Here is a 54,029-nt window from a genome sequence, read left to right as displayed (position 1 = left end):
CGCGGACAAGTTCCGCAACCTCGTCGATTGCGAGATCGACGACTATCTCGACAAGACGGAATTCGTCGAGCGCTTCACGCGCGGCGATTTCGGCAAGGTACGCGCGGTGTTCCACGAAGGCGCCTGTTCGGACACGATGGAAACCGACGGCCGCTACATGATGGACAACAACTTCCGCTACAGCCGCGCGGTGCTCGATGCGTGCCTCGCGCAGGGCGCGCAGTTCCTGTATGCGTCGTCGGCCGCGATCTACGGCGGCTCGACGCGTTTCGTCGAGGAGCGCGAGGTCGAGGCGCCGCTGAACGTCTACGGTTATTCGAAGTTCCTGTTCGACCAGGTGATCCGCCGTGTGCTGCCGAGCGCGAAGAGCCAGATCGCCGGGTTCCGCTACTTCAACGTGTACGGTCCGCGCGAGACGCACAAGGGCCGCATGGCATCGGTCGCGTTCCACAACTTCAACCAGTTCCGCGCGGAAGGCAAGGTCAAGCTGTTCGGCGAGTACAACGGCTATGCGCCGGGCGAGCAGACGCGCGACTTCGTGTCGGTCGAGGACGTCGCGAAGGTGAACCTGTTCTTCTTCGATCATCCCGAGAAGTCGGGCATCTTCAACCTCGGCACCGGCCGTGCACAACCGTTCAACGACATCGCATCGACGGTCGTGAACACGCTGCGCGCGCTCGACAACCTGCCGCCGCTGACGCTCGCGCAGCAGGTCGAGCAAGGGCTGATCGAATACGTGCCGTTCCCCGACGCGCTGCGCGGCAAGTACCAGTGCTTCACGCAGGCCGACCAGACGAAACTGCGTGCTGCCGGCTACGATGCGCCGTTCCTTACGGTGCAGGAAGGTGTCGACCGCTACGTGCGTTGGCTGTCCGGCCAGGTTTAAACGCACGCGTTGCATCGCTAGACTGGGTCTCACGGTCGGCAGCCGCCGACCGTTTTCATCGGAGATCCAGCACATGATCAGGAAATGGTTTGCCGCCGCCGCGATGTTCGGCGCGATCGCGTCGGCCTGGGCGGCCGTCGATGTCAACACCGCGAACGAGGATGCACTCGTCGGCATCAAGGGCATCGGTCCCGCGCGGGCAAAGGCGATTCTCGACGAGCGCGGCGCACGCGGTCCGTTCAGGAATGCAGAAGATCTCGCATCGCGCGTGAAAGGCATGGGCGGCCACACGGTCGAGCGCCTTCAGCAGGAGGGGTTGACGATCGGCGCGGCAGGCTCGGGTGCGACGGCACCGGCCGCGGGCAAGCCCGCTGCGGCGAAACCTGCCGCGGCGCCTGCGCGCACCGCGCAGAAGTAACGCACACGAGACAAAAGGCTCCTTCAGTCGCCGTCGTTGCGACGGCTTCCCGCGGCATGCCGCGGGTTTTTTGCGTGCATGCTGTATGTGCACAATCGTGAATCGTGACGCACGCCTATTCCATCGTCGCGATGGGGTTGCCGGCGCGAGTCCCCGTGCTGGTTTACAATCAATTGATTGATCGGCCTCGCACTCACGATATCTCCATGGCTTACAAAACTATCGAAGACACGATCGGCAACACGCCGCTCGTGCAACTGGTCCGCCTGCCGGACGACGAGATTCGCGCACGCAACAACGTGGTGCTCGCGAAGCTGGAAGGCAACAATCCGGCCGGTTCCGTGAAGGATCGCCCGGCACTGTCGATGATCAGCAAGGCCGAGGTGCGCGGTCGCATCAAGCCGGGCGATACGCTGATCGAGGCGACGAGCGGCAACACGGGCATCGCGCTCGCGATGGCCGCGGCGATCCGTGGCTACAAGATGGTGCTGATCATGCCGGAGGACCTGTCGGTCGAGCGTCGTCAGAGCATGGCCGCTTATGGCGCCGAAATCATCCTGACGCCGGTAAAGGGCGGGATGGAACTGGCGCGCGACCTCGCGGAGCAGATGCAGCGCGAAGGCAAGGGCGTGATCCTCGATCAGTTCGGCAACCCCGACAATCCCGTCTCGCACTACGAAGGAACCGGCCCGGAGATCTGGCGCGATACCGAAGGGCGCGTCACGCACTTCGTGTCGGCGATGGGCACGACGGGCACGATCATGGGTACGTCGCGCTATCTGAAGGAACAGAATCCGGCGATCGAGATCATCGGCGCGCAGCCGGAAGACGGGTCGCGCATTCCGGGCATTCGCAAGTGGCCGGAAGCGTATATGCCGACAATCTTCGATCGCAGCCGCATCGATCGTGTCGAGAACGTGAGCCAGGCCGCGGCGGAAACGATGGCGCGCAGGCTCGCGGCCGCCGAGGGCATCTTTGCCGGCATCTCGTCGGGCGGCGCATGCGACGTCGCCATGCGCATCGCACGCCAGGTCGAGAACGCGACGATCGTGTTCATCGTCTGCGACCGCGGTGACCGCTACCTGTCGACTGGCGTGTTTCCCGCCTGAGCCCGATCGACATCCGCAGAAGCACGCGATACAAAGGCGCCGCGCAAGCGGCGCTTTTTCCTTGTGCGTACCGTGCTTACTGCGCCGGCGCCTCCGTATCCGCCGCAGGCAGTGGCAGCGCGCCGCTCGCTTCCATCTGCGCTTTCACGGCTTCGCCGAGCTGGTACACAGTGAGTGCATAGAAGAAGCTGCGGTTGTAGCGCGTCAGCACGTAGAAATTCTTCAGGCCGAGCAGGTATTCGGTCGCGCGCCCCGGCGACGGCAGGTCGACCACGGTGACCGGCGTGCCGGCTTCGGTGGTGATGTTGACCATCGGCTCGTTGAGCGTCATGCCGGCGCGCAGCAGTTGCGACAGCGCCCAGTGCGGTTCGGGCTGACCGTCCGCTGCTGCCTGTGCGATGCCGAGGCTGCCCGTGTCGGGCGTGATGCGCCAGACCACCGGGCGATCGGTTTCCCAGCCGTGCTGCTTCAGGTAGTTCGCGACGCTGCCGATCGCATCGGCAGGACTGCTGCGCAGATCGACATGGCCGCCGTCGTAGTCGACCGCATACTCGCGGATGCTGCTCGGCAGGAACTGCGGGATGCCGATCGCGCCCGTGTACGAGCCGAGCACGGTGGTCGGGTCGAGCTGGTTGTCGCGGGTCCAGACCAGGAAGTCCTCGAGATTCTTGCGGAACGTTGCCTGGCGGCTGTCGCGATTCGGCGTGTCCGGATAGTCGAACGTGAGCGTCGTCAGCGTATCGAGCACGCGGAAGTTGCCCATGTAGCGGCCATAGATCGTTTCGACACCGATGATGCCGACGATCACCTCGGGCGGCACGCCGAATTCCTCGGATGCGCGCTGCAGCGTCGCCTGGTTCGCCTTCCAGAATTTCACGCCCGCGTTGATGCGGATCGGTTCGATGAAGCGCGAACGATAGACGCGCCAGTTCTTCACCGACGGCGTCGGCGCCGGCTTCACGAGCTTGACGGCGGTGGCCGAGTAGCTGGTGCGCGAGAACAGCGCATGCAGGCTCGCGGAATCGAAGCCGTTGCGGCTCACCATCTCGTCGATGAACGCATCGACCTTCGCGTTGTTCGCGTAACGCTGGGGAACGATTTCCTCTTCGAAGGTCTGACCTTGCGGCGCCGGCTGCTGCGGTTGCGCCTGCGCGACGAGCGTGCCGGACGACTTCGCAGGCTGCGTCTGCGCGACGACGGGCGCGGCGGCCAGCGTAGCGGCGACGGCAGCGGCAACGAGCGGAACGCGAACGCGGAACAGTGCGGAGAGAAGGGCGGCAGGCTTGCTGGAATTCATGTCGAAGCGGGCGGACAGGGCGATGGGGTTCGGCGCAGTATACCCGACGCATCCTGCGTGCCGGGGCGAGGCAGCGCACCGATGTGGTAAGTTAGCGGCGAATTCGCGGCAGACGATGGACATCATTGATGGAGACCTGCGGCGCACCCTGCGTCGTGGATGACAGCTTATGGCAACCGCCTTCTATACGCACCCCGACTGCATGCTGCACGAGATGGGGGAATGGCATCCGGAATGCCCGGCCCGACTGTCGGCGATCCAGGATCAGCTGATCGCGAGCCGCATCGACGACCTGATCGTGCACGAAACCGCTCCGTTCGCGAGCGAGGTGGCGCTGGGCCGCGTGCATACGCAGGCCCATATCGACTACATCCGCAGCATGATGCCCGTCGACGGCTACGTCGAGATCGATCCCGACACGCTGATGAACCGCGACACGTGGCGCGCTGCGCTGCGTGCGGCCGGCGCCGCGATCGCGGCGACCGATGCGGTGATCGAGGGCCGTTACGCGAATGCGTTCTGCAGTATTCGGCCGCCCGGCCATCACGCGGAACCCGCGCGTGCGATGGGCTTTTGCTTCTTCAACAACGTGGCGATCGCCGCGCGGCATGCGCTCGACGTCCACGGTATCGAGCGCGTCGCGATCATCGATTTCGACGTGCACCACGGCAACGGCACCGAAGCCGCGTTCGCGAACGACGAGCGCGTGCTGATGTGCAGCTTCTTCCAGCATCCGCTGTATCCGTTCTCGGGCGTCGATCACCAGGCGCCGAACATGGTCAACCTGCCGATGCCTGCGCGCAGCAACGGGATGGCGATCCGCGAGGCGGTCGACATGTTCTGGCTGCCGCGTCTCGACGCGTTCAAGCCGCAAATGCTGTTCGTGTCGGCCGGTTTCGACGCGCATCGCGAGGACGACATCGGCAACCTCGGTCTCGTCGAGGCCGATTTCGAATGGCTGACCGCGCAGGTCGTCGACGTCGCGCGCCGGCATGCGCAGGGCCGCATCGTCAGCTGTCTCGAGGGCGGCTACAACCTGTCTGCGCTCGGCCGCAGCGTCGTCGCGCACTTGCGCGTGCTGGCCGGCATCTGACCGGCAGCGGCGCGGCGCGGCTTCAGCGCGCCGGCACGCGCGCGCGAATCCACGCGATCAACGCATCGATCACACGGTCGCGCTCGAGATCGTTCATCGTTTCGTGAAAGCCGCCTTCGTATAGCGTCAGCGTACGATCGGGTGAGCCGACGCGGGCGCCGAATGCGCGGCTTCCGTCGGGCTCGGTCAGCTTGTCCTCGGTGCCGTGATAGACGAGCACCGGCACGCGCAGCGCGCCGCGCCCGCGCTCGATTCGCGCCATCGCGTCGAGGATTTCGGCACCGGTGCGTGCCGGCACCGCGCCGTGGTGCACAAGCGGATCGGCGCGGTTGGCCGCGACGACGGCCGGATCGCGCGACAGCAGCGCGGCATCGATCCTGATTGCAGGAAAGGTCGGCCATACGCGGCTGATGAAGCGGCTCATCGCGAGCATCCAGCGCGGCACGTCGCGTCCCGGCGCGAGCGCCGGACTCGACAGCACGAGGCCTGCCAGCGCATGGCCGCGGGCCGGCACGCGTTCGATCGCATACAGCGCCGCGACCGCGCCGCCCATGCTGTGCCCCATCAGGAAGAGCGGGGTAGCGCCGCGGGCGGCTTCGGCGACGAGCGCATCCACATCGTTCAGATAGCCGTCGAAACGCTCGACCCACGCGCGTTTGCCGGGCGACTGGCCGTGCCCGCGCAGGTCGATCGCCAGCACGTCGATGCCGGCCGCGTTCAGTCGGGCCGCGAGCGCCGCGTAGCGGCCCGCATGCTCGGCGAGGCCGTGCACGAGCGTGATCGTGGCGCGCGGCGGCACCGTGCCGTCGCCGGCCGGCCAGCGGTACGACGCCAGCTCGAGCCCGTCCGCGGTACGCAGCCGGCCCATCCGCGGGGCGGGCAGCGACGCCGGCTCCGGTGCGGCGGTGGCAGGCGCGGCGGCCGGCGTGGTGGTGGCGGTCATCTGGCGTGTCCCCTGTTCGTTGGCGTAGGTGTTCCGGATCATAGTCGCGACACGCCCGCGGCGCGCCAGCGGCGCCCCTCTAATTTCCTCTGGTTATGAAAAGATCGAAATCGATTATTAAGTGGAATGAGGCGTTTGCGGTAAAATCGCCGGCTATTCCAGATGCATCGGCGGCCGACTGGCGGGCCTCGCCTGCCGGCCGCCGTTTTGTTTACATGATCGAATTACGCAATCTGTCGCAGCGTTTCCCCGGGCCGACCGGCTGGGTCGACGCATTGCACAACGTCAATCTGACGATCCCGCAGGGCGAGGTGTTCGGCATCATCGGCCGAAGCGGCGCCGGCAAGAGCACGCTCGTGCGCACCATCAACCTGCTCACGCGGCCGACCGAAGGCAACGTCGTTGTCGGCGGGCGCGATCTCACGCTGCTGTCGTCCGGCGCGCTGCGCGAAGCGCGCCGCGAAATCGGCATGATCTTCCAGCACTTCAACCTGCTGTCGTCGCGAACGGTGTTCGACAACGTCGCGCTGCCGCTCGAGCTGGCCGGCGCGAGCCATGCCGAAATCGAGGCGGCCGTGCTGCCGCTGCTCGACCTCGTCGGGCTGTCCGCGCAGAAGGATCGCTATCCGGCGCAGATCAGCGGCGGCCAGAAGCAGCGCGTCGGCATCGCCCGCGCGCTCGCGAGCAAGCCGAAGGTGCTGCTGTCGGACGAAGCGACATCGGCGCTCGACCCCGAGACCACGCGCGCGATCCTCGACCTGCTGAAGCGCATCAACCGCGAACTGGGCCTGACGATCGTGCTGATCACGCACCAGATGGAAGTGATCAAGCAGGTGTGCGATCGCGTGGCGGTGCTCGACGCGGGCCGCGTGGTCGAAGAAGGCCGCGTGATCGACGTGTTCCTGCAGCCGCATCACGAAGTGACGCGCGCGCTGATCGGCGACGTGATCGCGCAGGAACTGCCGCCGGCGCTGAAGGCGCGCGTGGCCGAGCGGCTGAAGACGGGCAGCGGGCATTTGCTGCGGCTCGCATTCACCGGCTCGGGTGTCGACCAGCCGATCCTGTCGGAGACGATCCGCCGGTACGAACTCGATTTCAACATCCTGCACGGCCAGATCGACGAGATCCAGGGGCAGGCGTTCGGGTCGCTCGCGGTGCTCGCGGGCGGCGAGCCGGGCAAGGTCGGGCAGGCGCTCGCGTTCCTGCGCGAGCAAGGTGTGGTGGTAGAGGAGCTTTCGTATGTTGAGTGAGATGTTCGATATGTTCGTGCAGTCGTTCTGGGAGACGCTGATCATGGTCGGCATCTCGGGAGCGGTCGGCGCGCTCGTCGGGCTGCCGCTCGGCGTGCTGCTGTACCTGACCGACCGCCAGGGCGTGCTGCAGAACCTCGGCGTGAATCGCGTGCTCGGCGGCATCGTGAACGCGGTGCGCTCGACGCCGTTCATCATCCTGCTGGTCGCGGTCATTCCGTTCACGCGGCTCGTCACGGGGTCGTCGATCGGCACCGCCGCCGCGGTCGTGCCGCTGACGCTCGCGGCCGCACCGTTCGTCGCGCGGCTGGTCGAGACCGCGCTGCGCGAGGTCGACCGCGGGCTGATCGAGGCCGCGCAGTCGATGGGCGCGACGACGTCGCAGATCGTGTTCAAGGTGCTGCTGCCCGAATCGCTGCCGGGCATCGTCGCGGGCCTGACGATCACGTTCGTGTCGCTCGTCGGCTATTCGGCGATGGCCGGTGCGATCGGCGGCGGCGGGCTCGGCGATCTCGGGATCCGCTACGGCTACCAGCGCTATCTGCCGGAAGTGATGTGGACGGTCGTCGCGATCCTGATCGTGTTCGTGCAGATCGTGCAGTCGTTCGGCGACTGGCTCGTGCGCCGGCTGAGCCACAAGTAAAAACGACATTCATCCGTTGGGGGAGACGATGCAACGACGCTTCATGCTGAAGTTCGCGGCCGCACTCGGCGCGGCCGCGCTGTTCGCGAGCGCGCACGCGCAGGCCGAAACCATCAAGGTGGGCGTGACGGGCGGCCCGCACGCGCAGATCATGGACGTGGTGAAGAAGGTCGCGGCCAAGAGCGGCCTCGACATCCGCGTCGTCGAATTCTCCGATTACGTGCAGCCGAACGCGGCGCTCGCGTCGGGCGATCTCGACGCGAACAGCTACCAGCACGATCCGTATCTGCAGGCGCAGGTGAAGGATCGCGGCTACAAGCTGATCAAGGTCGCGGACACCGTCACGTTCCCGATGGGCATCTATTCGAAGCGGGTGAAGTCGCTGGCCGAGCTGAAGCCCGGCGCGCGGATCGCGGTGCCGAACGATCCGACCAACGGCGGCCGTGCACTGCTGTTGCTGCAGAAACAGGGGCTGCTGAAGCTGCGTGCGGACGCCGGGCTGAAGGCGACGCCGCTCGACATCGTCGACAATCCGCGCAAGCTGAAGATCGTCGAACTCGACGCGGCGCAGATTCCGCGCTCGCTCGGCGACGTCGACGCGGCGGCGATCAATACCAACTATGCGATGGAAGCGGGGTTGAAACCGAAACAGGACGCGATCGCGATCGAGGGCCCGAACGGCCCGTACGCGAACATTCTCGCGATTCGCGAGGCCGACCGGAGCAAGCCGTGGGTCGCGAAGCTGGTCGCGGCCTACCATTCCGCGGAAGTGAAGCAGTTCATCGAACAGAAGTTCGGCGGCGCGGTCATCGCCGCCTGGTAACACGATGTACACGGCGCGCCCGGCGACGATTAGAGTCGATGATCGAAAACCCGGGCTTTGCGTCCGGGTTTTTTCTCTTTTAAAATAGAACGACCGTTCGCTATTGCCGGCGCGCCGAAGAGGAGCGCTATCCTCGATAGCCGCGATGGATTGGTCCGCTTGGCCGCGCAGTCATGAGGCCTCGCTATAGAATGGCCTCTGGTCGTATTCGTAACTTTGGAGCGTGTGCATGAAAATCCTGGTGCCAGTGAAAAGAGTGGTCGATTACAACGTGAAGGTCCGCGTGAAGTCGGACAACACGGGCGTCGACATCGCGAACGTGAAGATGTCGATGAACCCGTTCGACGAAATCGCGGTGGAAGAAGCGGTGCGCCTGAAGGAAGCGGGCGTGGCGACCGAAGTGATCGCGGTGTCGGTCGGTGTGGCGCAAGCGCAGGAAACGCTGCGCACGGCGCTGGCGATCGGCGCGGATCGCGCGATCCTCGTCGAGTCGAACGACAGCGTCGAGCCGCTGGCCGTCGCGAAGATCCTCAAGGCGCTGGTCGACAAGGAGCAGCCGCAGCTGGTGATCCTCGGCAAGCAGGCGATCGACGACGATTCGAACCAGACGGGCCAGATGCTGGCCGCGCTGGCAGGCCTGCCGCAAGCGACGTTCGCGTCGAAGGTGACGATCGCCGATGGCCGTGCCACGGTCGCGCGTGAAGTCGACGGCGGCGCGGAAACGCTGTCGCTGACGCTGCCGGCGGTGGTCACGACCGACCTGCGCCTGAACGAGCCGCGCTACGTGACGCTGCCGAACATCATGAAGGCGAAGAAGAAGCCGCTGGAAACGGTGAAGCCGGAGGATCTGGGCGTGGACGTCGCGCCGCGTCTGAAGACGCTGAAGGTGGCCGAGCCGCCGAAGCGCGCGGCCGGCGTGAAGGTGCCGGACGTGAAGACGCTGGTCGAGAAGCTGAAGACCGAAGCCAAGGTGCTGTAAGAGGGAGCGGAAAGAAATGACGATTCTGGTTATTGCGGAACACGACAACGCGTCGATCAAGGCCGCGACGCTGAACACGGTGGCAGCGGCGGCCGAGGTTGGCAAATTCGTCGGCGGTGACATTCACGTGCTGGTCGCGGGCCATAACGCGCAAGCGGCGGCGGACGCGGCAGCGAAGATCGCAGGCGTGTCGAAGGTGCTGCTGGCCGACGCGCCGCAGCTCGAAGCGGGCCTCGCGGAAAACGTCGAAGCGACCGCGCTGAACATCGCGAAGGACTACTCGCACATCCTCGCGCCGGCCACCGCCTACGGCAAGAACATCGCGCCGCGCATTGCCGCGAAGCTGGACGTCGCGCAGATCTCGGACATCACGGCGGTCGATTCGGCCGACACGTTCGAGCGTCCGATCTACGCAGGCAACGCGATCGCGACGGTGCAGTCGGGCGATCCGGTCAAGGTCATCACGGTGCGCGCAACGGGCTTCGATCCGGTTGCGGCGGAAGGCGGCAGCGCGTCGGTCGAGAAGATCGAAGCAGCGGCTGATGCCGGCAAGTCGCAATTCGTGAGCCGTGAAGTGACGAAGCTGGACCGTCCGGAGCTGACGTCGGCGCACATCATCGTGTCGGGCGGTCGTGGCCTGGGCAGCGGCGAAAACTACACGAAGGTGCTCGAGCCGCTGGCGGACAAGCTGTCGGCAGCCCTCGGCGCCTCGCGCGCGGCCGTCGACGCGGGCTACGTGCCGAACGACTACCAGGTCGGCCAGACCGGCAAGATCGTCGCGCCGCAGCTGTACATCGCGGTCGGCATCTCGGGGGCGATCCAGCATCTGGCCGGCATGAAGGATTCGAAGGTGATCGTCGCGATCAACAAGGATCCGGAAGCGCCGATCTTCAGCGTGGCCGATTACGGCCTCGTCGGCGATCTGTTCGCGCTCGTGCCGGAACTCGTGAACGAGCTCGGCTGACGCGGCATGCCGCTTCGGCGGTAAGTTACGCAGCAAGACCAGGGGCGCGATGAGCGCCCCTTTTTTTGCGCCACGGCCGGAGTGGGCGAGGGCATTCTTCGATGCGAACGAAGATCGCGATCGCGCAATGCTGCGACGAACGTGTCCTGATGCGGTCAGGCAGGCCGAAGCGTCGATCGTCGGCGCGAAGGGCAACGAGCGTGCGCTCGCGGTAACGGAGGTCTCGTCCCGATCGGGCGATGCGTTCGCTACAACGAAAACGGCGCCCCGCAGGGCGCCGTTTTCGTTGTAGCTGCCCGACCCTTGCCGCAGCGGGCCGTTCCGGCTTATGCGTATGCCGGGCGCGGCTGGCCGGCCACGTCCTTCAGGTAGCGATGCACCGACAGGTCGTCGGCCTGGATCGCCGGCTTCTTGCCCGAGATCAGGTCGGCGAGCAACTGGCCCGACCCGCACGACATCGTCCAGCCGAGCGTGCCGTGGCCGGTGTTGAGGAACAGGTTCGAGACCGGCGTGCGGCCGACGATCGGCGTGCCGTCCGGCGTCATCGGGCGCAGGCCCGTCCAGAACGTTGCCTTCGACGTGTCGCCGCCGCCCGGGAACAGGTCGTTCACGCACATTTCGAGCGTTTCGCGGCGCGCTGTGCGCAGGTTCTTGTCGAAGCCGACGATCTCGGCCATGCCGCCGACGCGGATGCGCTGGTCGAAACGCGTGATCGCGATCTTGTAGGTTTCGTCGAGCACCGTCGAGACGGGGGCAGCCGCCTCGTTGACGATCGGCGCGGTGATCGAATAGCCCTTCAGCGGGTAGACGGGGATCTTCATCAGGTTCGAGACGAAGCGGGTCGAGTACGACCCGAGCGCGACGACGTACGCATCCGCGCGCACCATCTCGCTGCCGCACTGCACGCCGGCGATCTTGCCGCCCGCGATCGCGAGCGCGTCGATCGGCGTGTTGTAGCGGAACTTCACGCCGAGCGATTCCGCGAGCGCCGCGAGGCGCGTCGTAAACAGCTGGCAGTCGCCCGTTTCGTCGCCCGGCAGGCGCAGGCCGCCCGTCAGCTTGTGCGACACGGCGGCGAGCGCCGGTTCGGCATGCTTCAGTTCGGCCGGCGACAGCAGTTCGAACGGCACGTTCGCTTCCTGCAGCACCGCGATGTCCTTCGCCGCGCCGTCGAGTTGCTGTTGCGTGCGGAACAGCTGCAGCGTGCCGCCCGTGCGGCCTTCGTACTGGATGCCCGTGTCGGCGCGCAGCGCCTGCAGGCAATCGCGGCTGTATTCGGCGAGGCGGACCATGCGGCCCTTGTTGACCGCATAGCGCTCGGCCGTGCAGTTGCGCAGCATCTGCCACATCCACTGGAGCTGGAAACGCGTGCCGTCGAGGCGGATCGCAAGCGGCGCGTGCTTTTCGAACATCCACTTGACGGCCTTCAGCGGCACGCCGGGCGCGGCCCACGGCGCGGCATAGCCGGGCGAGATCTGGCCCGCGTTCGCGAAGCTCGTATCGAGTGCCGGGCCGGCCTCGCGGTCGATCACCGTGACTTCATGACCGGCGCGCGCGAGGTAATACGCGCTTGCCACGCCCACCACACCGCTGCCCAGAATGACGACTCGCATAGCTGCTCCAGATGGAAGGATTCAGGTCGAGGCCGGGCGCACCTGCGTCTCCGTGTAACCTCTATCTGATCTAGTTTTTTGCGCTATGGTATTGTCGAATGTGTAGGTTTTGTTATCGTATTTTTCAGGTTTTCAGCATAAACAAATGAGAACGCAACGCCAGCCAGTACGCTCGCTCGACAAGCTCGACCGGCGCATCCTCAAACTGCTCCAGGACGACGGCCGGATGGCGATGAAGGACCTCGCGGAACAGGTCGGACTGACCGTGACGCCATGCATCGAGCGCGTGCGGCGCATGGAGCGCGACGGCGTCATCACCGGCTATCACGCACGCGTCGATCCGGGCCAGCTCGGCGCCGCGTTGCTGGTGTTCGTCGAGATCACGCTCGGCCACAAGGGCGGCAACATGTTCGAGCAGTTCCGTCGCGAAGTGATGAAGATCGACGAGGTGCTCGAATGCCATCTCGTGTCCGGCGACTTCGACTACCTGATCAAGGCGCGGATCGGTGAAATGGCCGACTATCGCAAGCTGCTCGGCGACATCCTGCTGCAGCTGCCCGGCGCGGTGCAGTCGAAGAGCTATGTCGTGATGGAGGAAATCAAGGAGACGCTGACGATTTCGGTCGGCGAATGACCGCGGCTGCGACCCGCTGTCGGTCCTTCTATCCCGCCCTTGGCATGCTGCACCCAATACTGTATAAATATACAGTATTGGGTGCAGGCGAATGGGTGAGCGCATGGACGGTCGGTCCGACAACGAATTTCCGATAGCGCCGCCGGCGCCCCGCAAGGGGCGCGGTGCGGTCGACAACCTCCAGGGGCGGTACGAAACGGCGCTGCGCGAAGCGGTCGACGACGGCTGGACGCACGAATCGGACGACGCCGATCTGCCCGCTTCGCTGCGCACACTGGTGTTTGAGGAGCGCGCAAAGAGCATCCTGACGCACAACCAGTCGCCGGACATTCCGTTCAGCGTGTCGCTCAATCCGTATCGCGGCTGCGAGCATGGCTGCATCTACTGCTTTGCACGGCCGACCCATAGTTATCTGGGCCTGTCGCCGGGGCTCGATTTCGAGAGCCGCATCTATGCGAAGGTCAACGCGGCCGAACTGCTCGAGCGCGAGATTTCGCGCAAGCGTTACGTGCCGGAGCCGATCGCGCTCGGTGTCAATACCGACGCATACCAGCCGGTCGAGCGCGATCTGCGCATCACGCGCAGCGTGATCCAGGTGATGCACGATCGCGGGCTGCCGTTCGCCGCGATCACGAAATCGTCGCTGATCGAGCGCGATCTGGACCTGCTGGCCCCGATGGCCGAACGCGGGCAGGTGATGGCCGCGGTCACGATCACGACGCTCGACGCTGATCTCGCGCGCACGCTCGAGCCGCGTGCGGCGACGCCGGCGCGCCGGCTGCGCACGATCCGCGCATTGCGCGACGCGGGCGTGCCGGTGGGCGTCAGCATCGCACCGATGATCCCGTTCGTCACCGAGCCGGACATGGAGCGCGTGCTGGAAGCCTGTGCGGAAGCCGGTGCGACGCATGCGAGCTACATCATCCTGCGGCTGCCGTGGGAGGTCGCGCCGCTGTTCAAGCACTGGCTCTCCGCGCATTTCCCCGATCGTGCGGAGCGCGTGATGAACCGCGTGCGCGACATGCGCGGCGGGAAGGACTACGACTCGGATTTCTCGAAACGGATGAAGGGGGAGGGGATCTGGGCCGACCTGTTGCGTCAGCGTTTCCGTCAGGCCGTGAAGCGGCTCGGGTTGAACGAGCGCGCGAACGGCATTCTGGATCTGTCGCAGTTTCGCGGTGCGCCGGCGGCCGGGGCTGCAACTCGGCGTACGGTGGCGGGCGCAAGCGGCGCGAAGTCGCGTGACGACATGCAGTTGAGCCTGTTCTGACCGACGCGTGTCGGCAGTTTACTGCGAAATCTGCTTCGCCGCCTCGACTTGCGATTCGAAATACGTCTGGAACGACAGCGCGAGCGCGGTCATCAGCAGGAACGCGCCGATCAGCAGCGAGAAGATCACGATGAAGATCACCGTCCAGCCCGACCGGCTGTGCTTGCCCGTATCGGCATTGAATTGCGCGTCCCATTTTTCGTCGGGGCGCAGGCCGTAGACGAGCGCGGCGAGGAACGCGGCCAGCAGCGAGATCGCACCCGGCACGGCGAGCCACCAGCCGAGGCCGGCGCTGCGCTGGGTCGCGGCGAGCAGCATGAAACCCGGAATCCCGACAATCGTCGCGAGCAGGTGCGCCCAGCCGTACATGTCGCGCAAGCCGTACAGGTAGAAGCGGTGCGCGCCGAGTGAACCGAACAGGAACGCGAGGGCGGCGGTGAGCGTCTTGGAGCGGAAGCGGCGTGACGGTGCGGTACTGCTGGACATGGGTGGCGGCGGATTGTCGTTGGCATGGGCGGCCGGCAGGCCGGCGCGGGGCGCTCGGCCCGGCACGCATTCTACGATGCCCGGTCGGGCCCGGTCACCCCTCGCCTGCGTCAAGGTGCCGCATAGGTGACGCGGTAGATGGCGCCCGCGTAGTCGTCGCTGACGAGCAGCGAGCCGTCCGGCAGCGGCAGCACGTCGGCCGGGCGTCCCCACGCGGTGCCGTCCGCGCGCAGCCAGCCGGTAATGAACGGTGTCTGGCGCGCGTGGCTGCCGTCGGCCGACACGACCGCGCGCATCACGCGGTAGCCGACCTTCGTGCTGCGGTTCCACGAACCGTGCTCGGCAATGAAGACGTTGTTGCGATACGACGCCGGGAACATCAGCCCCGTATAGAAGCGCATGCCGAGTGCGGCGACGTGCGCGCCGAGTTTCAGCACGGGCGGCACATAGCGGCGGCACACGTCGGCGCTCCCGAATTCGGGGTCGGGTGTGTCGCCGCCGTGGCAGTACGGAAAACCGAAGTCGAGTCCCGCGCGCGGCGCGCGGTTCAGCTTGTCGTCGGGCACGTCGTCGCCCATCAGGTCGCGCCCGTTGTCGGTGAACCATAGCTCGCCCGAATCGGGGTGCCATGCGAAGCCGACGGTATTGCGCACGCCGCGGGCAAATACTTCGCGGCCGCTGCCGTCGGCGTTCATCCGTGCGATGATCGCGTAGCGGCCGCGATCGGCGAGGCACACGTTGCACGGCGCGCCGGTCGGCACGTAGAGCTTGCCGTCGGGCCCGAACGCGATGAATTTCCAGCCGTGCTGGTGATCGGTCGGCAGCGCGTCCGTCACGACTACCGGCGCGGGCGGCCTGGCGAGCCGGTCGTCGATGTGGTCGAGGCGCAGGATGCGCGATACCGCGGAGATATAGAGCGCGCCGTCGCGATACGCGACCCCGACGGGCATGTCGAGCCCCGATGCGATCACGTAGCGGGCGGTGATCCGGCCCTCTTGCAGCGCAAATGCATGCACGCGGCCTTCTCGCGAGCCGACATACAGAATCCCGCGCGGCGACCACGCCATTTCGCGCGCGGTCGGAACGGCGTCGGTCAGCATGTCGACATGGAAGCCGGGCGGCACGACGAGTTCGCCCACCGGTGGTGCGGCGCAAGCCGCGGTGGCTGCGAGGCAGGTACCGAGGCCGGCCAGCAAGCCCGCGAGGCGGCGCTGTACGCGGCGCGCCGGAGTGACGCGAAATGGCGGCATGGCGGCGGGGGAGCGTCGTGGACACGACGATTGTATGCCCGGCGGACAGGGCGTTTGCGGAATTTTTGCGCGTAAGTGTTTGTTGTGGCTTTGGTTTCCGGCTATAATCGCACGTTTCAGTAGTTTCGAACCCGGTTTTCCCGAAGGATTTCATATGGTTATCATCCGTCTGGCTCGCGGCGGCTCGAAGAAGCGCCCGTTCTACAACATCGTTGCTACCGATTCGCGTAACCGTCGTGACGGCCGCTTCATCGAGCGCGTCGGCTTCTACAACCCGGTCGCTACGAAGGGCGAATCGCTGCGTATCGCTCAGGACCGCCTGACGTACTGGCAAGGTGTTGGCGCGCAACTGTCGCCGACCGTCCAGCGTCTCGTGAAGGAAGCGCAAAAGGCGCAACCGGCTGCCTAACATGGCGCGGTGTGCCGGTCGTGCCGGCTGCAAGGAGCATTGATGTCCGGTCACGATTCCGGTAACGCAAAGCGCGGGCGAGCGTCGTTTGGCGCATTCGTCCGCAAGCCGGTCGAGCGCGACGTTGTCGCGAGCGCCGGTAGGGCTGCCGAGCAGGGCAGTCTCGAAGCGGCGCAAGCCTGGCCCGACGATGCCGTCGAGGTCGGGGCAGTGGTCGACGCCTACGGCCTGAAGGGCTGGATCAAGGTGGCGACGCATGCCGACGCCGGTCGCGGCGGCGACGCGCTGCTTAACGCGCGCTGCTGGTGGCTGGAACGGGGTGGGGAGCGGTTGTCCGCCCGCATCCTGCAGTCGAAGACGCACGGCGACACTGTCGTCGCGCATGCCGCGGGTGTCAGCGACCGCGATGCCGCACTGGCTTTGCGCGGCTTTCGCGTGTTCGTGCGCCGGGAAGATTTTCCGGCATTGGCCGCGGACGAATTCTATTGGGTCGACCTGATCGGCCTCGAGGTCGTCAACGAGCAATCGGTGGCGCTCGGGACAGTGAGCGGGATGATCGACAACGGCGTGCATTCGATCATGCGCGTCGAGTATCCGGCAGTCGGCAAGGATGGTCAGCCGACCACCGACGAGCGGCTGATTCCGTTCGTCGGCGTATACGTCAAGACGGTGGATCAGGCGGCACGTCGCATCGTCGTCGACTGGGACGCCGATTACTAATGAACCAGGTTACGGAGAGCGCGGTGCAGTTCGACGTCGTCACGCTCTTTCCCGAAATGTTCCGCGCGCTGACCGACTGGGGAATCACCAGCCGGGCCGTGAAGCAGGAGCGCTTCGGGCTGCGCACCTGGAACCCGCGTGATTTCACGACGGACAACTACCGCACGGTCGACGATCGTCCGTACGGCGGCGGTCCGGGCATGGTGATGCTGGCCAGGCCGCTCGAGGCCGCGATCGGCGCTGCGAAGGCAGCGCAGGCGGAGCAGGGCGTCGCGAGCACGCGTGTGGTGATGATGTCGCCGCAAGGTGCGCCGTTCACGCACGAACGTGCGGTGCGGATGGCGCAGGAGCCGGGTGTCATCGTGCTGTGCGGCCGCTACGAGGCGATCGATCAGCGTCTGCTCGACCGTTGCGTCGACGAGGAAATCAGCCTCGGCGATTTCGTTCTGTCCGGCGGCGAACTGCCGGCGATGGCGATGATGGATGCCGTCGTGCGCCTGCTGCCCGGCGTGCTGAACGATGCGCAGTCGGCCGTGCAGGACAGCTTCGCCGACGGGCTGCTCGATTGTCCGCATTACACGCGCCCCGAGGAATACGAGGGGATGCGCGTGCCGGACGTGCTGCTCGGCGGGCATCATGCCGAGATCGAGCGGTGGCGGCGCCAGGAAGCATTGAAGAATACGTTGCGGAAGCGGCCGGACCTGATCGTCCGGGCGCGCCGCGAGAAGTTGCTGAGCCGTGCCGACGAGGCGTGGCTTGCGAACCTCGCACGCGAAGCGAAGAACGCCTCCTGAGGCGGCGTCGCGGGCGGGAAATGGCGGTGCCGTGCATGCGTGCGCGGTGCCTGATGTGAATCCATCCTCTATCGGGGCCAGGCCTGGAAGCAGGCGGGTGCAAACGCCGACAAGATGGCTTTAGGAGTCTGTGATGAATCTGATTGCAAAACTTGAGCAGGAAGAAATCGAGCGCGCGCTCGCCGGCAAGACGATCCCCGAATTCGCCCCGGGCGATACGGTGATCGTGAACGTGAACGTGGTTGAAGGTAACCGCAAGCGCGTTCAGGCTTACGAAGGCGTCGTGATCGCGATTCGCAACCGTGGCCTGAACTCGAACTTCATCGTCCGCAAGATCTCGTCGGGCGAAGGCGTCGAGCGTACGTTCCAGACCTACTCGCCGCTGCTGGCGAGCATCGTCGTGAAGCGTCGCGGTGATGTGCGTCGCGCGAAGCTGTACTACCTGCGCGAGCGTTCGGGCAAGTCGGCTCGAATCAAGGAAAAGCTGGTGTCGAAGGATCGCGCCGCAGCAGCTTCCCAAGAGTAAGAGCTGTAAGGAAAAAGCACCCTCCCGGGTGCTTTTTTCATTCTGGCGCGACAATATGCTCGATACGTCACGAACCCGAGAGCCCCATTGAATCGCCGCCCCATCATTGACCCCGAAGTGCTGCCGGTCGAAGGCACCGGTGCCGGCCTGCCATCCATCGATTCCCGCCTGATGACGCCGCCCGGGCTGCGCGAGCGTTTCGCGCGCACGCTCGAATGGAGTGTCGAGCCGAGCGACGCACGATTGCAGGAGGGCGTTGATCCGCGCAGCGCCGCCGTCCTCGTACCGCTCGTCGTCCGCGAGAGCGGCCTCACCGTGCTGCTGACCCAGCGCGCCGATCACCTGAACGACCATGCCGGACAGATCAGCTTCCCCGGCGGCCGCCGCGAGCCGTTCGATCGCGATGCGACGGCGACCGCGTTGCGCGAGGCGAAGGAGGAAATCGGACTGGCCGCCGAACGGGTCGAGATTCTCGGTGCGCTGCCCGACTACCTGACGGGTACCGGCTTCTGCGTGGCGCCCGTCGTGGGGCTCGTGCATCCGCCGTTCACCGTGCAGGCCGACACGTTCGAAGTCGCCGAGATTTTCGAGGTGCCGCTCGCGTTCCTGATGAGTCCAGCGAACCACCAGGTGCGCGTGTTCCGCTGGGAAGGCGGCGAACGTCGTTTTTTTGCGATGCCCTATCCGAATGGTGAATCGACCGGGCATTACTTCATCTGGGGCGCAACTGCCGCCATGTTGCGCAATCTGTACCGCTTCTTGGCAGCCGGATAACATCCCGACTGATCCTGCCCACGCGGCCGGCTCCCGGCCCGTCGCGCCAGCAGCCATGCGTCGCTTACGCTGTGCTATCGTTATGCAAAAAATGACATAACTCCGAAGACGGCGCCACGCATGACTTTCTTTTCGGTTCTCCTCGCTCTCATCATCGAACAGGTCCGCGCGTTGTCGCCGAGCAATCCGGTGTTCGCGCTGTTCCAGTTTCATGCGGAAACCGTCGCGCATGGCCTCGACGCCGGCAAGCAAAAGCATGGCGTGCTCGCATGGCTCGCCGTCGTGCTGCCGTGGGTACTGGTCGTCGCACTGGTCTACTTCCTGCTGTACAAGGTGAGCTTCGTGCTCGCGTTCATCTGGAACGTCGTCGTGGTGTATTTCACGCTCGGCTTCCGCCAGTTCAGCCACTACTTCACCGATATCCATCTCGCGCTCAACAACGACGATGTGCCGCGCGCGCGAGAAATCCTGCACGAATGGACGGGCCTCGACACGGTCGACATGCCGGTCGGCGAAATCGTCCGCCATACGCTGATTCATGCGGTCGTAGCGTCGCATCGCCACGTGTTCGGCGTGTTCTTCTGGTACGTGCTGCCGATCGGTCCGGCCGGTGCCGTGCTGTACCGCATCTCCGAGTATCTCGCACGCAGCTGGTCGACGCCGGCCGACGATCGCACGGCCGCGTTCTCGACGTTCGCGCAGCGCGCGTTCTTCGTGATCGACTGGATTCCGTCGCGGCTGACCGCGCTCGGCTTCGCGATCGTCGGCAACTTCGAGGATGCGATCTACGCGTGGCGCAATCACACGCGCCAGTGGCCCGACCCGAACGACGGCGTGCTGCTCGCGGCCGGTAGCGGCGCGCTCGGCGCGCGCCTCGCGGGGCCGCTCGCGGAACCGTCGAGCCTCGACGCGCTGGCGGTCGGCGACAGCGGGCCGTTGACGGTTGGTGATGATTGCACGCCGCGTACGCTGCAGTCGGCGGTCGGCCTGGTGTGGCGCGCCGTGATCCTGTGGATGATCCTGCTGTTGCTGCTGACGCTGGCGGTCTGGGTGTCGTGACGCGCTCGCTCGGCGCCCGATGAAATGAAAAGGCCGGCTCGATGCCGGCCTTTTTGCCGTGCGTCAGGTCAATCCGTTCAGTCGTCGCGCGGATCACGCACGGCGCCGCATTGCCAGCAGGCGGTGAACTGGGCCTCGAGCGCCTCGCCGCATTGGCGGCAGCGCCACGGCGCGGCGCCGGCCGACGGGCCGTGCGACGCCGCATCGAGGAGCCGCCGCGCGAGCGCGTCGTCGCGCTCGTCATCGAGCCACAGCTCGGGCGCGCATGCGTCGGCGGGCAGGCCACCGAGCGCACCGGTCGCGTAGCAGTTGTGCAGCTCGCAACCGATGCCGGCCACCTGCAGCACGTTCGCCCAATGCTGCGCGGTTGCAAGATCGGGGGCCTTGAAACGCATCGCGGCTCCTGTCGGTGAAGGCCAGGCCGCCTTCTGCCCGCAGCGCGGTCAGCGGACGATCTGGCTTGCCTCGTGCACGAGCTGCGCGTAAAGCGCATGCCGCGACGGCGCAATGCGGCCATCGGCGACGGCGTCGAGAATTGCGCAGCCCGGCTCCTGCAGATGATGGCAATTATAGAAACGGCAGTCCGCGAGCAGTGGGCGGAATTCCGGAAACGCACGCTCGAGGCGGCCTTCGGTCAGGTGGTAGAGGCCGAATTCCTGGAAACCCGGCGAATCGATCAGCGCGCCGCCGCCTTCGAGCGGGTACAGGCGCGTGAACGTCGTCGTGTGGCGGCCGCTGTTGAGCGCGGCCGAGATTTCGCGGGTCGCGGCCTCGGCATCGGGCACGAGCAGGTTCACGAGCGTCGACTTGCCCATCCCGGACTGGCCGAGCAGGATCGTCGAATGGCCGGCCAGATGCGGCATTAGCTGCGCGCGCGCATCGTCGGGCGAGCCCTTCACCGACAGTTCGAGCACGTCGTAGCCGAGCGCGCGGTAGGGTGCGAGGCGCTCGCGGGCGACCGGCAGCGCGGCCTCGACGTCGATCTTGTTCAGCACGACGAGCGGCTTCAGTTCGTTCGCTTCGGCCGCGATCAGCGCGCGGCCGAGCAAATCCTCGCTGAAATAGGGCTCGGTCGCGAGCACGATCAGCAACTGGTCGAGGTTGGCCGCGAACAGCTTCGACTTGAACTGGTCGGAACGGTACAGCAGGTTGCGCCGCTCGCCGATCTCGACGATCACGCCCTGGTCGGCCGATGCCTGTTCGTACACGACGCGGTCGCCGACCGCGATCTCGCTTTTCTTGCCGCGCGGGAAGCACTGCAGCATCGGGCCGCCGTCGCCGGGGGCGACGATGTAGTGGCGACCGTGCGCCGCGATCACGCGGCCTTCGACACGCGGCGCGCCCGGTGCGCGCGGGGCCGGCTTGCGGGATGTCGGCCGGCTCATGCGTGCTGCATCAGGCGGTCGATCCGCTGCGACGCAGGCGGATGCGAGTAGTAGAAGGCCGTGTAGACGGGGTCGGGCGTGAGCGTCGACGCGTTGTCCTCATAGAGCTTCACGAGCGCGCTGACGAGATCCTGCGCGTCGGTCTGGCTGGCCGCGAACGCGTCGGCCTCGAACTCGTGCTTGCGCGACGTGAGGCTGCTGAACGGCGTCGCGAAGAACAGGAACACCGGGATCGCGAGGAAGAACAGCACGAGCGCGGCGCCCGCGTTGCTCGAGTCGAGTGACGGTGTGACGCCGAGCCCCGTGTAGAACCACGTGCGCTGCGCGAGCCAGCCGAGCAGCGCGAGCAGCACGAGGCTCAGCACGAACGACACCAGCATCCGCTTCATCACGTGGCGGCGCTTGAAGTGGCCGAGTTCATGCGCGAGCACGGCCTCGATTTCCTGGCCGGTCAGCCGCGCGAGCAGCGTGTCGAAGAACACGATCCGCTTCGATGCGCCGAAGCCCGTGAAGTACGCGTTGCCGTGCGCGGAACGGCGGCTGCCGTCCATCACGAACAGGCCCTTCGACGCGAAACCGCACCGTTTCATCAGCGACTCGATGCGTGTGCGCAGCGCCTCATCCTTCAGCGGTTCGAACTTGTTGAAGATCGGCGCGATGAAGGTCGGGTAGATCAGCAGCACGAGCATCTGGAATGCGCCCCAGACGATCCAGGTCCACAGCCACCACAGACTGCCGGCCTGGTTCATCAGCCACAATACGACGAACAGCAGCGGCAGGCCGAGCACGGCGCCGAGGAGCGTGTTCTTCAGCATGTCGGTGAAGAACAGGCGCTTGGTCATCCGGTTGAAGCCGAACCGCTGCTCGATCCCGAACTGGCGGTAGTACTCGAACGGCACGTCGATCACGCTCGTGATCGCGAGGACGGCGGCGACGAGCGCGACCTGCTGCCCGTAGCCGCGGCCGAGCCAGCCCGTCAGCAGCGTGTCGAGCGCGCCGACGCCGCCGAGCAGCGTGAGGCCGACCAGCACGGCCGCGCTGACGACGATCTCGAACATCGCGAGCCGCGTGCGCTCGACCGTGTAGTCGGCCGCGCGCTGGTGGGCGGTCAGCGGAATGGTCGCGCTGAACTGCGCGGGCACGCCGTTGCGGTGTGCGGCGACGAAGCGGATCTGCCGCGACGCGAGCCACAGCTTGGTGACGACCATCGCGAGCACGGCGATCGCGAACAGCAGGGTGAACGAAAAGGGTGACATCTGAGGCGCCAAAGGGTTCTATGCGAGAATTATATGTTCTTGCGGACCGGGCCCGCTCACGCGATGCCGCCCGCCGTCCGCCATTTTCCAGGATGACCCATGACCGATACCGCCGCTTCCACCAGCCAGCCCGCGCTCGTGCGCAACGAGTTGAACCTCGTCTGGCTCGACATGGAGATGACGGGCCTCGACCCGGATAACGACCGCATCATCGAAATCGCGGTCGTCGTGACCAATTCCACGCTCGACATCGCGGTGGAAGGCCCCGTGTTCGCGATCCACCAGAGCGACGAAACGCTCGCGAAGATGGACGACTGGAACAAGTCGACGCACGGCCGCTCGGGCCTGATCGACCGCGTGCGCGCGTCGACCGTGACCGAGGCGGACGCCGCCGCTCAGCTGGAGGCGTTCCTCGCGCAGTACGTGTCGCCCGGCAAGTCGCCGATGTGCGGCAACTCGATCTGCCAGGATCGCCGCTTCATGGCGCGCTGGATGCCGGAATTCGAGCGGTTCTTCCATTACCGCAACCTGGACGTCAGCACGCTCAAGGAGCTGTGCCGCCGCTGGCAGCCCGCGATCTACAAGGGTTTCCAGAAGCGCGCGATGCACACCGCGCTCGCCGATATCCACGAGTCGATCGACGAACTGAAGTACTACCGCGAGCATTTCCTGATCCCGGCCGCGTCGGCGCCGGCAGGCGAGTCCGCGTCGGCCGCCTGAGCGGGCCGGCACGCGCCCGGCGCTCGATACGCGCTCAGCGCCGCGCGCTCTTCGGCCGGAACGCCGCGACCACCGCGGCGTCGGTCTCGATGTACGGGCCGCCGATCAGGTCGATGCAATAGGGCACCGCGGCGAAGATGCCGGGCACGGTCGACTTGCCGTCAGCGTCGCGCAGCCCTTCGAGCGTTTCCCGGATCGACTTCGGCTGGCCGGGCAGGTTGATGATCAGCGCCGCGTGGTCGGTCGTCTCGCGGATCACCGCGACCTGCCGCGACAGGATCGCGGTCGGCACGAAATTCAGGCTGATCTGCCGCATCTGTTCGCCGAATCCCGGCATTTCCTTCGTCGCCACGGCCAGCGTGGCTTCCGGCGTCACGTCGCGGCGCGCGGGGCCGGTGCCGCCCGTCGTCAGCACCAGATCGCAGCCGGCCACGTCGACGAGTTCGGCCAGCGTGGCCGAGATCGTCGGCGCGTCGTCCTGGATCAGCCGGGTTTCGGCGCGCCATGGCGAGCGCAGCGCGCCGGCGAGCCATTCCTGCAGCGCCGGGATGCCCTTGTCCTCGTAGACGCCCGTGCTGGCGCGGTCGCTGATCGACACGAGGCCGACCACGAGCTCGTCCGGGTGGTCAGGCTTCGTCGTCATGGTCGTCTCCGGCATCGTCCGGCGCGTCGTCGCCGTCAGCCTCGTCACTGTCAGCCTCGTCCGTACCGCTCGCGGTCTTGATCCACTGGAACAGTTCGCGGAAATAGCGCGGCGGCTTGCCTTGCTGCGCTTCCTTGCGCGCGTTGCGGATCAGCGTACGGCCTTCCTGGATGTCGGCTTCGGGGTGCTGGTGGAGGAATTCGGTCAGCGCGTCGTCGCTGGCGAGCAGCTGTTCGCGCGTGCGCTCGATCCAGTGCAGGCGGGCGGTTGCAGCCCTGTTCACGCCTCGCTGGGCGTCGAGCGCGGTGCGCAGCGCGGCGGTTTCTTCGTCGGTCAGCGAGCGCATTACGCGGCCGACATACTGGAGCTGGCGGCGCTTGCCTTCGTGATCGGTGATCCGGCGCGCCTCGCGCACGGCGTCCGCGAGGGCCTCGGGCATCGGCATGCGCTTGAGCGCGTCCTTCGGCAGGTCGACCAGCGCCTGGCCGAGCTCCTGCAGCGCGTGCATCTCGCGTTTCAACTGGGATTTGCTGGGGCGATCGTAGCCGTTGCCGGTGTCGTCGTCGGCGTGCTCGATCGGCTGGATTCGGGTTTTGCGTGTCATGGGCGGCATTGTATCGCGGCGCGGACACCCCAAGCTTGTCGGTATATGGCCCCGGACCTTGCTATGATCGCGGGATACGCAACATTTTGAACATGCGGGCGGCTCGCCCGCCACCGGATATCACGACGATGGCAGCCAATCTCGACGTACAAGCGCGCTATTTCCCGCACACGCAGGACCAGCTCAAAGAAATTGCCTCGGACATCCTTCGCCATGCGAAGGCGCTCGGCGCGACGGACGCCGCGACCGAAATCTCCGAAGGCGACGGCCTGTCGGTGTCGGTGCGCCGCGGCGAGGTCGAGACGATCGAACACAACCGCGACAAGATGGTCGGCGTGACGGTGTTCATCGGCAAGAAGCGCGGCAACGCGAGCACGTCGGATTTCTCGCCGGCCGCGATCAAGGATACCGTCGCCGCCGCGTACAACATCGCGCGCTTCACGGCCGAGGACGACGCGGCCGGCCTCGCCGAGGCGGAACTGCTCGAAACCGACCCGCGCGACCTCGACCTCTATCACCCGTGGGCGCTGACGGCCGACGAGGCCGTCGAGCTCGCACGCCGCGCGGAAGACGCCGCGTTTGCGGTCAGCCCGCAGATCCGCAACTCGGAGGGCGCAAGCGTGTCGGCGCAGCATTCGCAGTTCGTGCTCGCGACGTCGCGCGGCTTCCTTGCCGGCTACCCGTACTCGCGCCACTACATCGCGTGCGCGCCGATCGCGGGCAGCGGCCGCCACATGCAGCGCGACGACTGGTATTCGTCGAAGCGCAGCGCGGTCGATCTCGCGGCGCCGGAAGCCGTCGGGCGCTACGCGGCCGAGCGTGCGCTCGCGCGAATGGGCGCGCGTCGTCTCGACACCCGCAAGGTGCCCGTGCTGTTCGAGGCACCGCTCGCGGCGGGCCTGCTCGGCGCGTTCGTGCAGGCCGTCAGCGGCGGCGCGCTGTACCGCAAGACGTCGTTCCTCGTCGACAGCCTCGGCAAGCCGGTGTTCGCACCGCATGTCCAGGTCGTCGAGGATCCGCACGTGCCGCGCGCGATGGGCAGTGCGCCGTTCGACGAGGAGGGCGTGCGCACGCGTGCGCGCAGCGTCGTCAACGACGGTGTCGTCGAAGGTTACTTCCTGTCGACCTATTCGGCGCGCAAGCTTGGCACGCAGACGACCGGTAACGCGGGCGGCTCGCACAACCTCGCGCTGCGCAGCTCGAACACGCAGCCGGGCGACGACTTCGACGCGATGCTGAAGAAGCTCGGCACGGGCCTTTTGCTGACCGAACTGATGGGGCAGGGCGTGAACTACGTGACCGGCGACTATTCGCGCGGCGCGGCCGGCTTCTGGGTCGAGAACGGCGTGATCCAGTATCCGGTCGAGGAAATCACCGTCGCGAGCACGCTGCAGGAGATGTTCCGGCATATCGTCGCGATCGGCGCGGATTCGATCGTGCGCGGGACGAAGGAAACGGGTTCGGTGCTCATCGAGCAGATGACGATCGCCGGGCAGTAAGCGGCGCGGCATCGGCCGCCAGGAAACGAAAAAGCCCGACCGGCACGCGTGAACTGCACCCCAAAAGTTGGATATCGATCCAACCTTTTGGGGTGTTTTTCATGAGCCGGTCGGGCTTTTTTATCGCGTGCCGCGTGTCAGTCGCGCCTGCGCGCGTAGACGACGAACGCATAGCCGAAGGTGTTCGGCGCGGCGGCCTGGTGCGGCTCGCGCGACACTTCGTGCCAGTGCGCGGGATCGGGGGCCGGGAACGACGCGTCGCCGTCGAAGTCCGCATCGATCTCGGTGACGACCAGCTTGTCGGCGAGCGCGAGGCCTTCCGCATAGAGCTGCGCGCCGCCGATCAGGAACGCTTCTGCCACCCCGTCGCGCGCGGCGAGCGCGAGCGCGTCGGCGAGCGACGTGACGGTGTCGCAGCCGTCGAATCGGCGCGCTGCGTCACGCGTGACGACGATGTTGCGGCGGCCCGGCAGCGGCCGGCCGATCGACTCGTGGGTCTTGCGGCCCATCACGATCGGCGCGCCCATCGTCGTGCGCTTGAAGAACGCGAGGTCCTCGGGAAGTTTCCAGGGCAACTGGTTGTCGCGGCCGATGATGCCGTTGCGGGCGCGCGCGACGATCAGGGTCAACGTCGTCATGAAGGTCGGGGAAGAGAGAACCGGAATGGCGCCGATTCTACCGGAACCGCGGCACGCGCCGGCTTCGGTGCGGATGCGCCGGCAGGCCCGGTGTGCCGGCGCGCGCACATCGTCGCCGCTCGCGACGATGTGCGGCCTTCGCATCACAACGTCCTGAATAAAAAGAGTGCCCGCCGGGGGACGGACACAAAAACGGTTCGCGTCGTGGCGTCGACGAAACCGGGCACGATCGGCATCGCCCGCTTCGCATCAATTCAGTATGTAATCCTCATTAAATGGACGGCGCCGGTATCGTGTGCGCATCATCGACGCACGCCGTTCCCGGATTTTTCTTCCATCGCGTGCTGCGCGTCGCCGGGGTGCGGCGCGGGGCGCGGCACGGGCAGCGGCAGCGGAGACGGCGGGGGGATCTCGTCCCACAGCGTCACCGATGTCTTGTCGGACGAACGCGGCTGCGGCACGGCGACGGGTACGATGATGAACCGGTTGCCCTGTTGCATGCCCGGTGCGTCATCGGCAAGCAGCGCGCGCGCGCGTTCCGCGCTTTCGTCCGCGCGTACCGGCATGAACAGGCACGCGAGCGCGAACGCAATCGTCACCTGCCCGAAAGACCGTGAAAAAAGTGTTCGCATGGCCGCCTTCTCCGATCCGTTACGCATTCAGCGAAATGCATGCCATCGGGCGAAGAGCGTTGTCGCGTCTACGATTTGCGCGCGAGCATTGTGAATCGCAGTGGAAAACGCCGGGAAATGTTTCAGCCGTGAAACGAAGGGGCTCGGGAATACTGCGGATTCAATCGATACGCTCCAAGGATGAAAATCGGCGCATGTGTCTATGCATGCGCGTGTCGCTGCGCGTGCGTTATGTGCAGACGATTGATGTACGTCGACCACTGAGCGATGAGACCGCTCGCCCATTCGCGCCGCAATCGGTTTGTCTTGTTCGGCGCCTATAACCAAGCTGTCTTGGTCAAAAAATAACTGGACGCGAGATAAGCGCCATCATGCGAGGCTTGTCGTTGCCGCGCATCGGCATGGCGAATCGAGCCGCTTCGGCTGACCCGATTCGATCCGATTCGATCCTTTTCGCACGCGACTGGCGTGCGCGGCAATCGTTAGACGGTTGATGAACGGGGTGGGCATATGGGAGCCGATCAGCGGCATGTGATCTATTTCTCGCGCGAACCGAACGACGCGTTGCGCGGGCATTTCGACGAATGCGGGTGGCGCGTCGATCTCGCGGAAAGCGCACGCGACGTGCGGCGTGTCGTGCAGCACGGCGTGGCATCCGCCGGCCTGCTCGATTTCTCGCCGGGTTTCAGGCCCGCGGATCTGCGCGAACTCGAAGCGTGTCTGAGCATCCAGCACATCGGCTGGATCGCGGCGACCCGGCGTGGCCAGTTGCAGGACGCCACGCTGCGACACCTCATTCGTGACTATTGCTTCGACTACGTGACGATGCCGTACGAGACGTCGCGCATCGTCGAGACCGTCGGCCATGCGCATGGCATGGTCGCGCTGACCGATCCGGTGGCGTCGCCTGTCGGCGCCGGGCGCGCCGAAGGCGAGATGGTCGGCACCTGCGACGCGATGCTCGGGCTCTTCAGGACGATCCGGCGTGTCGCGACGACCGATGCGCCGGTGTTCGTCTCCGGTGAATCGGGTACCGGCAAGGAACTGACGGCCGTCGCGATTCACGAGCGCTCGGCGCGCGCGCACGCACCGTTCGTCGCGATCAACTGCGGTGCGATTCCGTCGACGCTGCTGCAGGCCGAACTGTTCGGCTATGAGCGCGGCGCGTTTACGGGCGCGAACCAGCGCAAGATCGGCCGCGTCGAGGCCGCGAACGGCGGCACGCTGTTTCTCGACGAGATCGGCGACCTGCCGCTCGAGAGCCAGGCGAGCCTCTTGCGGTTTCTGCAGGAAGGCAAGATCGAGCGGCTCGGCGCGCATGTATCGGTGCCGGTGGACGTGCGCGTGATCTGCGCGACGCACGTGGACATGGAAACGGCGCTGCGCGAAGGGCGTTTCCGCGAGGACCTGTTCCATCGCTTGTGCGTGCTGAAGATCGAGGAGCCGCCGCTGCGCGCGCGCGGCAAGGATATCGAGCTGCTGGCGCGCCACATGCTCGAGCGTTTCAAGGGCGATGCGCATCGCCGCCTGCGCGGCTTCTCGCCCGACGCGATTGCCGCGTTGTACGGCTATTCGTGGCCGGGCAACGTGCGCGAGCTGATCAATCGCGTGCGCCGCGCGATCGTGATGTCGGAGGGCAGGATGATTACCGCGGCCGATCTCGAACTCAACGAATTCGCGATACTGGCGCCTGTCTCGCTCACCGAGGCGAGGGAAGCGGCCGAACGGCAGGCGATCGAGCAGGCGCTGCTGCGTCACCGCGGCCGTTTCGCCGATGCCGCGCGCGAGCTCGGCGTGTCGCGTGTCACGCTCTACAGGCTGATGTGCGCGCACGGAATGCGCGATCGCGGCGACCCGATGGGAGGGTTTTCGGCGCCGTTGCCGGAGGTTCCGCATCACGCTTGCTAAAATTGGCGGGTACGGCCGCCCTCGCGGCCGAAGGAACCCGCATGAAACAGTACCTCGATCTCGTTCGCACCATCCTCGACACCGGCACCTGGCAGGAGAACCGCACCGGCATCCGCACCATCAGCATGCCCGGTGCGATGCTGCGGTTCGACCTGCAGCAAGGTTTTCCGGCCGTGACGACCAAGAAGCTCGCGTTCAAGTCCGCGATCGGCGAACTGGTCGGTTTCCTGCGCGCGTCGCGCAGCGCGGCCGATTTCCGCGCGCTCGGCTGCAAGGTGTGGGATGCGAACGCGAACGACAACGCTCATTGGCTCGCGAATCCGTATCGCCAGGGCGTCGACGACCTGGGCGACGTGTATGGCGTGCAATGGCGCCAGTGGCCCGGCTACAAGGTGCTCGACGCGGGCGCCGATGCGCAGATCGCCGACGCGACGCGCCGCGGTTTCCGGATCGTTACGCGCTTCGACGAGGACGGTGCGCCGAAGGTGCTGCTGTACAAGGCGATCGACCAGTTGCGCCAGTGTCTCGACACGATCATGGAGAACCCGGCCGACCGCCGCATTCTGTTTCACGCATGGAATCCGGCCGTACTCGACCAGATCGCGTTGCCCGCGTGCCATCTGTTGTACCAGTTCCTGCCGAACGTCACGAAGCGCGAGATTTCGCTGTGCCTGTACATCCGCAGCAACGATGTCGGGCTCGGTACGCCGTTCAACCTGACGGAAGGCGCCGCGCTGCTGTCGCTCGTCGGCCGGCTGACGGGCTACACGCCGCGCTGGTTCACGTATTTCATCGGTGACGCGCACATCTACGAGAACCAGCTCGACATGCTGCAGCAGCAGCTCACGCGCGAGCCGTACGAGAGCCCGCGGCTCGAGATCGCCGAGCGCGTGCCGGACTACGCGAAGACGGGCGTGTATGCGCCCGAATGGCTCGAGCAGATCGAGCCGTCCGATTTCTCGCTCGTCGGCTACCGGCACCATGAGCCGCTGACGGCGCCGATGGCAGTCTGAGCAGCGGCGTCCGCTGGCGGAACGGGTTGCGCGACCGCCCCCGGCAGAATGAAGAAGGCCCGACCGGCACACCTGCCGGTCGGGCCTATTTGCTTCATCGGGCGACGGTCATTGATGGCGCCGCTCGTCGTGACCGCCGGGTGGCGGATTGCTCGGGTGCGGCGCCTCGACATGCGGCGCCGGTTGCGGCCGCGGTTCCATGTGCGGTGCGGGCATCGACGGTCGAGGGTCCATGCGCGGCGCGGGCATCGACGGTCGCGGCTCCATCCGCGGGGCCTGCGGTCGCGGCATTTCATGCACCGCGGGCGGGCGGGATTCGTTCACACGCGGCGGTGCGATTTCGCGGTGCGGTGCTGGTTGCGCGAAGTCGGGGCGCGGTCGCGGCGCCGGAGCAGCCCGCTCCGGACGCGGCTGCGCATGCTGGGCCGGTGCGGAGAAATCGGGGCGCGGACGCGGCTGCGGAATCTGCGCGGTCGTGTCGAGTCGCGGTTGCGGCAACGCGCGCGGCGTTTCCTGCCGCGCGCCGGGCTGCGTTCCGGGCGCGCCTTCCGGATGCGGGGCCGGCGCCGCGCCGCGCACGGGCGGCAACGCATTCTGGCCCGCTGCGTGGAGCGCGGCCGGCGGCGTCGGGCGCTGACGCTCCATCGGCGTGTGCGGCTGCATCCAGACAGGGGCGGGCGCCGCGGCTGCATGCGCGTGGTCGCGCCCGGTCGGTTCGTTGCCGGCCGTCGGCGGATGCGGGACGCCATTCCCCGGGCCCAAGGCCTGATGCGGAGCCGGATTACCCGGCGCCTGTGGCGGCGCGCCGTTGGCGAAGCGCGGTGCATTGGGAGCTTCGCCGTTCATCGGTCGCGCGCCATTCGGCACGACCGGCATCGGTGCACCGGGCCGTGCAGCCTGTGCCGGGGCCGGCTGGCCTTCGTGCGGCGCGTGCGCCGGTTGCACGACGGGGCCGTGCGGATTCACGAGCTGCACGTTGCGCATCGCCCATGCACCGGCTTTCGGATTGCCCGGCACGCGAACCGGGCGAGCCGTATAGTCGGCCGGCACGCTGGTCCTGACGACGGGCGCGCCCGCGCCCGACACGTGCTGGCCTTGCCGTGCGAGATGGGCGGCCGCCTGGTCGCGATATGCGGCCGGCACCGCCGGATTGCGCGTTGCGACGAACGTGTGCTGGCCGATCGACGCCGGTGGACGGTGGCTGGCCGTGCGCAATCCGCCGGTAAAGCTCTGGCGCACCGGCGCAATGCCGGGCGTGCCCGGCATCACGTGCGCATTGCGCCATTGCCGCGGATCGACGTGCTGCGAGAAGTGTGCGACCGGCTGGCCGTGCACGAACGCGGACGCCGGCACGGCCGTGATCGCGTGCGGCGCGCGGAAGTTCATGTACGTCTTGTTGATGTTCGTGATGTTGGTGATGTTCGTCACGTTCACGGTCTTGTTCACTGTGACGTTGTTCACCACGATGTTCCGGTTCACGCGATCGTAGTAATGCGGGCTCCAGCCGCCCCAGCCGGGATGCCACGGTTCGCCCGGGCCGAGTGCGAACCATGCGCAGCCGGCTGCCGCGACGCCGCCGACCGTCAGCGCGACGCTCCAGTCGGGACCGCCGCCGCCGCCCACGAACGCGACGAGCGCCGGCGCATAGACGGGCGGCTGGCTGACGACCATCGGACCGGGCACCCACGCCCAGCTGTCGTCCACATAGGCCCAGCGGCCGTAGTGGTACGGCGCGAAGCCCCACGGCGCATCGTCGACCCACGTCCAGCCCCACGGCGCCTGCCAGATCCAGTGACCGTCGTGATACGGTGCCCAGTCGGCCGGCGTGTCGTTCGGCACCCAGACCGCACCGTAATTCGGGGTTTCGCGCCACGTGCCGTTCGCGTCGAGGTCCTGGTAGCCGGGCACGTCGCGCGAGACGTAACGGGCCGACACCGAGCGCTGCTCGGCCGCATCGCGGCCGGCGGCCCACTGGTCGAGCGCATCGGGGGGCGGCGCGGCCGATTGCTGCGCGACCTGCAGATCGGTGCCGGTGAACACGACCTGCTGCCCGGGCGACAGCGGATACTGCCCGTTGCTGCCGTAGACGGTCGCGCTGCCGCTGCGCACGGTGACCGTCGTGCTCGCGCCGTTCGGCGCGACATCGACGCGATAGTCGCCGGGGCCCGTGATGCCGAGCGCGAGGTTGGGCGTATCGATTTCGTACGACCCGCCGGACGGCAGATCGCGCACGTGTGTCGAGACGGTGCCGAGTCCGACCTTCAGTTGCGTCGTCGTGTCGTCGAGGTTGAGCACCGACAGGCTCGTCGATTCGCCGAGTCGCACCGCCGTCGAGCCGATGTGCACCTCCGAGCGCGCGCCGGCGTCGTTCCACAGCTGGTCGCCCGTCGTCAGCGGCCGGTTCACGGCGGCGTACGACCACGTATCGGTGCCGGCCGGCTCCGTTGTCACGGCACCCGACATGTAGTTGAGCCGGGCGACGCGGCTCGGCGGATCGCCGCCGCCCGGCTGCCGGGCGGCGGTCGCATACGGCGCGGCCTGTGTCGCTTGCGCGAATGCGGAGGGCAGGGTCGCCAGCGCGGCAAACGCGAGCAGCGTGCAGCGGGAGGTTCGCTTGAGCGTGAACAGGGAGGCCATGATGAGCGTCTTCGTCGTTATCGCGGCGCGTCGATTCGTGCCGTCCAGTTCACAATATCCGCTTGGCCTGTTTCAGTGCTCGGTGTTTTGTAAATCGAATGGCACGCGATGTAACAAAACCTGTCCATCGCGCGTCGTTGTCGTCCGGCCGCAATGCGCGTGTCAAGCGGACGTAAGCCAGTCGTCGAAAACCTGTTGTCCGGGCACGGTGACCCGCAGCACGCGTGGCCGTGCAGTGCGCTCGATCCAGCCGTGGGCGCAGAAGCTGTCGAGCAGTGCCGCGCCGAGTGCGCCGCCGAGATGCGCGCGGCGCTCGCTCCAGTCGAGGCAGCCGCATGCGAAGCGGCGCCGGCGCGCGCGCTGCTGCGCGACGTCGATGCCCCAGCGCGCGAGCGCCTGTGCGCCGAGCTCGGTGGTCTCGATCGCATCGCCGTCCGCGCGCAGCCAGCCGCGCGCGGTGAGCCCGTCGAAGATGCGGACCGCGAGTTCGCCGGCCATGTGGTCGTAGCAGGTGCGCGCATAGCGCAGCTCGGCCGGTACCGTGCGCGACGGCGGCGGCACCGGACGGTTCGGCGCGGCCGCGCGGGCCACGTTCGCGAGCGCCTCGAGCGACGCCGCGATGTCGGCCGACGCGAGCCGGTAGTAGCGGTGCCGGCCGCGTACCTCGAGCGCGAGCATGCCGCCTTCGGTCAGGCGCGCGAGGTGCGCGCTCGCGGCGGACGGCGACAACCCCGCGATCATCGTCAGTTCGCCGGCCGGCCGCGCGCTGCCGTCCATCAGCACCCATAGCATCGCGGCGCGCCCCGGGTCGGCGATCAGTGCGCCGATCCGGCTCAGGCCCGGAAAGTGGTGGTCGTCTGGGTCGGTCATCGTCGTGTCTCGTCGGGCGGAATGACTGCAGTGTAGGCGCTGCGCACATTCGATGTTTCGTGTCCGGATGAAATGTCGGATGCGGGCAGGGCGCGTACGGCCGCGACCGCCGGCGGCGCACGCGTAGAATGGCCGGACACGGCGGCAGTGGGCCGCCGGATGCGACACGATGCAACGATGAAGACGATTTTCTGCCTGTTGGCGGCCGCGCTCGTCTGCGCGGCCTGTGCGCAGGGCGGCGCGGGCGCCGGCGAGCGGGGCGGCAGCCTCGAGATGTACGGGACGATCGATCAGGGAATCACGGTGCGCCGCTGACGGGCGCCGGTTTCCGGAGCCGATGCCGGGTTCAACGTGTGGATCGGCGGGCGGTCGCGGCCGCGCGGCGGGTACTGCGACGAGTTGCCGCAGTGCAACGTATAATGCGCCGATCGCAGTACCCCGCCGCCTGGAGCTACCACGATGTCCCAACCGTCCCCCGTACCGGCTGCCCTCGACCGCACCGAAACCGTATTCCGCTTCCTCGCCGAGCCGTCGTCCGTGAATTTCGGCGGCAAGGTGCACGGCGGCGCGCTGATGAAGTGGATCGACGAGGTCGCGTATGCGTGCGCGGCAGTCTGGTCGAGCCGCTATTGCGTGACGGTCAGCGTCGGCAATATCCGCTTCCAGCGACCGATCCTCGTCGGCAACCTGGTCGAGCTGAAGGCGCGCGTCGTCGCGACGGGCCGCACCAGCATGCACATCCATGTGTCCGTGCATGCCGGCGATCCGAAGGGCGGCGTGCTGCGCCAGACGACCGACTGCCTCGTCGTGTTCGTCGCGGTCGACGAGAACGGCAACCCGGTGCCGGTGCCGCCGTTCGTGCCCGAGACCGACGAGCAGAAGGTGCTCGCGAAGTATGCAGCCGACGTGCGTGCCGCGCTCGACAAGATCGTCGAGATGAAGCCCGAGGAAGTGGCGAAGGGCACTGTCTGACGGCAACGGGCGCCGCGCGTTCGCGCCGCACCCGTCATCGCGTCAAATTCCCGATTACCGCGATCCGGTCATCTCTTCGGGGCGCACCCACGCATCGAATTCCGCCTCGCTCAGGTAGCCGAGCGCGAGCGCGGCGGCCTTCAGCGTCGTGCCTTCCTTGTGTGCCTTCTTCGCGATCTGCGCGGCCTTGTCGTAGCCGATGTGCGGATTGAGCGCCGTCACGAGCATCAGCGATTCGTTCAGCAGCAGGTCGATGCGCGCGCGGTTCGGCTCGATGCCCACCGCGCAGTGGTCGTTGAAGCTCTGCGCGCCGTCGGCGAGCAGCCGCACCGACTGCAGCACGTTGTGCGCGATCATCGGCCGGAACACGTTCAGCTCGAAGTTGCCGCTGGCGCCCCCCACGTTCACCGCGACATCGTTGCCGAACACCTGGCAGCACAGCATCGTCACGGCTTCCGACTGCGTCGGGTTCACCTTGCCCGGCATGATCGAGCTGCCCGGCTCGTTTTCCGGAATCGACAGTTCACCGAGCCCGCAGCGCGGCCCGCTCGCGAGCCAGCGGACGTCATTGGCGATCTTCATCAGGCCGGCCGCGACCGTCTTCAATGCGCCGTGCGCGAACACCAGCGCGTCGGCGGCGGCCATCACCTCGAACTTGCTCGGCGCGGTCGCGAACGGCAGCTTCGTCAGCCGGCCGATCTCGTCGGCGACGCGCACCGCGAACTCCGGGTGCGCGTTCAGCCCGGTGCCGACGGCGGTGCCGCCGAGCGCGAGCTCGTACAGGTGCGGCAGCGCCGACTCGACGTGCCGGACGCCCTGGTCGAGCTGTGCGACATAGCCGGAAAATTCCTGCCCGAGCGTGAGCGGCGTCGCGTCCTGCAGGTGCGTGCGGCCGATCTTCACGATGTCGGCGAAGGCCCTGGACTTCGCGTCGAGCGTCGCACGCAGCGTACGCAGCGCGGGCAGCAGGTGGTTGACGATCGCGTAGGCGGCCGCGACGTGCATCGCGGTCGGGAACACGTCGTTCGACGACTGGCCGCGGTTCACGTCGTCGTTCGGGTGGACCTTGCGCGCTTCGCCGCGCTCGCCGCCGAGCAGCTCGCTCGCCCGGTTCGCGATCACCTCGTTGAGGTTCATGTTGGTCTGCGTGCCGGAGCCCGTCTGCCACACGGCGAGCGGGAATTCGCGCGGATGCTTGCCCGCGATGATCTCGTCGGCCGCGTCGATGATCGCGCGGGCCTTGTCGTCGGCCAGCACGCCGAGCGACTGGTTCACGGCGGCCGCGGCGCGCTTGACGATCGCGAGCGCGTGGATCAGCTCGGGCGACTGCTTCTCCGTCGAGATCCGGAAATTCTGCAGCGAGCGCTCGGTCTGCGCACCCCAGAGCCGGTCGGCCGGCACGGCGATCTCGCCGAACGTGTCGCGTTCCATCCGAACTGCTTCGTTCATGATGCACTCCTCTTGGGAAGGGGAAAGGCCGCGCGTCGCGCGGCGTCTGGCGTATCGTGAGGCGGTCGCGCCGCTGGCGCGGCGTCCTGGGTCTTCAGCGCAGGGCCGGCAACGCACGTTCCCCTGAGGTGAAAAAATCATTCGCGGCCAGCGCAAGCCCGTTATGCGCGCGAGCAGGCCCTAGCATAGCGCCGGCGGCGATTTTGCGTCGTGTCGCGTTCAGTGCGTCGATGCGATGAGCGACGCGGTCTTCATGTGAAAGCGACATGCCATCAGCACGGCGACACTGGCGAGGCCCGCCGCGAGTCCCCACCACAGGCCGCGTGCGCCGAGGCCCGCATGGAACGCCAGCCAGTAACCGGTCGGGAAGCCGATGCCCCAGTAGCCGAGGGTCGCCGCGAGCATCGGGATACGCGTATCACGCAGCCCGCGCAGCGCGCCCGACGCGACAGTCTGCATCCCGTCCACGATCTGGAACACCGCGGCGATGCCGAGCAGCGACGCCGCAAGCGATACCGTCGCCGCGTTGGCCGGGTCGTCGAGGTGCAGGTACAGGCCGACGATCGCATGCGGCGCGACGATCAGCACGAGCCCCGACAGCGACATGAACGCGACGCCGAGGCCGAGCGCGACGAAGCCCGCATGCCGCGCGGCGACCGGCTCGCCGGCGCCGACCCAGTAGCCGACCCGCACGTTGGCGGCCTGGCCGATCGCGAGCGGCACCATGAACGCGACCGACGCGACGTTCAGCGCGATCTGGTGCGCGGCAAGCGACGTCGCACCGAGCACGCCGATGGTCAGGCCGGTGGCGAGAAAGAGCATCGATTCGACCCCGTACGTGATCGCCACCGGCCAGCCGATGCCGATCAGCTCGCCCATCACGGGCAGTTTCGGGCGGGCGGCGGTCACGAAGTGGCGGAACCGCTGGCGGCCGTGCAGCAGCCAGATCAGCGCAAGCGCGGTGAGCCAGATCGTGATGGTCGTCGCGACCGCCGAGCCGAGGAAGCCGAGCCGCGGCAAGCCGAATGCGCCGTGGATCAGCCCGTAATTCAGCACGCCGTTGACCCCGACGCCGCCGATCGATACCCACAGCAGGCGCCGTGCGGCCCCGATCGCGGGCAGGAAGGCGCGCATCAGCCCGACGCCGATCAGGCTGCCGAGCGCCGCGAACCGCAGGATGCCGGTGTATTCGCCGACATGACGCGCGAGCGCCGGCGGCTCGTGGAACATCAGCAGGATCGGTTCGGACAGCGACAGCGCGACGATCGCCGGAATCGCGAGCAGCAAGGACAGTACGAAGCCGGTCCAGTAGATGTGGGGCACGCGATCCTCAGCCTGCGCGCCGCGCGCATGGGCGACGCTCACGCTCACCGACGACAGCACGCCCTGCAGCACGGTCACGATGACGAAGAAGAAGTTCGCGCCGAGGCCGCCCGCCGCGAGCGAATCGGGGCCGAGCGAGCCGAGCAGCACCGTGTCGGTGACGCTCATCGCCATCTGCGAGAGCTGCGCGATCGCGAGCGGCGCGGCGAGGCGTGCGGTATCGGCGGCATGACTGGACAGGGACGGCGGCGCGGCGGCCGTCCGCGTAAGACCGGAATGCGACATGGAATGGGCGCTCGCGCGGGTGCAGGCCCGCGCTGTCTGTATTTATTTTGAGAGACGGTTAGCTTACGGCTTTATTCGAACGGTGTCGAACGCGTGCGCCGATGGCCATGTCACGGTCAGGGGGAACCGCTATGCGTCGTGAACCGCGATCCGCGTATCGCCGAACAGCACGACCTGGCCCGCGCGAATCTTGCAGGTCTTGCGCAGCTCGACCACGCCGTCGACTTTCACCGCGCCGGACGCGACGAACATCTTCGCGGTGCCGCCGCTGTCCGCGAGGCCGGTGATCTTGAGAAGGTTGTGCAGTTCGACGTATTCGCCGGTCAGCGTGAAATCCAGATTGGGCATGACGAAGGAAGCGCGCGATGCGCGGGAGGAATCGCCCCGCATCATACGGCACGGCGGCCTGGCGCGCGAGCGCGGACGTTCGTTCAGGCTCGCGCGCCGCAGTTGTTAAGGACTGTGAGCGATTCGTCAGCAAATGAAACGGTGGGTAACAGTCTGAGAGATTCGAGAACCTGCCGGGCGGCCCGCGGGTCTTTCGTCGTACCTGCTGCGTGTTGCGGCAGGGGACGCGACGGAGCGTATCGATGCGCTCCGCGCCCACAACTTCTTGAGGAGGATTGTCATGTCCAGGATTCGTACGATGCTGATCGGTGCCGCGCTGACGGCGTTCGCCACTTCGGCCGCATTTGCGCAGACGGGCGTCGCGACACAGGGCGCCGCGGGCGCCGGCGTGCAGATGCAGGCGCCGGCAGCAGGGGCAGGTGCCGACGCGGCGATGCAAGGCGGAGCCGGCGCGAACGCGTCGGGCAATGCGGTCGGCGGCGCGACCGATGCGGTGGGTGCGGCAGCCGACGGCGCGAAGGATACGGCGGCGTCGTCGGTCCACTCGGTCAAGAAGCACGCGAAGCATGCGACGAAGTCGGCCAAGCACCATGCAGGCTCGGCGAAGTCGAAGGTGGGCGACGAGGCGGCCGAAGGCAGCGCGTCGGCCGGCGTGCAGGGCGGTGCATCGGCCTCGGGCGCCACGCAGTAAGCGGTGCCCGACTGCCGCACGACGCTCGCCCCGGACGGCGCGTCGTGACGGCGATCGAACGGCGGCCCGGTTCGCTTCGCGCGAACCGGGCCGTTCTTCATTCGCGGGGGCGGGCCGTCATGGCCGGCGCTGTTCCGGCCCCGGTCCGGGCGCCGGCCGCATGGCGGACGGCGCGAACACGCTGCGCAGCCACGCGGCGAGCCGCGCGAATACGTCGTACGGCTCGTCGACAAAGATCTCGGGCTTCAGTAGCCGCAGGTATTCCATGATCTGCTGCGCTTCCTGTTTCTGGAACGAACCGTGCGCGAGTCCGAGCCGCAGCAGGCCGCGCAGTTCGCCGAGCTTGTCGCGCGCGGCGCTGCCGACGCTCATCTCGCACGCGAGCTTTGCCTCGTAGACGCGCTGGCGCAGCGATTCCGCGAGCCGCCACGCGGGCGTCTGCATCATTTCCTCGAGCGCTTGGATGTCGTGCACCGCGCTCTTGATCTGCGCGGCGAGCGGATCCACGAGCGACGCGTCGCCCTGCGCTTCGGCGACGATCGCCTTGGCCCAGTCGCGGCACGCCTTCGCGAGCTCGTCGGGCGTCCATTCGGAGCGCGACGCGAAGCCGAAGCCGAATTCGCCGGCCTGTCGCATCAGGATCGCGACGACGTCCGGAAATTCCTTGTCGAGCGCGCGTTTCGCCCATGCGTACTGGCCGCCTTCAAGCATCCGCTGCACGGCATGCTCGGTCAGCGGCACCATGTTGTCGAGCAGCTTGGCGCGCAGGAAATCCTCGAACGACGGCGTCGCGAACTGCGGGTCGAGTTTCAGCGATACGCGCACGAACGCGTCGTAGTCCTTGCGCAGGGACGCAAGCGTGTCGTCCTTGAGGGAAAGGGTGATCTGGCCCATGGGTCGTCTCGATGGCGGCCCGCGCGTGCCGGCGCCCGACGCCGTGCACCGGTACGGGCGCAGCGTCGACGGACCGGTTCGCGCCGAGGCCGATGGCGGATCTTCATCCCCTTTATCGGCGCGCCGGACGGAAACTTGAGCGCGGCCGGTGAAGTTCGCTCAGGCCGGCAGCCAGTGCGGCATCACGACCCCTTGCCAGAAGAAGAACACCGCGAGCCCGACCGCGATCGTCACGAGCGGCCGGCGCGTCGTCGCCGACACCAGTACGGCGGCGAGCGCGCCGACGAGCTGCGGATTGCGCCAGGTCAGCTCGGCCGTGCCGCCGTGCGGCGAGACGGTCATCGGCACGATGATCGCGGTCAGCACGGTGACGGGCACGAAGCCGAGCGCGGTCCGTACGAGCGGCGGGAAGGTCAGCCGCTCGCCGAACAGGAACAGCGTCGTCCGGATCGCATAGGTGATCACGGCCATCCCGAGGATCAACAGCGCGTAGCTCACGAGGCGGCCTCCGTGCGTGAACCGGCGCGCGAGCGCTCGTGCATCAGCGTGAGCGCGACGCCGATCATGACGCCGGCGGCGACCGCGCCCAGCAAGCCGAGCTTGTACGGCCAGCCCTGCCAGAAGTATGCGAGCGTGCCGGCGGTCGCCGCGGCCGCGAGATAGCGCAGCGTGCCGAGCTGCGGGACGACGATCGCGATGAAGGTCGCCGCCATCGCGAAATCGAGGCCGAGCGACTGCAGGCCCGGGAAGGCCGCGCCGAAGCCGATGCCCGCGAGCGTCCAGACCTGCCAGTTCAGGTACATCGCGAGGCCCGAACCGAGGAAGTAGTGGGGGCCGATCGCACCGGGCGGGAAGTGCCGGTAGTGCGCGTCGGCGACCGCGAACACCTCGTCGGTCATCAGTGCGCCGAGCGTCGCGCGCCAGCGCAGCGGCAGGTGCGCGACGTGCGGCGCGAGCGTCGCGCTGTACAGCAGGTGACGCAGGTTCACGATCAGTGTCGTCGCGAGCACGACGACGAAGCTCGCGCTGCCGGCGATCAGGCCGAGCGCGATGAACTGCGCGGAGCCCGCGAACACCGCGAGCGACATCAGCGCGCCGTGCCATGCGGCGAGCGGGCCGCCGCCGACGAGCGTGCCGAAGATCACGCCGAACGGCGCCGCGCCGATCATCATCGGGATCGTGTCGCGTGCGCCGTCGAGCCATTCGTTGAACGGACGGCGAGGCGGGGGCGATGGTGCGGGGGTGGGATTCAAGGGACGCTTCTCCATGAAATGGAGGATAGCGGGCCGATGTCGCGGCGGCTTGTATGTTCTTGCGCCCGCGGGTGCCGGAGGCGCAACCTGCGGGCCGGCAGTCGCGTGTTGTCGAATGCGGGGGGAGCGCGCGCGTCAGCGCGCCTGCCAGCGTCCGGGCGGCACGCCGAACATCCGTTTGAAATGTCGCGTGAAATGGCTCTGGTCGACGAAGCCGCTGGCCGCGGCGACGTCGGCAATCGGCACGCCCGCACGCAACGGCGCGAGCGCGCGCTGCAGCCGCAACTGGTTGCGCCACGCATGCGGCGGCATCCCGGTCGTGCGGGTGAACAGGCGTGCTGCGTGAAACGGCGACAGGCCGGCGGCCCGCGCGACGTCGTCGAGCGTGACCGTGCACGTGAGATCGGCGGCGAGCCGTTCGCGCATCGCATCGACGCGCGGCTCGTCGGCCGCGAGCACCGCGGGCTGCAGCCGCGCGTCGGCATGGCGTGCGATCAGCGTCGACAGCGCATCGAGCATCGCCGTTTCGGCGGCGAGCGGATCGTAGGCGCGCGGTGCGCCGGTCCCCGGAGCGCCGGCCGCCGGAACGCCGGCCGCCGGAACGCCGGCCGCCGGAACGTCATCGACCGGCTGGCCATGCGGGTGGGCGGACGGCATGCGTTCGCTGCCGGCCTCCATCATCCGGTGGGCCAGTGCGAGCCGCGCGGCGAGATCGGTGTCGCGGATCACGTCGGACGGGAACCACGGCGCATCCTGCGGCCGGCCGGCGATCGCGCTGGCGAGTGCGCGAATGTAGTCGACCGGCACATAGCTCACGCGATAGCACCAGCCTTCGTCGGTCGCGCGCGAGCCGGTGTGCACTTCGCCGGGATTGATCACGGGCACGGTGCCTGTTTCGGCGACATGGCCGCTGCCGCGACACGTGTAGCGCTCCGCGCCCTCGAGGATCACGGGAATCGTGTACGCGTCGTGCCAGTGCGGCGCGAACGTATGATCGCGATAGGTAGCCGTGAGCAGATCCGCATCCGGCAGCAGCGGCGTGCGCCAGTAGCGTGCGGAGTCGGGAAGGCGGGTGGCGGACATGGTCGGGCGCGGGGCGGTCGAATCGACAGTGTAGCGCTCGCGCGCCCGGCAGGCGCGGGCTTACTTGACCGGAATCGTCGTGCCGGCCGGCATCGGCACCGCGGTGACGGCGTTCTTCGGGCTGCCGCTGACGATGCGGTCGCTGTAGGTCAGGTAGACGAGCGTGTTGCGCTTCTTGTCGACCACGCGCACGACGTGCAGCGTCTTGAAGATGAACGACATCCGTTCGCTGAATACGTCGGTCTGCTGCTTGAGCGGCTCCTTGAAGCTGAGCGGGCCGACTTGCCGGCACGCGATCGACGCTTCGCTCGGATCCTCGGCGACGCCGAGCGTGCCCTTGATCCCGCCGGTGCGCGCACGCGACACGTAGCAGGTGACGCCCGTCACGAGTGGATCGTCGTACGCTTCGACGACCACGCGGTCGGAGCCCGTCACGCGGAAATGGGTGTTGACGCTGCCGACTTCCTCCGCGTGCGCGAGCGGCGCGGCGGCAAAGGCGGAAAGCAGGAGGGCGAGCGGCGCGGCGGAAAGGGGGCGGTGCTTCATCGACGGAACCGGATGCGAATGCGGGACAGAGACTCTAGCATGCGCGGCGGTGCCCGACGGGCGCCGGAAAAACAAAAGGCCCGTCGCATGACGGGCCTTTCGCTGTCTGGCTCCCCGACCTGGGCTCGAACCAGGGACCTACGGATTAACAGTCCGGCGCTCTACCGACTGAGCTATCGGGGAACAAACAACAACAGCAGAGAAACGAGATTGTATGGAGTGGTGGCTAACCTGTCAACACCTTTGGGCCGCGGTGCACAAAAATTTTTGCGGCGCCGCCGCGCGATCAGCGCTCGAGCAGGTGCAGCTTTTCCTGCACGTCCTTCCACTCGTCCGCGTCGGCCGGCGCCGGCTTGGTCTTCGTGATCGACGGCCAGTTCTTCGCGAGCTCGGCGTTCAACTCGGTGAACTGCTGCTGGTCGCCCGGAACGTCTTCTTCGGCATAGATCGCATTGGTCGGGCACTCGGCGACGCACACGGCGCAGTCGATGCACTCGTCCGGATCGATGGCGAGAAAGTTGGGACCTTCACGGAAGCAATCCACCGGGCACACATCCACGCAATCCGTGTATTTGCACTTGATGCAGCCTTCGGTCACAACGTGAGTCATCAAAACGCTCCTGCTTGGCGGTATATATGGGGTGGCGTTTGCGCCAAAAGCGGCATTGTAACTGAAGCGCAAAACCCGCATGACGTGGTCGGCTTTCCGGCTTATATCGTTTCGTGATTAGTTTATGGGGCTGACGGCGGATGCCGCGCCGGTGCCGGGCAGGGACGGTTTCACGATGGTCGGGCCCGCATTCGGGTAACATGGCCGACAGACCGGGCGGCGCGCGGTGCGCCGGGGCCCTGTCACGATATTGGCGGTGCCGTAATCATGATCATCACTTCGCTGCTCGACACGGATCTCTACAAGTTCACGATGATGCAGGTCGTCCTGCATCACTTTCCTGCCGCAAACGTCGAGTACCGGTTCCGGTGCCGCACGCCCGGCGTCGATCTCGTGCCGTACATCGACGAGATCCGCGACGAGGTGCGCGGTCTCTGTTCGCTGCGCTTCACCGACGTCGAACTCGACTACCTGCGGCGCATGCGCTTCATCAAGAGCGATTTCGTCGACTTTCTCGCGCTGTTCCACCTGAACGAGAAATACATCTCGATCACGCCTTCGCCGAAGGGCAGCGGCGAGATCGACATCGTGATCGAGGGGCCGTGGCTGCACGCGATCCTGTTCGAGATCCCGGTGCTCGCGATCGTCAACGAGGTCTATTTCCGCAATACGCAGCGCGAGCCCGACTATCGCGAAGGCCGCGAGCGGCTGCGCGAGAAGGTCAAGCTGCTCGGCGCGAAGCCCGAGTTCGCCGATTGCAAGATCGCCGACTACGGCACGCGCCGGCGCTTCTCGAAGGTGTGGCACGAGGAGGTCGCGCTGACGCTGCGCGACGGGCTCGGGCCGCAGTTCGCGGGCACGAGCAACGTGTTCTACGCGATGAAGCACGACCTGACGCCGCTCGGCACGATGGCGCACGAATACCTGCAGGCCTGCCAGGCGCTCGGCCCGCGGCTGCGCGATTCGCAGACCTACGGTTTCGAGATGTGGGCGAAGGAGTATCGCGGCGACCTCGGGATCGCGCTGTCGGACGTCTACGGGATGGACGCGTTCCTGAACGACTTCGACATGTACTTCTGCAAGCTGTTCGACGGCGCGCGCCACGATTCGGGCGATCCGTTCGAGTGGGGCGAGCGCATGCTGCGCCACTACGAGGCGAACCGCTGCGACCCGCGCACCAAGGTGCTCGTGTTCTCGGACGCGCTCGACATCCCGAAGGTCATGCAACTGTATGAACGGTTCCGCGGCCGCTGCAAGCTTGCGTTCGGCGTCGGCACCAACCTCACGAACGATCTCGGCTACGTGCCGCTGCAGATCGTGATCAAGATGGTCCGCTGCAACGGGCAGCCGGTTGCAAAGCTGTCGGATTCGCCGGGCAAGAGCATGTGCGATGACAAGGCGTATCTCGCATACTTGCGCCAGGTGTTCGGCATCGCGCAGCCGGTCGACGACGACGCATCGCAGTAGGCGTCGGCCATCCGGCCAGGTGCGTCGCGGCGAGGGCGGCCGGTATAATCCGACGGTATCGCACGCCAACGTCACGAGGACCGTTCATGGACACTTCCGCTGCCCGTCGCCAGATCCTCGCACGCATTCGCGCGGCGCAAGGACGCGCGCCCGAACCCGATGCAACGGAGCGCGACGGCGTCACCGACTATCTCGCCCGCCATCCCGAGGGGCCGCGCCCGCCGATGCCGGCCGACCTCGTCGCCGCATTCGTCGATGAAGCGGCGCGCCTGTCGACGACGGTCGACGAAGTCGCGACTCTGGCCGATGCGCCCGCCGCCGCTGCCCGCTATCTTTCCGCACACGGCCTGCCGATGCAGGCCGTCGCATGGCGCACGCTGGCCGAGCTCGACTGGGCCGGCGCGGGCCTGTCGGTCGAATGCCGCAAGCCGCGCGACGGCGACCTCGTCGGGCTGACCGGCTGCTTCTGCGCGACCGCCGAAACGGGTTCGCTGGTGCTGCTGTCCGGCCCCGACACCTATGCATCGGCCGGGCTGCTGCCGGAGACGCACATCGCGATCGTGCCGGCGTCGCGGATCGTCGCGGGCCATGAAGACGCATTCGCGCTGATTCGCGCGGAGCGCGGCGAACTGCCGCGCGCGGTCAATTTCGTATCGGGCCCGTCGCGCACGGGCGATATCGAGCAGACCATCGTGCTGGGCGCGCACGGCCCGTACCGCGTTCACGCGATCATCGTGCGCGGCGCATGACGCGCGCCCGATCCATCCTCACTCGACTCACTTGTACAAGGAAGTTCTGCATGAAACGACATGCCGCCTGGGCGGGCATGGCGTCGGGAGCCGCGCTTGGCGCCGTTCCCGCGTTCGCATCGGCCGCCACGCTCGACGGTGCCACGCTGTCCGCACTCTGGGGCATCCCGTTCGCCGGGGTCCTGCTGTCCATCGCGGTGTTTCCGCTCGTCGCCCCGGTGTTCTGGCATCACCATTTCGGCAAGATCGCCGCGGCGTGGGCGATCGCGTTCCTGGCCCCGTTCTCGGTCGCGTTCGGCGCGGGCACGGCATTCGGCACGCTCGTGCACGCGCTGCTCGAGGAGTACATCCCGTTCATCGTGCTGCTGACCGCGCTCTATACGGTCGCCGGCGGCATTTGCGTAAACGGCAACCTGCACGGCACGCCGAAGCTGAACACGGCGATCCTCGCGCTCGGCACGCTGCTCGCGAGCGTGATGGGCACGACGGGCGCCGCGATGCTGCTGATCCGCCCGCTGCTGCGCGCGAACGATAACCGCAAGCATGTCGTGCACGTCGTGATCTTCTTCATCTTCCTCGTTGCGAACGCGGGCGGCTCGCTGTCGCCGCTCGGCGATCCGCCGCTGTTCCTCGGTTTCCTGAACGGCGTAAGCTTCTTCTGGACGACCACGCATCTCGCGCTGCCGATGCTGTTCATCTGCGCGGTGCTGCTGGCGCTGTTCTTCGTGCTCGATACGTACTTCTACCGCAAGGGCGGCGAGGAGCGGCCGGCCGCGCTCGACCCGACGCCCGACGATGCCGCGCTGTCGATCGACGGCAAGGTCAACTTCGTGCTGCTCGCGGCCGTGATCGGCCTCGTGCTGATGAGCGGTATCTGGAAACCGGACATCACGTTCGACGTGTGGGGCACGCACGTCGCGCTGCAGAATCTCGTGCGCGACGTCGCGCTCGTCGTCGTGGCGCTCGCATCGCTCGCGCTGACGCCGCGCTCGGCGCGCGAGGGCAACGCGTTCAACTGGGCGCCGATCGAGGAGGTCGCGAAGCTGTTCGCCGGGATCTTCGTGACGATCGCGCCGGTGATCGTGATCCTGCGCGCGGGTTCGGACGGTGCATTCGCGCAGATCGTCCATCTCGTCACGGGGCCCGACGGCAAGCCGATCGACGCGATGTACTTCTGGGCGACCGGCCTGCTGTCGTCGTTCCTCGACAACGCGCCGACCTACCTCGTGTTCTTCAACCTCGCGGGCGGCGACGCGCAATCGTTGATGACGACGGGTGCGACGACGCTCGCCGCGATTTCCGCAGGGGCGGTGTTCATGGGCGCGAACAGCTACATCGGCAATGCGCCGAACTTCATGGTGAAGGCGATCGCGGAGTCGCGCGGCGTGAAGATGCCGAGCTTCTTCGCGTATCTCGGCTGGGCGTTCGTGGTGCTGGTACCGGTATTCCTGCTGACGTCGTGGATTTTCTTCACGGCTTAGTCTGACGATTTTCAATCAAGCGCGGACGGTTCCGGCGGCGCATGCTGCGCCGCGTTCCGGTCGCGGCATGCGGAGATGGCGATGCAGAAGATCCTGGTCGCACGTCCGATCTTTCCGGACGTGATCGAGCGGCTCGAGCAGTATTTCGAAGTCGACTGGAACAACGGCGACGCGCTCGCCGCCGATGCGCTCGCCGCGCGTCTCGCCGACAAGGACGGCGCGCTGACGGCGGGCGATCCGGTCGGCGCGGCCGCGCTGGCGGCGGCGCCGCGCCTGCGCGTCGTGTCGAACATGGCGGTCGGCTACAACAACTTCGACATGGCCGCGTTCAACGCGGCGAACGTGCTCGGCACCAACACACCCGACGTGCTGAACGAGTCGACCGCGGATTTCGGCTGGGCGCTGATGATGGCCGCCGCGCGCCGGATCGCGGAATCCGAGCACTGGCTGCGCGCGGGGCACTGGCAGAAGTGGGCGTACGACGGGTTCCTCGGCAGCGACATTTACGGCTCGACGCTCGGCGTCATCGGAATGGGGCGCATCGGCCAGGCGCTTGCACGCCGCGCGCGCGGCTTCGGGATGCAGGTGATCTATCACAACCGGTCGCGGGTTGCCCCCGAGATCGAGGCCGAGCTGAACGCCGAATACGTATCGAAGGACGCGTTGCTGGCGCGCGCCGATCACGTCGTGCTCGTGCTGCCGTACACGAAGGAGAACCATCACACGATCGGCGCAGCCGAGCTCGCGAAGATGAAGCCGACCGCGACGCTGACCAACATCGCGCGTGGCGGCATCGTCGACGACGCGGCGCTGGCCGCCGCGCTGCGTGCCGGGACGATCGCCGCGGCCGGCCTCGACGTGTACGAAGGCGAGCCGAGCGTCCATCCGGCGCTGCTCGAGGTGCCGAACGTCGTGCTGACGCCGCACATCGCGAGCGCGACCGAGAAGACGCGCCGCGCGATGGCGGACCTCGCGGCCGACAACCTGATCGCCGCGCTGGGCGAAGGGCCGCGCGCAGGGCAGCCGCCGAACCCGATCAACCCTGACGTGATCGGGAAGCCGCGCGCATGACGACGATGTTGTTGCTGGCGGCGGTTGTCTTGCTGGCCGTCGCGCTTGCGGTGGCGGTCGTCGCGATCGTGCGCGGCGGCGGCCGCCACGACGATGCGGCTGTGCTTGGCGACCAGATCGAGGACGCCGCGCACGCACAGGCGCTCGCGGTCGAGCGGCTCGAACGCGAGCTGCGCGGCGAGATCGTCGAGAACGCGCGCGGCTCGCGCACCGAGCTGGCCGGCAGTTTCTCGCAGCTGCAGCAGACGCTCGCGACGCAGCTGACGAGCATCGCGACCGTGCAGAACAACCAGATCGAAGGTTTCGCGCAACAGCTCGGCAAGCTCGTCGCCGGCAACGCGCAGCAGTTCGACGCGATGCGCGAGAGCGCCCAGCGCCAGGCGCAGCAGGCGCGCGAAGAGCAGACGGTCGCGCTGCGGCTGTTCGGCGACACGCTGAACCGGCAGCTCACGCAACTGACCGAGGCCAACGATCGCCGGATCGGCGAAGTGCGTGCGACGCTCGAGCAGCGGCTGAAGGAAATCGAGACGAACAACGCGGCGAAGCTCGAAGAGATGCGCCGCACCGTCGACGAGAAGCTGCATGCGACGCTCGAGCAGCGGCTCGGCGAATCATTCAAGCTCGTGTCGGACCGGCTCGAGCAGGTGCACCGCGGGCTCGGCGAGATGCAGACGCTCGCGGCCGGCGTCGGCGACCTGAAGAAGGTGCTGACCAACGTGAAGACGCGCGGCACCTGGGGCGAGGTGCAGCTCGAGGCATTGCTCGAGCAGATGCTCACGCCCGACCAGTACGCGAAGAACGTCGCGACGGTGCCGAAGAGCGGCGAACGCGTCGAGTTCGCGATCCGGCTGCCGGGGCGCGACGCCGGCACGCGCGACGCGCCGCCGGTGTGGCTGCCGATCGACGCGAAATTTCCGCGCGAGGACTACGAGCGCCTGATCGACGCGCAGGAACGCGCCGATTCGGTGGCGGTCGAGGAAGCGGCCCGTGCGCTGGAAGCGCGCGTGCGGATGGAGGCGAGGACGATCGCCGAGAAGTACGTCGCGCCGCCGCATACGACCGATTTCGCGCTGCTGTTCCTGCCGACCGAGGGGCTCTATGCGGAGATCCTGCGTCGCCCGGGGCTGACCGACCAGCTGCAGCGCGACTATCGCGTGACGGTGGCGGGGCCGACCACGCTGACCGCATTGCTGAACAGCCTGCAGATGGGTTTCCGCACGCTCGCGATCGAGCAGCGCTCGAGCGAAGTGTGGCAGGTTCTCGGTGCGGTGAAGACCGAGTTCGGCAAGTTCGGCGATGTGCTCGCGCGCACGAAGGCGCAGCTCGAAACGGTCACGCGCTCGATCGAGGCGGCCGAGCAGCGCACCCGCGTGATGAACCGCAAGCTGAAGCAGGTCGAGGCGCTGCCGGGCGATACGGCGGCCGGGCTGCTCGGCGCGGAAGGTGCGGACGGCGCCGATGCGGATGATGTATGACGCATGACGGGTGCGGGTGCAACCGGCTGGAACGAAAAACGGGCGCCGCGGCGCCCGTTTTCCTTTAAGGCAGCGACCGGCGGGGCCGGCACGCGTTCAGCGTGCGGCGAGCGTGTCCAGCGCGTCGCCGGTTACGCGCACGATGCGCCAGTCCGGCAGCACGGTCGCGCCCATCTTCTCGTAGAAGTCGATCGCCGGCTGGTTCCAGTCGAGCACCGACCATTCGAAGCGTCCGCAGCGGCGCTCGACGGCGAGTGCCGCGAGCTGCCGCAGCATCGCGGTGCCGAGGCCCGTGCCGCGCTGCAACGGTTGCACGTACAGATCCTCGAGATACAGGCCGCGACGGCCGAGGAACGTCGAATAGTTGTGGAAGAACAGCGCATACGCGACGATCGCGCCGTCGCGCTCGGCCACCAGCGCTTCGGCGGCGGGACGTTCGCCGAACAGCGCGTCGGCGAGATCGGCGTCGCTCGCGACGAACAGGTGCGTGAGCTTCTCGAACTCGGCCAGCTCGCGCATCAGCGCGAGGATCGCGCCGACATCGCGCGCTTCGGCCGCGCGGATCAGCGGCGTGCCGCTCACGCTTCCTCCGGCGGATCGGACAGCACGATCTCGATGCCGCCGAAGCGCGACGCGACCCAGTTGTATGCGTGGCAGGCGATCCACAGCAGCACGAAACCGAGGATCGCGTTCAGCAGCAGCGCGCTCAGGATCGTGCTCAGCTCGACCATCCCGTAACGGATGTACGCGACCAGGATGCCGAGCAGCACGATCGGCACGCTGAACGTCAGGTAGACGAGGATCAGCGCCTTCGCGGTCTGTCCCGCGGCGATCGACGAGATTTGTTTCTTCATGTGCGGATTGCCCCCGTAGAGATATACCGATTGGAATTCAGATCAGGCCGTCAAGCGGCAGGATGTCGACCGGGGCGCCCGCGCCGACTGCCGCGGAATCGTGGCCCAGGACGATGAAACAGTTGGCGGCCGCGAGACCGCTCAGCGAGGCGGAGCTCTGCGAACCGGCCGGTGCGACGTGCCACTGGCCGTCGGCGGCGCGCGTCGCGACGGCGCGCAGGTATTCAGTGCGGCCCGGACGCTTTTTCAATGCCTGCGTGCTGAGCGCCGTGTACGTCGCCGGCGGCGACGTGTGTGCGCCGGCCAGCGTCAGCAGCGCGGGGCGCACGATCGCGTAGAACGTTACGGCGGATGCGACCGGATTGCCGGGCAGCCCGAAGAACAGCACGTGGCCGGCGGCGTCGCCCGCGCGCGCGAGCGTGCCGCACGCGAGCGGCCGGCCGGGCCGCAGCGCGAGGCTTGCGAAGGTCACGTCGCCGAGCCGCGCCATCACGTCGCGCGTGAAATCGGCTTCGCCGACCGACACGCCGCCCGACGTGATCACCGCGTCGGCCTGCGCGGCGACGGCATCGCGCAGCGCGCGTTCGAGCGCGGCCGGGTCGTCGCGGACGATCCCGAGATCGAGGGCGTCGATGTGCAGCCGTTCGAGCATCGCGATCAGCATCCCGCGATTGCTGTCGTACAGCGTGCCGCGGTCGAGCGGCTCGCCGGGTTCGCGCAGTTCGTCTCCGGTCGAGAACACGGCGACGCGCACGCGGCGGCGCACCGTGACTTCGCGCAACCCGAACGAGGCGAGCAGGCCGAGGTCGGACGGGCGCAGGATCCGGCCAGCGGCGAGCGCGCACGCGCCACGCGCGAGATCCTCGCCGGCCCGGCGGCAGTTCGCGCCGCGCGCGACATCGTGCGCGGGGAAGCGGATGACGCCGCCGTCGACGCGCACGCGTTCCTGCGGAATGACCGTGTCGCATCCGGACGGCATCGGCGCGCCGGTCATGATGCGGATGCACGCGCCGGGCGCCACCGCGCCATCGAACGGATGGCCGGCGAACGCCGTGCCGGCGACCGTCAGCGTGATGTCGGCGGCCGCTGCAGGCGCGCCTGCGCTGCCGTCGAACGCATAGCCATCCATCGCCGAGTTGTCGTACGCGGGAATGTCGAAGGGCGCGTTCACGTCGACCGCAAGCACGCGGTCGAGTGCGTCATGCAGCGATACCGTGTCGCACGCGTCGACCGGCACCACGAACCGGCATGCGAGCGCCTGCGCGTCGGCGAGCGACAGCGGGGCAGCGGAATCGGGTGCGGTTCGGGAGGCGGGCGAGGATTGCGTGGTCATCAGTCGGACTGCGCCGCAAGGCGTTTCGGGTTCGTGGCCGGTGGCGCGCCGGAGGGCGCCTGAGCGCGAAGGCGCATGCGGCGGGCGGGAACGGAGGCCGGTGCCGTCAGCGGCGGGCCAGCGCGGCGAGTTCCTGCCGGGAATTGGCATTGTAAAACGCACGCTCGTCGCGAAACTCGACTTCGACCGTCTTGTGGCGTGCGTACCACGCACGGACTTTGCGTTCGCCGGCCGCGAGTCCTGCGGCGAGATCGTCTGCAAGCGACGTGCGCAGCAGCGCGAAAGTCGGCTGCGGCGAACGCGTGTGCTGCGCGTCGACGGTTACCGCCATCGCAATGTCGGCCTGTTGCGCGTCGAGCGCCGCGTGCAGCCGCGCGACGAGGTCGGCCGGCAAATAGGGCGTATCGCACGGCGCGCACGCGACGAGCGGCGCGCGCGCTGCCCGCATGCCGGCGAGCAGGCCCGCGAGCGGGCCGGGGAAATCGGGTGTTTCGTCCGGCACGATGCGCGCGTCGAACGGCGCACCGAGCTCGGCGTAGCGATCGGCATTGCGATTCGCGCTGATCAGCGTCTCGTCGACCTGCGGCGAGAGCCGGCGCAGCACGTGCAGCGCGAGCGGCGTACCGTCGAGCAGCTGCAGGCCCTTGTCGGCGCCGCCCATGCGTGTGGCACGGCCGCCTGCGAGCAGCAGGCCGGCGATGGAGGGCGAGGCGGAAGCGGACATCGCGGGAAGTCGGGGCGGGCGGCGCGCGTCAGCCGCCGATGTACGACATTTCGACGCGCTTGCCGGCTCCGTCGGGCGCGGTATCGGCGGCCGCGCTGCCGCGCAGCTGCGAATAGCGGTCGGTGCGGGCCTGCCAGATCCGGGCGATCGCGGTCGCGATCTCGGCGTCGCTGGCGCCGCCGCGCACCAGGGCGCGCAGGTCATGACCCGTCGACGCGAACAGGCACAGATACAGCTTGCCTTCGGTCGACAGCCGCGCGCGCGTGCAGTCGCCGCAGAATGCCTGCGTGACGCTCGAGATCACGCCGATCTCGCCGCTGCCGTCCGCGTAGCCCCAGCGCTGCGCGGTTTCCGCCGCGGTGTGCGGGTCGAGCGGCACGAGCGGGAACTGCTCGGCGATCCGCGCGACGACGTCCGCGGACGGCAGCACCTCGGCCATGTTCCAGCCGTTCGACGTGCCGACGTCCATGTATTCGATGAAGCGCAGGATCACGCCCGTGCCGCGGAAGCGCTCGGCCATCGGCAGGATCTCGCCGTCGTTGGTGCCGCGCTTCACGACCATGTTGACCTTGACCGGCGCGAGGCCGGCGGCCTGCGCGGCGAAGATGCCGTCGAGCACGTCGGCGCTCGCGAAGTCGGCGTCGTTCATGCGCTTGAACAGCGTGTCGTCGAGCGCGTCGAGACTGACCGTCACGCGCGTGAGGCCGGCGTCCTTCAGCGCGCGCGCCTTGCGCGCGAGCAGCGAGCCGTTGGTGGTCAGCGTCAGGTCGAGCGGGCGGCCGTCGTGGGTCGTCAGGCGCGCGAGGCGCTCGATCAGGAATTCGAGGTTCTTGCGCAGCAGCGGCTCGCCGCCCGTGATCCGGATCTTTTCGACGCCGTGTGCGACGAACAGCCGCGCCACGCGCTCGATCTCTTCGTGCGTGAGCAGGGCGCTGTGCGGCAGGAACGGGTAGTCCTTGTCGAACACGTCCCGCGGCATGCAGTACACGCAGCGGAAGTTGCAGCGGTCCGTCACCGAGATACGCAGGTCGCGCAGCGGCCTGGCGAACGTGTCGGCCAGGGCGCCGTCAGGAGTGTGCGCGACGCCGGAGATATCCGGCATCCCGCTGACGTCGGCGAGAGGAATGATGCGTCGGGACATGTTGAAAGAAGTGCGAGCCAGGCCTCTATTTTAGCCGCAAGCGGCCGGCCGGGCCGGTGGGCGGAAACCCGCAGCGCGGAAATGAAAAAGCCCGCACGGAGGCGGGCTTTTCCTGGTCGGGCGATGCGCCGCTTAATGGTGCGACGTTTCGACCTGCTGCATCGGGGTCGTGTCGACCGGCGGCAGCGCCTTGCGCTCGCGCGGCACGCGGGCCGCACGCGGCAGGTGCGACGCGGCTTCCTGGGCAGCGCGGAACTTGTCGGCATCGGTGTTCACCCACACGAGACCGGCCTGTTCCAGCACGACATCGAGGCTCGCCGAAGCGGGCGCAGCGGCCGGTTGCACGGGCGCCGGAGCCGGCGCGGCAACGGCTTCGACCGGTGCAGCTTCGACGTGAGCCGGTGCGACGGCTGCCGGCGCAGCTTCGGCAGCGACGACCGGTGCCGGCGCGGCTTGCTCGACGGGCGCGGACTGCGGCGCTTCGACGGCAGCCGGCGCGGCCGGCACTTCGAACGCATCGGTCGGCGAAACCGCG

Annotated in this window: 58 protein-coding genes and 1 tRNA gene (2 of these 59 cut by a window edge); 29 read left to right on the top strand and 30 right to left on the bottom strand. The window is 67.5% G+C overall.

From position 1 onward, the window contains the following. The 3 genes from rfaD to cysM form a co-directional block, all read left to right on the top strand. On the top strand, window positions 1–886 hold the 3' portion of the coding sequence (gene rfaD, locus DIE22_RS22755) for an ADP-glyceromanno-heptose 6-epimerase (protein WP_124501934.1). It extends 107 nt beyond the left edge of the window; the window shows 886 of its 993 coding nt (coding positions 108–993); its start codon lies off the left edge, out of view; its stop codon occupies window positions 884–886. A 73-nt stretch (window positions 887–959) separates the two neighbouring features. Then, window positions 960–1,304: a helix-hairpin-helix domain-containing protein gene (locus DIE22_RS22750; RefSeq protein ID WP_124501935.1), complete on the top strand. Its 345-nt coding sequence runs from the start codon at window positions 960–962 to the stop codon at window positions 1,302–1,304. Window positions 1,305–1,510: 206 nt separating this feature from the next. Next, on the top strand, window positions 1,511–2,413 hold the full coding sequence (gene cysM, locus DIE22_RS22745; RefSeq protein WP_124606143.1) for a cysteine synthase CysM: 903 nt from the start codon (window positions 1,511–1,513) through the stop codon (window positions 2,411–2,413). 76 nt (window positions 2,414–2,489) lie between these two features. On the opposite strand, the gene mltB is transcribed toward cysM, so the two are convergent. Beyond that, window positions 2,490–3,836, bottom strand: a complete 1,347-nt coding sequence (mltB, locus tag DIE22_RS22740; RefSeq protein ID WP_185640667.1) for a lytic murein transglycosylase B — start codon at window positions 3,834–3,836, stop codon at window positions 2,490–2,492. Window positions 3,837–3,879: 43 nt separating this feature from the next. On the opposite strand from mltB, the gene DIE22_RS22735 reads away from it, so the two are divergent. Then, on the top strand, window positions 3,880–4,803 hold the full coding sequence (locus DIE22_RS22735; RefSeq protein ID WP_124501937.1) for a histone deacetylase family protein: 924 nt from the start codon (window positions 3,880–3,882) through the stop codon (window positions 4,801–4,803). A gap of 22 nt (window positions 4,804–4,825) precedes the next feature. Here the strand turns inward: DIE22_RS22735 and DIE22_RS22730 are convergent, their stop codons facing one another. Then, entirely contained in the window at window positions 4,826–5,746 is a 921-nt protein-coding gene (locus DIE22_RS22730; protein ID WP_124606142.1) for an alpha/beta hydrolase, read from the bottom strand. 215 nt (window positions 5,747–5,961) lie between these two features. Here DIE22_RS22730 and DIE22_RS22725 point away from each other — a divergent pair, with 215 nt between their 5' ends. The 5 genes from DIE22_RS22725 (at window position 5,962) to DIE22_RS22705 (ending at window position 10,405) form a co-directional block, all read left to right on the top strand. Continuing rightward, window positions 5,962–6,996, top strand: coding sequence for a methionine ABC transporter ATP-binding protein (locus DIE22_RS22725; protein ID WP_124606141.1), 1,035 nt, complete (start codon window positions 5,962–5,964; stop codon window positions 6,994–6,996). Continuing rightward, on the top strand, window positions 6,986–7,639 hold the full coding sequence (locus DIE22_RS22720; protein ID WP_044844825.1) for a methionine ABC transporter permease: 654 nt from the start codon (window positions 6,986–6,988) through the stop codon (window positions 7,637–7,639). The genes DIE22_RS22725 and DIE22_RS22720 overlap by 11 nt, the downstream gene beginning before the upstream one ends. Before the next feature lie 28 nt (window positions 7,640–7,667). Further along, window positions 7,668–8,462, top strand: coding sequence for a MetQ/NlpA family ABC transporter substrate-binding protein (locus DIE22_RS22715; protein WP_124606140.1), 795 nt, complete (start codon window positions 7,668–7,670; stop codon window positions 8,460–8,462). A gap of 229 nt (window positions 8,463–8,691) precedes the next feature. After that, window positions 8,692–9,441 carry an electron transfer flavoprotein subunit beta/FixA family protein gene (locus tag DIE22_RS22710; protein ID WP_124606139.1) on the top strand — a complete coding sequence of 250 codons (750 nt, stop codon included), beginning with the start codon at window positions 8,692–8,694 and terminating at the stop codon, window positions 9,439–9,441. A gap of 16 nt (window positions 9,442–9,457) precedes the next feature. Beyond that, window positions 9,458–10,405, top strand: coding sequence for an electron transfer flavoprotein subunit alpha/FixB family protein (locus DIE22_RS22705; RefSeq protein WP_124606138.1), 948 nt, complete (start codon window positions 9,458–9,460; stop codon window positions 10,403–10,405). A gap of 326 nt (window positions 10,406–10,731) precedes the next feature. Here DIE22_RS22705 and DIE22_RS22700 read toward each other — a convergent pair whose 3' ends face one another. After that, entirely contained in the window at window positions 10,732–12,018 is a 1,287-nt protein-coding gene (locus DIE22_RS22700) for a D-amino acid dehydrogenase (protein WP_124500202.1), read from the bottom strand. A gap of 145 nt (window positions 12,019–12,163) precedes the next feature. Here DIE22_RS22700 and DIE22_RS22695 point away from each other — a divergent pair, with 145 nt between their 5' ends. Together DIE22_RS22695 and DIE22_RS22690 are read left to right on the top strand one after the other, a co-directional pair. Continuing rightward, entirely contained in the window at window positions 12,164–12,652 is a 489-nt protein-coding gene (locus DIE22_RS22695; protein WP_006762687.1) for an Lrp/AsnC ligand binding domain-containing protein, read from the top strand. 91 nt (window positions 12,653–12,743) lie between these two features. Continuing rightward, on the top strand, window positions 12,744–13,922 hold the full coding sequence (locus tag DIE22_RS22690; protein ID WP_124606137.1) for a PA0069 family radical SAM protein: 1,179 nt from the start codon (window positions 12,744–12,746) through the stop codon (window positions 13,920–13,922). Window positions 13,923–13,940: 18 nt separating this feature from the next. Here DIE22_RS22690 and DIE22_RS22685 read toward each other — a convergent pair whose 3' ends face one another. Both DIE22_RS22685 and DIE22_RS22680 read right to left on the bottom strand, forming a co-directional pair. Then, window positions 13,941–14,408, bottom strand: coding sequence for an NINE protein (locus DIE22_RS22685; protein WP_124500200.1), 468 nt, complete (start codon window positions 14,406–14,408; stop codon window positions 13,941–13,943). Between the two features lie 110 nt (window positions 14,409–14,518). Beyond that, window positions 14,519–15,658, bottom strand: a complete 1,140-nt coding sequence (locus DIE22_RS22680) for a sorbosone dehydrogenase family protein (protein WP_124500199.1) — start codon at window positions 15,656–15,658, stop codon at window positions 14,519–14,521. Between the two features lie 154 nt (window positions 15,659–15,812). Between DIE22_RS22680 and rpsP the strand changes: the two genes are divergently transcribed. The 6 genes from rpsP to DIE22_RS22650 all read left to right on the top strand — a co-directional run bounded on the left by rpsP (window position 15,813) and on the right by DIE22_RS22650 (window position 19,940). Beyond that, window positions 15,813–16,067: a 30S ribosomal protein S16 gene (gene rpsP / locus DIE22_RS22675; protein ID WP_006476550.1), complete on the top strand. Its 255-nt coding sequence runs from the start codon at window positions 15,813–15,815 to the stop codon at window positions 16,065–16,067. A 42-nt stretch (window positions 16,068–16,109) separates the two neighbouring features. After that, window positions 16,110–16,787: a ribosome maturation factor RimM gene (gene rimM / locus DIE22_RS22670; RefSeq protein WP_124500198.1), complete on the top strand. Its 678-nt coding sequence runs from the start codon at window positions 16,110–16,112 to the stop codon at window positions 16,785–16,787. Then, complete coding sequence (gene trmD, locus DIE22_RS22665) at window positions 16,787–17,581, top strand: tRNA (guanosine(37)-N1)-methyltransferase TrmD (RefSeq protein WP_124500197.1); 795 nt, start codon at window positions 16,787–16,789, stop codon at window positions 17,579–17,581. Before rimM ends, trmD begins: the two co-directional genes overlap by 1 nt. Window positions 17,582–17,714: 133 nt before the next feature. Continuing rightward, window positions 17,715–18,107, top strand: a complete 393-nt coding sequence (gene rplS, locus DIE22_RS22660) for a 50S ribosomal protein L19 (protein WP_006753174.1) — start codon at window positions 17,715–17,717, stop codon at window positions 18,105–18,107. Window positions 18,108–18,194: 87 nt separating this feature from the next. Then, complete coding sequence (locus DIE22_RS22655; RefSeq protein ID WP_124500196.1) at window positions 18,195–18,881, top strand: CoA pyrophosphatase; 687 nt, start codon at window positions 18,195–18,197, stop codon at window positions 18,879–18,881. Between the two features lie 120 nt (window positions 18,882–19,001). Further along, on the top strand, window positions 19,002–19,940 hold the full coding sequence (locus DIE22_RS22650) for a CobD/CbiB family protein (protein ID WP_124500195.1): 939 nt from the start codon (window positions 19,002–19,004) through the stop codon (window positions 19,938–19,940). 77 nt (window positions 19,941–20,017) lie between these two features. On the opposite strand, the gene DIE22_RS22645 is transcribed toward DIE22_RS22650, so the two are convergent. The 3 genes from DIE22_RS22645 to DIE22_RS22635 are packed head-to-tail and all read right to left on the bottom strand — an operon-like array spanning window position 20,018 to window position 22,581. Beyond that, complete coding sequence (locus DIE22_RS22645; protein WP_124500194.1) at window positions 20,018–20,335, bottom strand: putative signal transducing protein; 318 nt, start codon at window positions 20,333–20,335, stop codon at window positions 20,018–20,020. A gap of 48 nt (window positions 20,336–20,383) precedes the next feature. Beyond that, window positions 20,384–21,325, bottom strand: coding sequence for a ribosome small subunit-dependent GTPase A (gene rsgA / locus DIE22_RS22640; protein ID WP_124500193.1), 942 nt, complete (start codon window positions 21,323–21,325; stop codon window positions 20,384–20,386). Then, a complete protein-coding gene (locus DIE22_RS22635; RefSeq protein WP_124606136.1) occupies window positions 21,322–22,581 on the bottom strand; it encodes a M48 family metallopeptidase in 1,260 nt (419 codons plus the stop codon). The genes rsgA and DIE22_RS22635 overlap by 4 nt, the downstream gene beginning before the upstream one ends. A 99-nt stretch (window positions 22,582–22,680) precedes the next feature. Here DIE22_RS22635 and orn point away from each other — a divergent pair, with 99 nt between their 5' ends. Next, window positions 22,681–23,301 carry an oligoribonuclease gene (orn, locus tag DIE22_RS22630; RefSeq protein WP_124606135.1) on the top strand — a complete coding sequence of 207 codons (621 nt, stop codon included), beginning with the start codon at window positions 22,681–22,683 and terminating at the stop codon, window positions 23,299–23,301. Window positions 23,302–23,335: 34 nt separating this feature from the next. Here the strand turns inward: orn and mog are convergent, their stop codons facing one another. Beyond that, window positions 23,336–23,944, bottom strand: a complete 609-nt coding sequence (gene mog, locus DIE22_RS22625; RefSeq protein ID WP_124606134.1) for a molybdopterin adenylyltransferase — start codon at window positions 23,942–23,944, stop codon at window positions 23,336–23,338. Continuing rightward, window positions 23,928–24,548: a ribosome biogenesis factor YjgA gene (gene yjgA / locus DIE22_RS22620; protein ID WP_311767465.1), complete on the bottom strand. Its 621-nt coding sequence runs from the start codon at window positions 24,546–24,548 to the stop codon at window positions 23,928–23,930. Before yjgA ends, mog begins: the two co-directional genes overlap by 17 nt. A 128-nt stretch (window positions 24,549–24,676) precedes the next feature. On the opposite strand from yjgA, the gene pmbA reads away from it, so the two are divergent. After that, complete coding sequence (pmbA, locus tag DIE22_RS22615; RefSeq protein WP_124500188.1) at window positions 24,677–26,047, top strand: metalloprotease PmbA; 1,371 nt, start codon at window positions 24,677–24,679, stop codon at window positions 26,045–26,047. Between the two features lie 137 nt (window positions 26,048–26,184). Here pmbA and DIE22_RS22610 read toward each other — a convergent pair whose 3' ends face one another. Both DIE22_RS22610 and DIE22_RS22605 read right to left on the bottom strand, forming a co-directional pair. Then, window positions 26,185–26,685, bottom strand: a complete 501-nt coding sequence (locus DIE22_RS22610) for a dihydrofolate reductase (protein WP_124500187.1) — start codon at window positions 26,683–26,685, stop codon at window positions 26,185–26,187. 302 nt (window positions 26,686–26,987) lie between these two features. Next, window positions 26,988–27,317, bottom strand: coding sequence for a hypothetical protein (locus DIE22_RS22605; protein ID WP_124500186.1), 330 nt, complete (start codon window positions 27,315–27,317; stop codon window positions 26,988–26,990). A gap of 510 nt (window positions 27,318–27,827) precedes the next feature. Here DIE22_RS22605 and DIE22_RS22595 point away from each other — a divergent pair. Both DIE22_RS22595 and DIE22_RS22590 read left to right on the top strand, forming a co-directional pair. Next, a complete protein-coding gene (locus tag DIE22_RS22595; RefSeq protein WP_124500185.1) occupies window positions 27,828–29,225 on the top strand; it encodes a sigma-54 dependent transcriptional regulator in 1,398 nt (465 codons plus the stop codon). A gap of 41 nt (window positions 29,226–29,266) precedes the next feature. Beyond that, the gene (locus DIE22_RS22590) at window positions 29,267–30,238 is read left to right on the top strand and encodes a thymidylate synthase (RefSeq protein WP_124606133.1); all 972 of its coding nucleotides are present in this window, start codon (window positions 29,267–29,269) and stop codon (window positions 30,236–30,238) included. A gap of 108 nt (window positions 30,239–30,346) precedes the next feature. Here the strand turns inward: DIE22_RS22590 and DIE22_RS22585 are convergent, their stop codons facing one another. After that, window positions 30,347–32,875 carry a DUF6600 domain-containing protein gene (locus tag DIE22_RS22585; protein ID WP_124606132.1) on the bottom strand — a complete coding sequence of 843 codons (2,529 nt, stop codon included), beginning with the start codon at window positions 32,873–32,875 and terminating at the stop codon, window positions 30,347–30,349. A gap of 162 nt (window positions 32,876–33,037) precedes the next feature. Beyond that, window positions 33,038–33,745 (bottom strand): helix-turn-helix transcriptional regulator, encoded by a 708-nt coding sequence (locus tag DIE22_RS22580; protein WP_124500182.1) that lies wholly within the window; start codon window positions 33,743–33,745, stop codon window positions 33,038–33,040. A gap of 177 nt (window positions 33,746–33,922) precedes the next feature. Between DIE22_RS22580 and DIE22_RS38300 the strand changes: the two genes are divergently transcribed. Together DIE22_RS38300 and DIE22_RS22575 are read left to right on the top strand one after the other, a co-directional pair. Further along, window positions 33,923–34,060, top strand: coding sequence for a hypothetical protein (locus DIE22_RS38300; RefSeq protein WP_185640666.1), 138 nt, complete (start codon window positions 33,923–33,925; stop codon window positions 34,058–34,060). Window positions 34,061–34,204: 144 nt separating this feature from the next. Next, window positions 34,205–34,717 (top strand): acyl-CoA thioesterase, encoded by a 513-nt coding sequence (locus tag DIE22_RS22575; RefSeq protein WP_014897688.1) that lies wholly within the window; start codon window positions 34,205–34,207, stop codon window positions 34,715–34,717. Between the two features lie 54 nt (window positions 34,718–34,771). Here DIE22_RS22575 and fumC read toward each other — a convergent pair whose 3' ends face one another. From fumC to DIE22_RS22560, 3 genes are all read right to left on the bottom strand, one after another. After that, window positions 34,772–36,166, bottom strand: a complete 1,395-nt coding sequence (gene fumC, locus DIE22_RS22570; RefSeq protein WP_124500181.1) for a class II fumarate hydratase — start codon at window positions 36,164–36,166, stop codon at window positions 34,772–34,774. Window positions 36,167–36,385: 219 nt separating this feature from the next. Next, window positions 36,386–37,774 carry a multidrug efflux MATE transporter NorM gene (gene norM, locus DIE22_RS22565; protein WP_124606131.1) on the bottom strand — a complete coding sequence of 463 codons (1,389 nt, stop codon included), beginning with the start codon at window positions 37,772–37,774 and terminating at the stop codon, window positions 36,386–36,388. Between the two features lie 129 nt (window positions 37,775–37,903). Continuing rightward, on the bottom strand, window positions 37,904–38,122 hold the full coding sequence (locus DIE22_RS22560; RefSeq protein ID WP_006753074.1) for an RNA-binding S4 domain-containing protein: 219 nt from the start codon (window positions 38,120–38,122) through the stop codon (window positions 37,904–37,906). Between the two features lie 280 nt (window positions 38,123–38,402). Between DIE22_RS22560 and DIE22_RS22555 the strand changes: the two genes are divergently transcribed. Beyond that, on the top strand, window positions 38,403–38,813 hold the full coding sequence (locus DIE22_RS22555; RefSeq protein ID WP_124606130.1) for a hypothetical protein: 411 nt from the start codon (window positions 38,403–38,405) through the stop codon (window positions 38,811–38,813). A gap of 117 nt (window positions 38,814–38,930) precedes the next feature. Here DIE22_RS22555 and DIE22_RS22550 read toward each other — a convergent pair whose 3' ends face one another. The 7 genes from DIE22_RS22550 to fdxA form a co-directional block, all read right to left on the bottom strand. Continuing rightward, on the bottom strand, window positions 38,931–39,707 hold the full coding sequence (locus DIE22_RS22550; RefSeq protein ID WP_124500178.1) for a DUF4088 family protein: 777 nt from the start codon (window positions 39,705–39,707) through the stop codon (window positions 38,931–38,933). Between the two features lie 159 nt (window positions 39,708–39,866). Next, window positions 39,867–40,205 (bottom strand): AzlD domain-containing protein, encoded by a 339-nt coding sequence (locus DIE22_RS22545; RefSeq protein ID WP_044844796.1) that lies wholly within the window; start codon window positions 40,203–40,205, stop codon window positions 39,867–39,869. Continuing rightward, window positions 40,202–40,975: an AzlC family ABC transporter permease gene (locus DIE22_RS22540; protein WP_124606129.1), complete on the bottom strand. Its 774-nt coding sequence runs from the start codon at window positions 40,973–40,975 to the stop codon at window positions 40,202–40,204. The genes DIE22_RS22545 and DIE22_RS22540 overlap by 4 nt, the downstream gene beginning before the upstream one ends. A 120-nt stretch (window positions 40,976–41,095) precedes the next feature. Next, window positions 41,096–42,043 (bottom strand): AraC family transcriptional regulator, encoded by a 948-nt coding sequence (locus tag DIE22_RS22535; protein WP_124606128.1) that lies wholly within the window; start codon window positions 42,041–42,043, stop codon window positions 41,096–41,098. Window positions 42,044–42,103: 60 nt separating this feature from the next. After that, window positions 42,104–42,589 (bottom strand): CreA family protein, encoded by a 486-nt coding sequence (locus DIE22_RS22530; protein ID WP_124500175.1) that lies wholly within the window; start codon window positions 42,587–42,589, stop codon window positions 42,104–42,106. Between the two features lie 107 nt (window positions 42,590–42,696). Further along, window positions 42,697–42,772 (bottom strand) — tRNA-Asn (locus DIE22_RS22525). 103 nt (window positions 42,773–42,875) lie between these two features. Then, a complete protein-coding gene (gene fdxA, locus DIE22_RS22520) occupies window positions 42,876–43,199 on the bottom strand; it encodes a ferredoxin FdxA (RefSeq protein WP_006753067.1) in 324 nt (107 codons plus the stop codon). A 267-nt stretch (window positions 43,200–43,466) separates the two neighbouring features. On the opposite strand from fdxA, the gene pncB reads away from it, so the two are divergent. From pncB to rmuC, 5 genes are all read left to right on the top strand, one after another. After that, window positions 43,467–44,666: a nicotinate phosphoribosyltransferase gene (gene pncB, locus DIE22_RS22505; protein ID WP_124606127.1), complete on the top strand. Its 1,200-nt coding sequence runs from the start codon at window positions 43,467–43,469 to the stop codon at window positions 44,664–44,666. Window positions 44,667–44,752: 86 nt separating this feature from the next. Further along, a complete protein-coding gene (locus tag DIE22_RS22500) occupies window positions 44,753–45,415 on the top strand; it encodes a lactate utilization protein C (protein ID WP_124606126.1) in 663 nt (220 codons plus the stop codon). 50 nt (window positions 45,416–45,465) lie between these two features. After that, window positions 45,466–46,896: a sodium:proton antiporter gene (locus DIE22_RS22495; RefSeq protein WP_124500171.1), complete on the top strand. Its 1,431-nt coding sequence runs from the start codon at window positions 45,466–45,468 to the stop codon at window positions 46,894–46,896. Between the two features lie 81 nt (window positions 46,897–46,977). Further along, entirely contained in the window at window positions 46,978–47,967 is a 990-nt protein-coding gene (locus tag DIE22_RS22490; protein ID WP_124500170.1) for a D-glycerate dehydrogenase, read from the top strand. Beyond that, a complete protein-coding gene (gene rmuC / locus DIE22_RS22485) occupies window positions 47,964–49,442 on the top strand; it encodes a DNA recombination protein RmuC (RefSeq protein ID WP_124500169.1) in 1,479 nt (492 codons plus the stop codon). The genes DIE22_RS22490 and rmuC overlap by 4 nt, the downstream gene beginning before the upstream one ends. Before the next feature lie 96 nt (window positions 49,443–49,538). Here the strand turns inward: rmuC and DIE22_RS22480 are convergent, their stop codons facing one another. From DIE22_RS22480 to DIE22_RS22455, 6 genes are all read right to left on the bottom strand, one after another. Continuing rightward, window positions 49,539–50,024: a GNAT family N-acetyltransferase gene (locus tag DIE22_RS22480; protein ID WP_124500168.1), complete on the bottom strand. Its 486-nt coding sequence runs from the start codon at window positions 50,022–50,024 to the stop codon at window positions 49,539–49,541. Beyond that, window positions 50,021–50,296, bottom strand: coding sequence for a hypothetical protein (locus DIE22_RS22475; protein WP_006476519.1), 276 nt, complete (start codon window positions 50,294–50,296; stop codon window positions 50,021–50,023). Before DIE22_RS22475 ends, DIE22_RS22480 begins: the two co-directional genes overlap by 4 nt. 37 nt (window positions 50,297–50,333) lie before the next feature. Continuing rightward, a complete protein-coding gene (gene glp, locus DIE22_RS22470; protein WP_124500167.1) occupies window positions 50,334–51,629 on the bottom strand; it encodes a gephyrin-like molybdotransferase Glp in 1,296 nt (431 codons plus the stop codon). A gap of 106 nt (window positions 51,630–51,735) precedes the next feature. Then, the gene (gene mobA, locus DIE22_RS22465; protein ID WP_124606125.1) at window positions 51,736–52,353 is read right to left on the bottom strand and encodes a molybdenum cofactor guanylyltransferase MobA; all 618 of its coding nucleotides are present in this window, start codon (window positions 52,351–52,353) and stop codon (window positions 51,736–51,738) included. Between the two features lie 28 nt (window positions 52,354–52,381). Next, the gene (gene moaA / locus DIE22_RS22460) at window positions 52,382–53,494 is read right to left on the bottom strand and encodes a GTP 3',8-cyclase MoaA (RefSeq protein WP_124500165.1); all 1,113 of its coding nucleotides are present in this window, start codon (window positions 53,492–53,494) and stop codon (window positions 52,382–52,384) included. Window positions 53,495–53,626: 132 nt separating this feature from the next. Next, on the bottom strand, window positions 53,627–54,029 hold the final stretch of the coding sequence (locus DIE22_RS22455) for a ribonuclease E/G (protein WP_124606124.1). It continues 2,753 nt past the right edge of the window; the window shows 403 of its 3,156 coding nt (coding positions 2,754–3,156); its start codon lies off the right edge, out of view — the gene reads right to left on this strand; it ends in the stop codon at window positions 53,627–53,629.

It is taken from the genome of Burkholderia sp. Bp9142 (assembly GCF_003853415.1).
Taxonomy (GTDB): domain Bacteria; phylum Pseudomonadota; class Gammaproteobacteria; order Burkholderiales; family Burkholderiaceae; genus Burkholderia.
This window is presented reverse-complemented; position numbering and strand designations above follow the sequence as displayed.

Excerpts from the sequence above, each read along its gene's own strand:
- DIE22_RS22750 (WP_124501935.1), top strand. The coding sequence starts at position 960 with ATGATCAGGAAATGGTTTGCCGCCGCCGCGATGTTCGGCGCGATCGCG.
- cysM (WP_124606143.1), top strand. The coding sequence starts at position 1,511 with ATGGCTTACAAAACTATCGAAGACACGATCGGCAACACGCCGCTCGTG.
- mltB (WP_185640667.1), bottom strand. The coding sequence starts at position 3,836 with ATGATGTCCATCGTCTGCCGCGAATTCGCCGCTAACTTACCACATCGG.
- DIE22_RS22735 (WP_124501937.1), top strand. The coding sequence starts at position 3,880 with ATGGCAACCGCCTTCTATACGCACCCCGACTGCATGCTGCACGAGATG.
- DIE22_RS22730 (WP_124606142.1), bottom strand. The coding sequence starts at position 5,746 with ATGACCGCCACCACCACGCCGGCCGCCGCGCCTGCCACCGCCGCACCG.
- DIE22_RS22725 (WP_124606141.1), top strand. The coding sequence starts at position 5,962 with ATGATCGAATTACGCAATCTGTCGCAGCGTTTCCCCGGGCCGACCGGC.
- DIE22_RS22720 (WP_044844825.1), top strand. The coding sequence starts at position 6,986 with ATGTTGAGTGAGATGTTCGATATGTTCGTGCAGTCGTTCTGGGAGACG.
- DIE22_RS22715 (WP_124606140.1), top strand. The coding sequence starts at position 7,668 with ATGCAACGACGCTTCATGCTGAAGTTCGCGGCCGCACTCGGCGCGGCC.
- DIE22_RS22710 (WP_124606139.1), top strand. The coding sequence starts at position 8,692 with ATGAAAATCCTGGTGCCAGTGAAAAGAGTGGTCGATTACAACGTGAAG.
- DIE22_RS22705 (WP_124606138.1), top strand. The coding sequence starts at position 9,458 with ATGACGATTCTGGTTATTGCGGAACACGACAACGCGTCGATCAAGGCC.
- DIE22_RS22700 (WP_124500202.1), bottom strand. The coding sequence starts at position 12,018 with ATGCGAGTCGTCATTCTGGGCAGCGGTGTGGTGGGCGTGGCAAGCGCG.
- DIE22_RS22695 (WP_006762687.1), top strand. The coding sequence starts at position 12,164 with ATGAGAACGCAACGCCAGCCAGTACGCTCGCTCGACAAGCTCGACCGG.
- DIE22_RS22690 (WP_124606137.1), top strand. The coding sequence starts at position 12,744 with ATGGGTGAGCGCATGGACGGTCGGTCCGACAACGAATTTCCGATAGCG.
- DIE22_RS22685 (WP_124500200.1), bottom strand. The coding sequence starts at position 14,408 with ATGTCCAGCAGTACCGCACCGTCACGCCGCTTCCGCTCCAAGACGCTC.
- DIE22_RS22680 (WP_124500199.1), bottom strand. The coding sequence starts at position 15,658 with ATGCCGCCATTTCGCGTCACTCCGGCGCGCCGCGTACAGCGCCGCCTC.
- rpsP (WP_006476550.1), top strand. The coding sequence starts at position 15,813 with ATGGTTATCATCCGTCTGGCTCGCGGCGGCTCGAAGAAGCGCCCGTTC.
- rimM (WP_124500198.1), top strand. The coding sequence starts at position 16,110 with ATGTCCGGTCACGATTCCGGTAACGCAAAGCGCGGGCGAGCGTCGTTT.
- trmD (WP_124500197.1), top strand. The coding sequence starts at position 16,787 with ATGAACCAGGTTACGGAGAGCGCGGTGCAGTTCGACGTCGTCACGCTC.
- rplS (WP_006753174.1), top strand. The coding sequence starts at position 17,715 with ATGAATCTGATTGCAAAACTTGAGCAGGAAGAAATCGAGCGCGCGCTC.
- DIE22_RS22650 (WP_124500195.1), top strand. The coding sequence starts at position 19,002 with ATGACTTTCTTTTCGGTTCTCCTCGCTCTCATCATCGAACAGGTCCGC.
- DIE22_RS22645 (WP_124500194.1), bottom strand. The coding sequence starts at position 20,335 with ATGCGTTTCAAGGCCCCCGATCTTGCAACCGCGCAGCATTGGGCGAAC.
- rsgA (WP_124500193.1), bottom strand. The coding sequence starts at position 21,325 with ATGAGCCGGCCGACATCCCGCAAGCCGGCCCCGCGCGCACCGGGCGCG.
- DIE22_RS22635 (WP_124606136.1), bottom strand. The coding sequence starts at position 22,581 with ATGTCACCCTTTTCGTTCACCCTGCTGTTCGCGATCGCCGTGCTCGCG.
- orn (WP_124606135.1), top strand. The coding sequence starts at position 22,681 with ATGACCGATACCGCCGCTTCCACCAGCCAGCCCGCGCTCGTGCGCAAC.
- mog (WP_124606134.1), bottom strand. The coding sequence starts at position 23,944 with ATGACGACGAAGCCTGACCACCCGGACGAGCTCGTGGTCGGCCTCGTG.
- yjgA (WP_311767465.1), bottom strand. The coding sequence starts at position 24,548 with ATGACACGCAAAACCCGAATCCAGCCGATCGAGCACGCCGACGACGAC.
- pmbA (WP_124500188.1), top strand. The coding sequence starts at position 24,677 with ATGGCAGCCAATCTCGACGTACAAGCGCGCTATTTCCCGCACACGCAG.
- DIE22_RS22610 (WP_124500187.1), bottom strand. The coding sequence starts at position 26,685 with ATGACGACGTTGACCCTGATCGTCGCGCGCGCCCGCAACGGCATCATC.
- DIE22_RS22605 (WP_124500186.1), bottom strand. The coding sequence starts at position 27,317 with ATGCGAACACTTTTTTCACGGTCTTTCGGGCAGGTGACGATTGCGTTC.
- DIE22_RS22595 (WP_124500185.1), top strand. The coding sequence starts at position 27,828 with ATGGGAGCCGATCAGCGGCATGTGATCTATTTCTCGCGCGAACCGAAC.
- DIE22_RS22590 (WP_124606133.1), top strand. The coding sequence starts at position 29,267 with ATGAAACAGTACCTCGATCTCGTTCGCACCATCCTCGACACCGGCACC.
- DIE22_RS22585 (WP_124606132.1), bottom strand. The coding sequence starts at position 32,875 with ATGGCCTCCCTGTTCACGCTCAAGCGAACCTCCCGCTGCACGCTGCTC.
- DIE22_RS22580 (WP_124500182.1), bottom strand. The coding sequence starts at position 33,745 with ATGACCGACCCAGACGACCACCACTTTCCGGGCCTGAGCCGGATCGGC.
- DIE22_RS38300 (WP_185640666.1), top strand. The coding sequence starts at position 33,923 with ATGAAGACGATTTTCTGCCTGTTGGCGGCCGCGCTCGTCTGCGCGGCC.
- DIE22_RS22575 (WP_014897688.1), top strand. The coding sequence starts at position 34,205 with ATGTCCCAACCGTCCCCCGTACCGGCTGCCCTCGACCGCACCGAAACC.
- fumC (WP_124500181.1), bottom strand. The coding sequence starts at position 36,166 with ATGAACGAAGCAGTTCGGATGGAACGCGACACGTTCGGCGAGATCGCC.
- norM (WP_124606131.1), bottom strand. The coding sequence starts at position 37,774 with ATGTCGCATTCCGGTCTTACGCGGACGGCCGCCGCGCCGCCGTCCCTG.
- DIE22_RS22560 (WP_006753074.1), bottom strand. The coding sequence starts at position 38,122 with ATGCCCAATCTGGATTTCACGCTGACCGGCGAATACGTCGAACTGCAC.
- DIE22_RS22555 (WP_124606130.1), top strand. The coding sequence starts at position 38,403 with ATGTCCAGGATTCGTACGATGCTGATCGGTGCCGCGCTGACGGCGTTC.
- DIE22_RS22550 (WP_124500178.1), bottom strand. The coding sequence starts at position 39,707 with ATGGGCCAGATCACCCTTTCCCTCAAGGACGACACGCTTGCGTCCCTG.
- DIE22_RS22540 (WP_124606129.1), bottom strand. The coding sequence starts at position 40,975 with ATGGAGAAGCGTCCCTTGAATCCCACCCCCGCACCATCGCCCCCGCCT.
- DIE22_RS22535 (WP_124606128.1), bottom strand. The coding sequence starts at position 42,043 with ATGTCCGCCACCCGCCTTCCCGACTCCGCACGCTACTGGCGCACGCCG.
- DIE22_RS22530 (WP_124500175.1), bottom strand. The coding sequence starts at position 42,589 with ATGAAGCACCGCCCCCTTTCCGCCGCGCCGCTCGCCCTCCTGCTTTCC.
- fdxA (WP_006753067.1), bottom strand. The coding sequence starts at position 43,199 with ATGACTCACGTTGTGACCGAAGGCTGCATCAAGTGCAAATACACGGAT.
- pncB (WP_124606127.1), top strand. The coding sequence starts at position 43,467 with ATGATCATCACTTCGCTGCTCGACACGGATCTCTACAAGTTCACGATG.
- DIE22_RS22500 (WP_124606126.1), top strand. The coding sequence starts at position 44,753 with ATGGACACTTCCGCTGCCCGTCGCCAGATCCTCGCACGCATTCGCGCG.
- DIE22_RS22495 (WP_124500171.1), top strand. The coding sequence starts at position 45,466 with ATGAAACGACATGCCGCCTGGGCGGGCATGGCGTCGGGAGCCGCGCTT.
- DIE22_RS22490 (WP_124500170.1), top strand. The coding sequence starts at position 46,978 with ATGCAGAAGATCCTGGTCGCACGTCCGATCTTTCCGGACGTGATCGAG.
- rmuC (WP_124500169.1), top strand. The coding sequence starts at position 47,964 with ATGACGACGATGTTGTTGCTGGCGGCGGTTGTCTTGCTGGCCGTCGCG.
- DIE22_RS22475 (WP_006476519.1), bottom strand. The coding sequence starts at position 50,296 with ATGAAGAAACAAATCTCGTCGATCGCCGCGGGACAGACCGCGAAGGCG.
- glp (WP_124500167.1), bottom strand. The coding sequence starts at position 51,629 with ATGACCACGCAATCCTCGCCCGCCTCCCGAACCGCACCCGATTCCGCT.
- mobA (WP_124606125.1), bottom strand. The coding sequence starts at position 52,353 with ATGTCCGCTTCCGCCTCGCCCTCCATCGCCGGCCTGCTGCTCGCAGGC.
- moaA (WP_124500165.1), bottom strand. The coding sequence starts at position 53,494 with ATGTCCCGACGCATCATTCCTCTCGCCGACGTCAGCGGGATGCCGGAT.